Genomic DNA, 57,671 nt, shown 5'->3' on the forward strand with positions numbered 1-57,671 from the left:
CGCCGACCTGGGATTCGCGGTGCGTGAGCTCGGGCGGCTCCGAGCCGATCATCAGCCGCGACAGCGAGGCATTGCTCTCCACGGCCGGGTTGCACACGCCGGTCACCTGCCCGCCGCGCAGCACGGTACAGGCCGTGCACAGCGAACGGATCTCGTGCAGCTTGTGGCTGATGTAGAGGATGGAGCAGCCCTCGGACGCCAGGCGGCGCAGCACGACGAAGAGCTTCTCCACCGCCTGCGGCGTGAGCACCGAGGTGGGCTCGTCAAGAATGAGCACGCGCGGGTGCGTGAGCAGGGCGCGGATGATTTCCACGCGCTGCATCTCGCCCACGCTCAGCGTGTGCACGGGGCGGTGGGGATCGACCTCCAGCCCGTAGTCATGCGCCGTGGACTCGATGCGCTTCACCACCTCGGCCAGCGGCAGGCTCTTGTCCAGGCCCAGCCAGACGTTCTCGGCCACGGACAGCGTGTCGAACAGGCTGAAATGCTGGAACACCATGGCGATGCCCAGCTGGCGCGCCTCCTGCGGGTTGCGGATGTGGACCGGCTTGCCATCGACCTCGATGCGGCCCTCGTCGGGCTTGACGGCGCCGTAGATGATCTTCATCAGCGTGGACTTGCCGGCACCGTTCTCACCCAGGATGGCATGCACTTCGCCGGCGCCCACGGTCAGCGAAATACCGTTGTTGGCCACCACCGCCGGATAGCGCTTGGTGATGCCTGTCAGCTGCAGCCGGGGCGGCGCTGCGGCTGGCAGGGGGACTGTATCGGGGGGATTCATGGCTGGGATTGTCTTTCAATTTCTGCAACAAACTGGAACACAAGTCCTTGAAACCGCCTTGGCGGCCCTCATATCGACCACCACTTTGTCCACCAGAAAGGCGGTTCCTGCCGCCATCGCCTAGCGGGCACGGGACATCAGGGCCACATGCCGCACGGCGTCGCGCAGCCAGCGCGTGGAGGCGCCCATGTGCGTGCGGGCGTGCCACAGCTGGTAGTACACCAGCGGCGCAAACTCCACCGGGCAGGGCAGGATCACCAGGGGCAGGCGCTGGCTGAAGCGCTCGCAGAACAGCCGCCCCGTGGTCAGCACCAGCAAGCTGGTGGCCACGATGTCGGGGATCAGGCTGAAATGCGCGCAGCGCGCCGCCACCTGGCGCTGCAGGCCCATGCGGGACAGCTGGTCGTCGATCACGCCGCGCGCACCCGGGTAGGTGGGCGTGGGCGCGATGTGCTCGGCCTCCAGCCACTGGGCCACGTCCCAGCCGCGGCGCACGGCCGGGTGCTGGGGGCTGACCAGGCAGACCACCTCGTCCTCGAACAGGCTGGCCATGTGCAGGCCCTGCGGCGGCTCGGGCCAGTTGCCGATCACCACGTCCACATCGCCCTGGGCCAGCTGCACCTCGTAGTGCGCGTCGCCGTTGAGGGCCAGGATGTCCACGGGGCAGCCGGGCGCCTCGGTCTTGAGATGGGCCACCAGGCGCGGCAGGAACAGCGGGTCCAGGTAGTCGCTGGCGGCGATGCGGAAGGTGCGCGTGGAGGTGCGGGGATCGAAATGCCGTGCATCGCTGAACAGGCCCTCGGCCGCGCGCAGGATGTCGGCCGCCGGCTGCACCATGCGCAGCCCGGCCTCGGTGGGCTGCATGTGCGCGCCCGAGCGCACCAGCAGCGAATCGCCGGCCAGGTCGCGCAGGCGCTTGAGCGCAGCGGACACCGCCGGCTGGTGCATGCCCAGGCGCAATGCGGCACGCGAGACGCTGCGCTCGGTCAGCACCGTGTGCAGCACCCGTATCAGGTGCAGATCAATCTTGTCGAACAGGGCCTGGTCGCGCATGTAGCGAAGCAATCACCAAAGAGGCACGGCGCGGGGAGCCGCCATGCAGATCATGAAAAGCCCGCAGGGTAACCCAGCCCTGGCCCCGGCCAGCTAGATACAAGCACCAAGAATGGCCTGGGCAGGGGGCGTTAAACACTTGTGAGCGCAGCGCATGCAATATGCGCGCCAGTTCCATGGCACGGGACCATCCATGCATTGTCAAAACCTATACAGACTTCCATTTGTTAGCGTGCTTCAATGAAATCGCTTCAAGAAGAAGTGGATGCAGGAGACAAGACCCATGACACAGACAGCCCCTCGTTCGGGCATGGCGATGGCCGCCGTGCTCGCCACGCTGCTGACGGCCTGCGGCAGCAGCGGCGATGCCGGCCCGCAGCCCATCGAGATCCTCAGCCTTTCCAACCGGGCCGACATGATCAGCGATGGCAATGCCTACCTCGAAATACTGCTGCCCAAGGGCATTCCCGCCGGTGCACTGAAGGTGGAATTGAACGGAGCCGATGTCACCGCGCAATTCGCCCAGCGCGCCAATGGCCGCATCCTGGGCCGGATCGACGGATTGCGGGTGGGCGCCAATACCCTCGCCGCCACGGCCGCAGGGAGTGCGCGGGCACGCCTGGACATCACCAACCACGGCCGAGGCGACTCCATCTTCGCCGGCCCGCAGACCCAACCCTGGATCTGCGCCACGCGCAATGGCGCACAGGCCACTGTTTCCGTGCCGGGCACGGCGCTGTCGGCGACCGTGACCACGCGCGTCAGCGGGCTCGACACCGATCCGGTGGATGCCCTTTGCAATACCAGGACCCAATACACCTACTACTACATGCCCAAGTCCAGGCAGGGCAGCGCCTGCACACCAGGGACCACGGGCACCGCCCCCTGCCACCTGGCCTTCGACCCGTCGCAACGGCCTGCCGACAGCGAGATTGCCGACTTCACCAATGACCGTGGCGATACCGTCAAGCACCTGCTGCGCGTGGAAACCGGCGTGATGGGCCGCGGCACCTACCAGATCCTGGCCTACTACGACCCCGCCCAGCCATGGGCGCCCTGGGCTCCGCAAAAAGGCTGGAACGGCAAGCTGCTGTGGAAGTTCGGCGCCTCAGCCTCGGGCAACCGCTTCCAGGAGCCTGCGGTCAACGCCCTCGACCAGGCCACCGGCAGCGTGCTGTTCGACGCCAATGCGCTCGCAGCGGGCCACATGGTGGTGAAGGCCATGCTGACCAATCACTTGCACAACAACAACGAGTTGCTGGCCGCCGAGAGCATGATGCGCATCAAGGAGCACCTGATCGAAAACTATGGCGAAGTGCGCTACACCATGGGCGACGGAAGCTCCGGTGGCTCCATGATGCAGACGGTGATCTCATCGGCCATGCCGGGGCTGCTGCAGGGGCTGCAGACGGGTTATAGCTATCCGGATGCCGCGTCCACCTGGATAGAGACGCGGGACTGTGGCCTTCTGACGAACTACTACGGCACAGCAGCAGGCAAGGCGCTGCCCGACGCCGCCAGGGCTGCCATCAATGGCCATCCAGCCGCCTATTGCAGCGCCTGGACAGCCACCTTCATCACACCGCAAAATCCCAGGCTGCCAATCAATTGCGGCCCAGGCTTTCCGGCAGCCATCACCTACGACCCGCAAACCCGGCCCCAGGGCGTGCGCTGCTCCATCCACGACATGTTGGTGGCGGTCTACGGTACGGCGCGCGACGCCGATGGCAACATCAAACCTGTCATGCCCTACGACAACGTAGGCGTGCAATACGGACTCAAGGCACTGCAGTCGGGAGCCATTGGCGCCGAGGACTTCGTGCTTCTCAACGAAGGCATTGGCAGCTACACCACCGATCTGGACTGGACCGGAGGCACGGCGGCTCCGGTGGCCAGCCGCCAGCAGGCACCGGCTGATCTGCTGCCCAGAATCTACAGCAGCGGCCTGCACAGCAACGCGAAGAATCTCTCGCAGGTGGCCATCATCGACCTGCGGCCCGAGTTGGGCGCAGACATCCATATGAGTTGGCGCAGCCTCCAGCAGCGCGCACGTCTGGATGCAGGCAACGGTGGCCACGACAATCATGTGATCCGAGCAACCCAAGGCCCGGTCACACGGGCCATGGCCGACCAGTCCTTTGCCATGATGGACCGCTGGTTGTCCGCAATCGAAAGCGATACGTCCGCTATCCCGCTGGCACAGAAAGTGGTGCGCAACAAGCCTGCTGACCTGAAGGATGTCTGCCTTGCCGACGGGGGCCGGACTCTGGCGCTTGACGATCCGGCGTGCAGCTTCAAGCCCACGTTGTCGCCGCGCCAGGTGGCTGGAGGTCCCCGCGCCGAGGACGTCTACCAGTGCCAGCGCAAGCCTCTGTCCTTCCCCAGCCAGGACTATCCGGGCGTCACTTTCAGCGCCGCGCAGCAGGCACGCCTTGCGGCCGTTTTCCCGACTGGGGTCTGCGACTGGAGCAAACCTGGCACGGGCCAGACGCAGGAAGCAGCCTTTCTGACCGATTTCAGCGCGGGTCCCGCAGGCAGGCGGGTCGGACCCAAGCCGGTCTCGCGCAACGATTGACGCGTCAAGGACGCCGGTCGGAAAGTACAGATAAGGGTTTGCACAGTGCCGATTGAACCAATGAAAGAACAAACTTCCATTGAAAAATCACATCGCCCGCCATGCAGCCCTTCCCCACGATCAGCGATGTCCTGAAGTCGGCACCCTTTGCGCCCAGCCTGAGCAAGGCACACCTGCTCAGGCTGCGGCGAGAAGTGCTGCTGCGCGAGATACCGGCCGGCACCTCGCTGTATCAGAAGGCGCGCCGGGCCGACCACTGGACCGGCGTCGTCCGGGGCGTGGTCAAGATCCATGCCCTGTCGCCCACCGGACGCACCACCACGCTGGCCACCTTCCCCCCGGGCTGCTGGTTCGGCGAAGGCACGCTGCTCAAGCGTGAAGGCTGGCCTTTCGATGCCACGGCGATCGAAGACACCCTGTTGGCCCTGATGCCTGCCGCCACCTTCCACTGGCTGCTGGAGCACAGCCTCGGCTTCAACCGTTTTCTGCTGGACCAGGTCAATGCACGGCTGGGCCAGTTCATCAGCCGCTGCGAGCATGCGCGCCTGCACCACTCCAGCCGTCACGTGGCGCACTGCATCTCCGAACTGACGGATGCCAGGCTCTATCCGGGCGCCGAGAACCGCCACCTGGGCATGTCGCAGGAGGAACTGGCCAGCCTGGCGGGCGTGTCGCGACAGATCGTCAACCGTGCCCTGGGCGAACTGGAGGACATCGGCGCAGTCCGTGTCTCCTATGGGTCGCTGACATTGATCGATCCCGAGGGGTTGCGGCGCTTCAGCGAGTCCTTCGAATGAGAGGACAGCTTTGCATCTATGCCGCCTCCAGCACCTCGACGCGGTTGCGGCCCTTGCGCTTGGCCGCATAGCAGGCCATGTCGGCCGAGCGCAGCGCGCTGCTGACCGTGTGCTGGCGGGCATCGAGCACCACCATGCCGACGCTGACACCCATCAGGTAGCGCTGCCCCTCATGGGCGCCCTCCCAGTCCTGCACGGCCATGCACAGGCTTTGCGCCAGCAGCATGCCCTGCTCCGCCGAGGTGCCCGCCAGCAGCACGGCGAATTCATCACCGCCCAGGCGCGCCACCCAGCCCAGCGGCCGGACCACGCTGTCGATCAGCCGGGCCATGTGGCACAGCACCTCGTCGCCCGCCGCATGGCCGCCCTGCTGGTTGACGTGGGCGAAGTGGTCCAGGTCCAGGAACAGGATCACGCCATGCTGCTGCAGGCCGACGGTCTTCTCCTCCGCCTCTTCCTCTAGCGCCTCCTCGACCGTGGCGACGGCGGTGTTGTCGCTCTGCTGCAGGGCGGATTCACCCTGCTGCAGCGCCTCGGCCGGCAGGCGCTGGGCGGCACTGCATTCCTGCAGCCACTCATGCAGGCGCATGGCAAAGGCCTCCCGATTGGGCAGCAGGGTCAGCGGATCGTGCATGGCCTTCCAGCCCGGCTGCTCGCGCACCAGTCGCTGCATGGTCACGTCCTCGACCACCCAGACCAGGGTGGGGTCTGCCGGCACCACGGCGCGCGGCTCCAGGCCGCGCTGCAGGCGCTGCAGGCTCTGGCCGTGCAGGCGCACCCAGATGGGGCGGCCGTCCTTGCGGACAAAGCACTGCTCGCTGTCGAACTGGCCGTACATGTCCAGGTCCTTGCGCACGCGCTCCAGCAATTGGATGTGCGCCGCGTCGGAGGCGCACAGCTGGCGTATCGCCTGCCCCTGCAGCTCGCGCGGCGGGTAGCCGAGCATGCGTGCGGCCTGCAGGCCCACCAGCTCCAGATGCGCCGACCGCGTGACCACCAGGCCCACGGGCGCGTAATCCATCAGCGTCTGCAGCTGCAATTGCAGCCGGCCAATCTCATGCGCCTGCTCCTGCCCCATCTGCCCCAGGCGATGCAGGGCCTGCCACAGCGTGGAGGCTTCGCCCCAGGCATGGGTCCAGGGCATGCGCCAGCCGCCTTCCTCGGCATGGCCCGGCTCGGGCTCGGGCGCGGGATCGGGCTCCTCGGCCATGAGTCTTCCCTGGCTCGCCAGCCATTGGCGTGCAGTGCGGTGCAGGGCCGCCATGGGTTCGGTGACCAGGATCAGCAGCAGGACCAGCAGGCCAGCGACACCGGCCACGGCGGCCAGCAGCCACCACAGCACGCGCGGCGCCAAGCTGGGTGCGATGGCTTCCTCGGGGGTGATCCTGACCACCAGCCACTGCGGCAGCGGCATGCCTGCTGTCGTCACCAGGTAGCCCGCGCGCCGCTGGGTGTCGGGGCCCACCTGCACTGCGCCGGCCGCGGGGTCCTGCAGCCAGTCCGCGCCCAGGCCGGGCTCGGCCTCGGCGCGCGCCGACCAGCGCGAGGGGTCGGAGTGGGCCAGGATCTGCCCGTCGCGCTGCATGACCAGCAGGCGCCCGCCGGAGCGCGAGGGATCGATGCTGGGCGGCAGCAGTGCCTGGGCGGACATGCGCACGCCGGCCGACAGCACGCCGCTGACCGTGCCGTTGCCGGTGCGCAGCGGCACGGCGTACAGCAACTCCATCATTCCGGGATCGGCCCCCTTGCGCACCATGGTGGAGACCACGGGCCGGCCATCGGCCAGGCTGCGCCGCATCACGTCGCGCACGCCTTCGTCCAGATCGGCCAGGGGCTCGGAACGGCCGCCGCGCAGGCTGAGTTGCAGCTGGCCACGCGCGTCGGCCAGTTGCAGGGTGTCGAACAGCCGCACGGATGCGTCTCCACGCAGCATCTCGCCCATCAGCCGGCTCGGGTCGCTGCCCTGGTCTGCAATGCCCTGGGCCAGCACCCACAGCAGGCGCTGCTGCTGCTCCAGCCGCGCGGCCAGCATGCGCGCCACGGTATCGACCTCGTCGGCCTGCCGGGCCATGGCGCGCTCCAGTGTCTGCTGGCGCATGTTGTGCGAGACCCACCAGGCACTGCCAAGGCCCGCCAGCAGCACGGCCGCAGCGGCCAGCGCCAGCACCGTGCAGCGCATGGCGCCCCAGCCTGTGGCCGCGCGCGGCCGCGAGGGTGAATCCGGCAGCTGCGGAGCATCCTGGGATGCCAGCAGTGCCTGGAAAAAGGGAGATCGGCGGGCGTCCAGTGACATGACGCCATCAATATATGCAGGCCCGAAAGCCGTCCCACTGGGTGGAACCCGCGAACCAGTGGATACCCCGCCCCGCAAGTCCCGGCGCTTGCAGGCCGGCACCCGTCAGCGGCGTGGGAATCAGCCTACTGCGAGCACTTCGAGGGCCGCCGGCTTGGGCAGATCGATGACATTGCCCCGGCCCGCGATGAGCCCGTGCTCACGCAACTGGCGCAGCACGCGCGAGAAGGTCTCGGGCGCAATGCCGAGCTGGGCGGCGATCAGCCGCTTGCGCAGGTGCAGCGTCACGCGCAGGCCGCCAGCCTCGTGCGGCATGGCATGGCGCAGCAGCCACTGGGCGCAGCGCGCCTCGGCGTCCTTGGACAGGCGGCTCACCGCCAGCTCGGTCTGCGCGCAGTAGGCCTGGGCCATGTCCTGCAGCAGTTGCTGGGCGGGCGGCGGCAGCTGCGAGACGGCCTTCAGGAAGTCGGTCTGGGGAAGTTGCTGCACGCGGACATCGCTGTCGGCCAGCATGTCCAGGCTGCTGCCGCGCCGCTGCAGCACAAAGGCGGCGTCCAGCCAGGCCGGCCCCTCCACGACACCGAGCTGGTGGCGCATCTGCCCACCCTGGCCTATGCCCAGGAGCACGCGACCGCGCTCCAGATACATCACCGTATCCGGCGACTGCCGACGCAGCCTGAGCCAGGTACCCGCGGCCAACACCTGGGCGGAACCCGGCGCGAAGGCGAAAGCTTGCAAGGAAGACAGGGCGAACATGCATGCAACTTTGCCGGCTTTGCTCCCGCCGCGTTTTGAGCCATGTCAATCCGCCGCCAGCACACCGGTCCGCAGGCGGCATACTTGTCACAAGAATGTCACCAGTGAAACGTAATGTATCCAGCTGAAAAGTTGAGCCCATGATCGATCCCCAGATGCTCGCCAGCCTGCCCGCTGCCGCGGCCGTGCTCTCCGCCGCCGTGCGGTCCGGCGCAGGCCCCGTGGCACAGCTCATGCGCGCGGGCGGCCTGTACTGCGTCTTCCAGCCGCTGGCCGATCTGCGCAGCGGCAGCATCTATGCGCATGAGGCGCTGATCCGCGGCCCCCGGGGCATGCCGTTGCACACGCCCGATGCCCTGCTCAAAGGGGCGGCGGCCGAGGGCATTCTTCGGGAATTCGAGCTGCTGGCGGTCTGCGTGGCGCTGCAGGACTGGGGCCGGCAGAGTGCGCCGGGCCGGCTGTTCATCAACCTCAGCGCCCAGGCGCTGGTGCAGGCCGTGGGGGTCTGCGGCCCCGGCATGGTCGGGGACACGGTGCGCATCTTCGGCGTGCAGGCCCGCTCCCTGGTGGTGGAGATCACCGAGCACGACCATGTGACCGACATGCCCGCCGTCTGCGCCGCCGTGAAGGCCGTGCATGCCACGGGCGCGCGCCTGGCGCTGGATGACTTTGGCGACGGCCGCTCCAGCCTGCGCCTGTGGTCCGAGGCCAAGCCCGACTTCGTCAAGATCGACAAATACTTCATCCACCAGATCGAGCAGCGCCCGGCCACGCTGCAGCTGCTGCAGGCCATCAAGGGCATTGCCGAGGTCTTCGGCACCACGCTGATCGCCGAAGGCATAGAGACCGAGGATGAGCTGCGCACCCTGCGCGACCTGGGCATTCCGTATGGCCAGGGCTGGCTGCTGGGTCGCCCTGCCGAAACCGCCCAGCCCCAGATCAGCACGCAGGCGCGCAGCGTGGCGCAGGACCCGCGCGTGGCCGTGCTGCCCCACCAGGGCCACAGCGCCCGCCCGGGCGTGCTGCGCAACCTGATGGTGATGCAGGCGCCCTGCGTGATGCCTGCGGCCAGCAACGACGAGGTGGCCGAGCTGTTCCAGGCCGGGCAGCAGCTGCATGCCATTGCCGTCGTGGAGGCCGGCCGGCCGCTGGCGCTCATCAACCGCCAGCAGTTCATGAACCACTACGCCACGCTGTACTTCCGCGAGGTGCACGGGCGCAAGCCCTGCCTGGCCTTTGCCAACGTGCAGCCGCGCATCGTGGAGCTCGATTGCGATGTGGACCAGCTCGTGGGCATCCTGACCTCGCAGGACCAGCGCTACCTGAGCGACGGCTTCATCGTCACCGACAACGGCCGCTATGTGGGCCTGGGCACGGGCGAGCAGCTGGTGCGCCGCGTGACCGAGGCCCGCATCGAGGCCGCGCGCCATGCCAACCCGCTGACCTTCCTGCCCGGCAACATCCCCATCAGCCTGCACATGCAGCGACTGCTGGACAGCGGCGCCGGCTTCGTGGCCTGCTACGCCGACCTCAACCACTTCAAGCCCTTCAACGACCACTACGGCTACTGGCGCGGCGACCAGATGATCCGCCTGGTGGCGCGGCTGGCCGTGGCGCACTGCGATGCGCGGCGCGACTTCGTGGGCCATGTGGGCGGGGACGACTTCATGCTGCTGCTGCAAAGCGAGGACTGGCAGCGGCGCTGCGAAGGCATTGTGGGCGCCTTCGCCAGCGAGGCGCGCCAGCTGTTCGACGACCAGGCGCGCGAGGCCGGAGGCATCTGGGCCGAGGACCGCCACGGCATCCGGCGATTCTTTGCCTGCACCACGCTGTCCATCGGCGTGGTGCGCGTCGCGCCGGGCAGCGTGCTGGCACCCGAGGACATCGCCAACCTCGCGGCCCTGGCCAAGCAGCAGGCCAAGGCGCAAAGCCTGCCGGGGCGCGGCGCCATCGCGCTGCACACGCCGCGCGATGAAGCGCGGCGCCCGGCCCTGCACGGCACCGCGACGGCCTGGCCTGCCTGAAACAGAAAGCCCGCAGGCTCTTGCGAGGCTGCGGGCTGGTGGCTGGCCGCCGAACGCTGACAGCAAACGCCGACAGCGTCTGGGCGCGGCCCAGCGATCAATTCACCGATGCACCAGACTCGTACCAGCGCTTGACCATGCTGCGCTCGTCATCGTTCAGGGCACCCGGATTGCCAAAGGGCATCTTGCGCAGTTGCACCACCTGCTGGTAGATCTGCTGGGCGTGGGCCTTGACCTGCTCGGGCGAGTCCAGGCGCACATTCTTTTGCTGCAGGGCGGCACCGTGGCAGACCACGCAATGCTGCTGGAAGAAGGGCGCCATCTGGGCGTAGCCCACGGCGCCGTCGGCGGCGGGAGCAGGAGCAGCGGTCGCAATGGGTGCAGCAGCTTCGGCACCGGGCGCCGCCGTCGCAGCGGGCTCGGCACCAGCAGGCGCCTGCACGGCGGCGGGAGCCGCTGCAGGGGCTGCGGCAGGCGCAGACACAGGGGCGGCGGCAGGCGCCGGTGCAGGCTTGAGCCAGACGGCCGTGCCGATCAGCACCAGCACGCCGACCAGGGCGTAGGGCCAGGGATGGGCATTGCGGCCCAGCTTGAAGCCGTGGCGCATCACGAAGAACTGGCGGATGGCAGCGCCCGCGAACATCATCAGGATCAGCACCAGCCAGTTCAGCTCATGGCTGTACAGCCAACCGTAGTGGTTGGACAGCATGGCGAACAGCACCGGCAGCGTGAAGTACGTGTTGTGCACGCTGCGCTGCTTGCCGCGCTTGCCGTGGATGGGGTCCACGGGCTGGCCTTCCTTCAGGGCCTTCACCACCGTGCGCTGGCCGGGGATGATCCAGAAGAACACGTTGGCGCTCATCGAGGTCGCCAGCATGGCGCCCATCAGCAGGAAGGCGGCCTGGCCCGGGAAGATGTGGCAGGCCAGGAAGGCCGCGATGCACACCAGCACCAGCACCATGGCGCCCACCGTGGCGTCGCCGTTCTTCTTCTGGCCGAAGACGCGGCAGATGCCGTCGTACAGCAGCCAGAAAACGACCAGGAAGGCCAGGGCCGAGGCAATGGCCGCAGCCGAGCCCATGGCGTTGGGATCGGCCGGATTGACGAGGTAGATCTTGGCGTTCCACAGATACGACACCGTCAGCAGCGCAAAGCCGCTGAGCCAGGTGGTGTAGCTTTCCCAGTAGAACCAGTGCAGGTGGTCCGGCAGCTTGGGCGGGGAGACATTGAACTTGACGGGGTGGTAGAACCCACCGCCGTGCACGGCCCAGAGTTCGCCGCTGACGCCCTGCTTCTTGAGGTCGTCATCGACAGGCGGCGTCAGGCTGCTGTCGAGGAAGACGAAATAGAAGGAGGAACCGACCCAGGCGATGGCCGTAATGACGTGGAGCCACCGCAACAGCAGGTTGGCCCAGTCGAGAATGTAGCTTTCCATAGCTCTCAACCTTGGCAGCGTGGGGGCCGCCGGTGTTCAACCTGCTCACCACTGCGGGCGCTCTGAGCAGAAGAAAAAGGCCGCGCACCCGGTAGATATACCGCCGGTGCACCGCTGCGACCATTTCGTAGACACAAAGTGTATGCAATTTTTCGACAGCCAGCCGGCTTGCGCGACATCAATTCACTAGAGATTTCCCTGATTCTGCGCAGGCGCGGCGCTGCGCCGCTGCAGCAGCTGCGCCGCCACGGCCACCGCGATCACCTCAGGCTCCTTGCCCTTGATGCCGGGCACGCCGATGGGGCAGGTCACATGGTCCAGCTCCGCATCGCTGAAGCCGCGCTCGCGCAGCCTGCGCCGGAAGGTGGCCCATTTGGTGGCGCTGCCGATCAGGCCCACATAGGGCAGGTCGCCTTGCTGGCGCTGGCGGCTCAGGCATTGGGCGACCACCTCCAGGTCCTCGGCATGGCTGAAGCTCATGATCAGCACCTGGGAGCCGGTGGGCAGGTCGGCCACGGCGGACTGCACGGGATCGGAGTATTCACACTGCACGAGCTCGTGCTCCTCCTCGGGGAAGACCGAATCGCGGCTGTCCACCCACATCACGCGGTAGGGAAGATTGCACAGCAGGCGCACCAGCGCATGGCCGACGTGGCCTGCGCCGAACAGCGCCACGCAATCGCGCGGCGGCTGCAGCCGCTCGCGCAGCATGTCCATGCGGCCCTGGGGCACCAGCACGAACCTCAGCATCACCACGCCGCCGCAGCACTGGCCCAGGCTGGGGCCCAGCGGATAGCGGTGCTGGTGCTCGGCAAGGGCGGGACCGGCCTGCCCAGGCTGTCCGGGCAATCCGGCCTGAAGCGCCGCGTCGCGCAGCAGGCTGCGCGCGCGGTCGATGGCGTCGAACTCCAGGTGCCCGCCGCCAATGGTGCCGGCCACGCGGTCGGCAAACACGGCCATCCAGGCGCCGCGCTCGCGCGGCACCGAGCCGCGCGACTCCATCACCTCGACCCAGCACAGCGGCCCCTGCGCAAGGCCCTGCTCGACTTTCTTGAACGTGTCACTCCACATGGGCGCACCTGACAGCCCGTCGTGGCGCCTGCGGGCTTCGTTGGAATTTGTTGCGGGATTTTCCGCTGCGGCACTTGAGTTTTGCGCTCCGACTGCCGGTGCCGCGGCGTTTCAGGATACGCTCGCAATCATGCCCGATTCCCCCGATTCCTCTCAGCACAGTTCCGTGCAAAAGCCACGTTCCGGCCGTCCCTGGCTGTGGGCGGGACTGATGGCCGCCATTGCCTCCCTGGTCACGGCCTGCAAGTCGCCACCCGGCCCCGGCCCGCGCCCCGACGAGGCCACCTCCAGCGCACAGCTGCAGTACCGCAAGGTGGCGGCCAACCATCTGTACACGCGCAATGCCGAGCGCATCTACAAGGGCCAGCTGCCGCCCATGCTCTACGCGATCGGCGTGCTGCAGGTGCAGATCGACCGCAACGGCCAGGTCCAGCGCCTGCACTGGATGCGCGCGCCCACCCATGCCCCCGAAGTGGTGAGCGAGATCGAGCGCCTGGTGCGCGCCGCCGCGCCCTTCCCCGCCCCGGCCGGCGCCGCCCGCATCACCTATACCGATACCTGGCTCTGGGACAAGTCCGGCCGCTTCCAGCTCGACACGCTGACCGAAGGCCAGATCTGAGCCTCAGGCCGCCAAAGGCTGGCTCAGGCCGGTTCATGCCGGTTCAGGCAGATTCATGCGGCTGGCCGTCGGCAAAGCTCCTGGCGCTTCTGAGCAGGCAGGTCACGGCATAGAGCACCAGGTCGTCCGGGGCATCGTCGTTCACGCGGTCGATGACCTCGATGGCATAGCCCAGGTCCTGCGACAGCTGCGGCAGCACGCCTGCCGCGCGGTCGCCGGCCTGCAGGCTGGCCACCGCCTGGTCAGCGCTGGCGTGGTAGCCGCGCAGCAAATCACGCGCGGCACACACCATGGCCGAGCCGGCGCGCTCTGCATGCAGCTCCAGCACGCCCAGGGCCGCGCCCATGTGGCACAGCGCATCGACCGCCAGCACCTCCTGGTGCTGTGGTGAGGATTTTTGGTGACTGCGGCCCGATGGGTTGACTGTCTTCATGGCTCCCCTTGCGCGGGACCGTGCTGGTCCCGAAGCAACAATACCTTTCAGGTCCCTTGCAGTCAATACCTTTCCGGTCCATGATTGCCGGCGATGAAACAGACCGATCCTCAGTACAAGCTGCGCCTGCCGCAGGAACTCAAGGACCTCGTCGAGGAGGCAGCCAAGCGCACCGGCCGTTCCATGAACGCCGAAGTCGTGGCCCGGCTGCAGACCACGTTCGAGGCTCCTCTGCTCGGCCGCCTGTCGGCCGCGACGGACCCTGCGCTGGAATGCGAGGAGCCCGTGAGCATCTACGACATCAAGATGAGCGCCGAAGCCGTGGAGCGCATCGAAAGGCGCCTGGAACGCATAGAGCAGGCCGTGCTCCCGCCCGCTGCGCCGGGCAGCGCCAATGAAGACGGCGCCGCTGGCGCCGACTGAGACGACCGCACAAAGAAAAACCGGCCCGCAGGCCGGTTTCGTTCAAAGGCCCCTCAGGGCCTGGATCACTCGACCACCTTGGTGATCTTCGAGCCTTGCAGCGACACGCCGGCTTCCAGGCCCGCATTGGTCAGCACATAGCTGGTCACGGGGCCCTGGGCGGTCGTGGTGTCCACGCTGCCATTGGCGCCCACCTTGCCTGCGGCCACCGTGGCATCGGCGCCCACGGACCAGCCATCGCTGGCCAGGAACTTGTCCAGCGCTTCCTGGGTGTTGAACACATAGATCACAGCCTTGGACTGGCCACCGGCCTGCCAGCCCACCGAGGCGCCGGTCGTGCTGTAGTAGCCCTTGTTCTGGCCGCCGACGCGCAGCACGCCGCGGCCATGCTCGACACCGATGACGAAGCTGCCGCCGATCACCGAGGGGAAGATCAGCACGCCCTTGGAGCGGGCCACCATTTCCTTGGAGCCTGGCGCCGTCTGGTACAGCCGCTCCAGAGCGGCGTTGGCGCGCGCATTGACGGTGGTGGCATCAGCGCGCGGCGCGGACTGGGTTTCCGGCTTGGTGGTGGTGCAGCCGACCATGGCAATGCTGCCGGCCGCCAGTGCAGTGGCCATCACGACGGTACGCAAAGAAAACTGACGCATGGGAAAACCTGCCTTTCTTGATTGGACGTTTTGGGGAGACCCCATCGGTTCATTGGATTGATCACCTTGCCTCCCGGTCCCGGGCACCCCTTCCAGTGCTCGCAAACCGTTTCTGAGACAGGCTGGGGATGATGCTAGGCCGCTTTGCGGTACTTGTGATGAGACATGTCACAAGTTGCGCCATAGGACTACAGGCTCGCAGGAAATGTCTGAAAATCCCGTGCCGGGCCGCCACAGCCTGCACCTCAAGTCCGCTGATGCCAGAATGCAGCACGGCAACGCCCGGCATGCCGGGTCATCCACACCGAGGGAGTTCATGAAGTTCTGGAGCCACTTTCACCATCCCCAGGCAGCCATGGTGCTGCTGCGCGTCACGCTCGCGGTCCTGTTGCTTTTTCACGGCTGGGCGAAGCTGCGCTACGGCATAGGCAGCATCGAGCGCATGGTGGAGTCCGCGGGCGCGCCGGGCTGGCTGGCCTATGCGGTGTATCTGGGTGAGGTGGTGGCGCCGCTGCTGCTGCTGGTGGGCCTGTGGGTGGTGCCTGCGGCGCTGGTGATTGCGATCAACATGGTCGTGGCCTTTGCGCTGGTGCACACCGGCCAGGTGATGCAGCTGCACAGCTCGGGAGGCTGGGCGCTGGAGCTGCAGGCCTTCTTCTTCATCACGGCCCTGGTCGTGGCCATGGGGCACGCCAAGGGCAAGTAGCCCGCCTTCTTTCAGCGACAGGAACAGAAACGGCCCGCAATGCGGGCCGTTCGTCATTTCAGGTTTCACTCCAGGCCATCCCCCGACAGCCTGCGCCTGCAGTCCAGGGCTCAGGAGCCCCGGTACGTGGAATAGCTCCAGGGGCTGACCAGCAGGGGCACGTGGTAGTGCTGGTCGGCATGGGCCACGCCGAAGTCCAGGCTCACCTTGTTGAGGAAGTTGGGCTCGGGCAGTTGCACGCCACGGGCCTTGAAGTAGGCCGCCACGTCGAAGGTCAGGCGGTAGGTGCCGGTCCTGAGGCTGTTGTTGTCGAACAGCGGCGCATCGGTGCGGCCGTCGTGGTTGAGCACCAGGCTCTTGATCAGCGTGGCCTGGTCGCCATCGGTGGAATACAGCGCGACAGCCATGCCGGCTGCGGGGCAGCCGTTCATGGTGTCGAGGACGTGGGTGCTCAGGCCCATGGAAATCTCCTGTGCGGCGGGAGCTGGCCCGCCCGGTTGTCATTGGTTGGTCAATGCACGGAGCGCGGCGCGCGACAGCACTCGCGGCCCTGCCCTGCATTCGCAAAGTGTATACAGTTTTTGTACGCCCTTGAAGGGCGTTGCACGGCCGACGCCTAGGCAGATACCCGCACTTTCGGTGTCCGGGCCCGCGCGCGGGAAGGCTGCCGACGCCATGCTTCTACACTGTGGTCCGCCGCCGCCCTGGCCGCAGGACCCTGCGGCCAGCGCGTACAGGGCGGCACAGGACTCGCGCTCTTTTTCCACTGTTCCACTGTTTCATCTGCCAAGGAGATACCGATGCAACTTCGCTCCCCCTTGCTTGCAACCAGCCTGGCGCTGGCCATTGCCAGCCTGGCCGCCTGCAGCAGCACGCAGCCGCCCGCGGCTTCGGCGGCGCCAGCCCCCGTGGCCGCAGCGCCTGCCCCGGCAGCGGCGCCCATCACGCAGAGCAACGCGGCCCAGGCCGCCAGCGCCGCCTATGACTTCGACATGGATGTGTTCCATCCCGTCGTGGGCAGGAGCGGCATGGTGGCCAGCGAGCAGGAGCTGGCCTCGCGCATCGGCCTGCAGATCCTGAAGTCCGGCGGCAATGCGGTGGACGCCGCCGTGGCCATGGGCTTTGCGCTGGCGGTGGCCCTGCCCAATGCCGGCAACATCGGCGGCGGCGGCTTCATGGTGGTGCATGACGCCAAGAGCGGCAAGAACATTGCGCTGGACTTCCGCGAGGTCGCGCCCTCCAAGGCCACGCGCGACATGTACGTGGGTGCGGATGGCAAGGTCATCGACGGCAAATCGCTCTACACCCACTACGCCGTGGGCGTGCCCGGCACCGTGGCCGGCATGGAGCATGCGCTGAAGAAATGGGGATCGCTGCCCTTGTCCACGGTGATTGCGCCGGCCGCAAAGCTGGCCGACAAGGGCTTTACGGTCAGCGAGACCCTGGCCAAGATCCTGGAGCAGGAAAAGAAGAACATGGGCCAGTGGCCCGCCACCCAAGCCATCTTCTGGCGCAACGGCGAGCCCCTCAAGCGCGGTGACCGCCTGGTGCAAAAGGACTTGGCGCAGTCGCTGCGCCTGATCGGCCAGCAGGGCTCCAAGGTGTTCTACGAAGGCTCCATCGCCCGCAAGATCGCGGCCGAGATGGCGCCGCATGCAGGCGCCCTCTCGCTGCAGGACCTCAAGAGCTACAAGGTCGCCGAGCGTGAGCCGCTGCGCGGCACCTACCGCGGCTACGAGATCGTGACCATGCCGCCTCCGTCCTCCGGCGGCGCCCACCTGATCCAGATCCTCAACATGATGGAACGCTGGCCCATGAACCAGTGGGGCGTCAACAGCGCGCAGAGCATCCACTACATGGCGGAAAGCATGAAGCTGGCCTATGCCGACCGTGCCGAATACCTGGGTGATCCCGACTTCGTGACCGTGCCGCTCAAGGGCCTGACCTCCAAGCGCTATGCCGAGGCACTGGCCGCCGGCATCGACCCCTACCAGGCGCGCGCCGGCAAGGACATCCGGCCCGGCAAGCCCCAGCCCTACGAGAGCGACCAGACCACGCACTACTCGGTGGTGGACAAGGCGGGCAACGCCGTGGCCGTGACCTATACGCTGAACACCAACTTCGGCAGCGGCATCGTGGCCAAGGGCACGGGCATCCTGCTCAACAACGAGATGGACGATTTCTCGGCCAAGCCCGGCGTGGCCAACGCGTATGGGCTGGTCGGCGGCGATGCCAATGCGGTGGCCGCAGGCAAGCGCCCGCTGTCGTCGATGACGCCGACCATGGTGCTCAAGGGCGGCAAGCCCGTGCTGGTCACCGGCAGCCCCGGCGGCGCGCGCATCATCACCACCGTGCTGCAGACCGTGGTCAACACCATCGACTTCGGCATGAACCCGGCCGAGGCCGCCGCCACGCCGCGCTTTCACCACCAGTGGACGCCCGATGAGCTGCGCGTGGAAAAGGGCATCAGCCCCGACACCGTGGCCCTGCTCAAGTCGCGCGGCCACAACGTTGCCGTGAAGGCGTCGATGGGCCGCACCCAGACCATCGAGCTGCGCGACGGCATGCTCTACGGCGCCTCCGACCCGCGCAACCCCGACGGGCAGACGCTGGGATATTGAAGCAAGAAAAAGCCGCGCCCGTTGCCGAGCGCGGCTTTTCACAACAGGGCGGCGCAAGGCCGCCCTCCCACCAATCGCGTTGTCAGTTGCGCGGCATCAGGCCGGGACCTTCTGGCCGACCTCGAAGTTGGCCTGGATCTCCAGCGCACGCACCATGCCCGAGTGATCCCAGTTCGCGCCGCCGTGGGCCACGCAGCTGTTGAACAGCTCCTGCGCCTGGGCGGTATTGGGCAGGGACACGCCGAGCTGGCGCGCGCTGCTCAGGGCAAGGTTCAGGTCCTTCTGGTGCAGCGAGATGCGGAAGCCCGGGTCGAACGTGCGCTTGATCATGCGCTCGGCATGCACTTCCAGGATCTTGGACGAGGCAAAGCCGCCCAGCAGCGCCTCGCGCACGCGGGCCGGGTCGGCACCGGCGCGCGACGCGAACAGCAGGGCCTCGGCCACGGCCTCGATGTTCAGCGCCACGATGATCTGGTTGGCCACCTTGGCGGTCTGGCCGTCGCCGTTGCCGCCCACCAGGGTGATGTTCTTGCCCATGCGCTCGAACAGCGGCTTGACGCGCGCGAACACGTCCTCGGGGCCGCCGACCATGATGGACAGGGTGGCGTTCTTGGCGCCCACCTCGCCGCCGGAGACCGGCGCATCCAGGTACTGGGCGCCGATGGCCTCGATGCGGCGAGCGAAGTCCTTGGTGGCCACGGGCGAGATGGAGCTCATGTCCACCACCACCTTGCCGCTGCTGCCCTTGAGGCCGGCGGCCACGCCGTCCTCGCCGAACAGCACCTTCTCGACATCGGGCGTGTCGGGCAGCATCAGGAAGATGATGTCGGCCCGCTCGGCCACGCCGCGCGCCGTGGTGCACTGGGTGGCGCTGCTTTCGGCGATCTGCGCGGGGATCTTGCCCAGGGTGTTCACGAACAGCTGGTGGCCGGCCGTCAGAAGGTGGCCCGCCATGGGCGCGCCCATGATGCCCAGGCCCACGAAACCAAGCTTGAGAGAGGATGCATTCATGCTGTGTACTCCTTGTCGTTTTTGAAAAGCTGAGAAAAAACTCCGGCGGCGCTCAGGCGGCGACTGCCGCGCGCACGCTGGTGTGGGCGTCCAGCCAGCCCAGGCCCGATTCGGTATCGCGCGCGGGCTTGTACTCGCAGCCCACCCAGCCCTGGTAGCCGATGCGGTCCAGGTGCGCGAACAGGAAGGGGTAGTTGATCTCGCCCGTGCCCGGCTCGTTGCGGCCCGGGTTGTCGGCCAGCTGCACATGGCCGATGCGCGCCAGGTGCTTTTGCAGCGTGGCCGCCAGTTCGCCCTCGGTGCGCTGCGCGTGGTAGATGTCGTACTGCACGAAGGCGTTGGGCGCGCCCACCTCGTCGAGGATGGACAGGGCCTCGTCCGTGCGGTTCAGGTAGAAGCCGGGAATGTCGAAGGGGTTGATGGGCTCGATCAGCAGGCGCAGATTGGCCGCGCTCAGCGCCGATGCGGCAAAGCGCAGGTTGTCCACGAAGGTGCGGCGCAGCAGCGCGGCATCGGCACCGGCAGGCGCCTTGCCGGCCAGGCAGTTGAGCTGGGGCACGCCCAGCGCATGGCCATAGGTCACGGCCTTGGCCACGCCGGCGCGGAACTCGTCCACGCGGTCGGGGTGGCAGGCAATGCCGCGCTCGCCCGCATCCCAGTCGCCGGCCGGCAGGTTGTGCAGCACGATCTGCAGGCCGTGGGCGTCCACGCGCTCCTTGATCTCTTCGACCGTATGGGCGTAGGGAAACAGGAATTCCACGGCCTCGAAGCCGGCGCGCGCCGCGCGCTCGAAGCGGTCGAGGAAGGGCACCTCGGTGAACAGCATGCTGAGGTTGGCAGCAAAACGGGGCATGTCAGAAGTCTCCGGTAGTCGTTTGGTGGGTTGGGAGCGGCAGGGCACGCAGGGTGCCCCGCCGATAGAAAAAGCAGTGCAGTGCAATGCCGTGCGATGTGCCGTGGCGGGCCGGTCAATCCAGCAGTGCAAGCGCGCTGGGCACGTCGGCAGGCGCTGCGGCCAGGTCCTCGAACTCGATCACGTTGTCGATCTCGGCGCCCATGGAGATGTTGGTCACGCGCTCCAGGATGACCTCGACGACGACCGGCGTGCGGTGCTCTGCCATCCAGGCCTCGGCCTGTTGCATGGCGGGCGCGAAGTCCTCGGGACGGTGCACGCGGATGGCCTTGCAGCCCAGGCCCTCGACCACCTTGACGTGGTCCACGCCGTAGCCCTTGGACTCTTCCTTGTCGTCGACATTGATGTTGTCGAAGGCCAGTTGCACGCAGTAGTCGATGGAGAAGGCGCGCTGCGCTTGGCGGATCAGGCCCAGGTAGCTGTTGTTGACCAGCACATGGATGTAGGGCAGCTTGAACTGCGCACCCACGGCCAGTTCCTCGATCATGAACTGGAAGTCATAGTCGCCCGACAGCGCCACGATCTTGCGGGCCGGGTCGGCCACGCGCACGCCCAGGGCGGCCGGCACGGTCCAGCCCAGCGGGCCGGCCTGGCCGCAGTTGATCCAGTTGCGCGGCTTGTAGACATGCAGGAACTGCGCGCCGGCAATCTGCGACAGGCCGATGGTGGAGACGTAGCAGGTGTCCTTGTCCAGGCTGCGGTTCATGCACTGGTAGACGCGCTGCGGCTTCATGGGCACGTTGTCGAAATTGGTCTTGCGCAGGTACTCCACATTGTTCTTGCGAGCCTGGCATTCGGCCACCCAGCCGCTGCGGTCCTTCAGTCGGCCAGCCGTCTTCCACTCGCGCGCCACCTCGACGAAGAGCTTGAGCGCAGCGCCCGCATCCGAGACGATGCCGTAGTCGGGCGCGAACACGCGGCCGATCTGCGTGGGCTCGATGTCCACGTGCACGAACTTGCGGCCCTTGGTGTAGACCTCGACCGAGCCCGTGTGGCGGTTGGCCCAGCGGTTGCCAATGCCCAGCACGAAGTCGGAGGCCAGCATGGTGGCATTGCCGTAGCGGTGGCTGGTCTGCAGGCCGCACATGCCGGCCATCAGGCGGTGGTCGTCAGGGATGGTGCCCCAGCCCATCAGGGTGGGAATCACGGGCACGTCCAGCAGCTCGGCGAACTCCACCAGCAGCTCGGACGCATCGGCGTTGATCACGCCGCCGCCCGAGACCAGCAGCGGACGCTCGGACTCGTTGAGCATGGCGATGGCCTTTTCCACCTGCTTGCGCGTGGCGGCAGGCTTGTAGACAGGCAGGGGCTCGTAGGTGTCGATGTCGAACTCGATCTCGGCCAACTGCACGTCGATGGGCAGGTCGATCAGCACGGGGCCGGGACGGCCCGAGCGCATCAGGTGGAAGGCCTGCTGGAAGGCGCGCGGCACCTGGGCCGGCTCCAGCACCGTGGTGGCCCACTTGGTCACGGTCTTGGCGATGGAGGCAATGTCCACGGCCTGGAAATCTTCCTTGTGCAGACGCGAGCGCGGCGCCTGGCCCGTGATGCAGAGAATCGGAATCGAATCCGCGCTGGCCGAGTACAGGCCCGTGATCATGTCCGTGCCGGCCGGGCCGCTGGTGCCGATGCACACGCCGATGTTGCCGGCCACGGCGCGGGTGTAGCCCTCGGCCATGTGGCTTGCGCCTTCGACGTGGCGCGCCAGGATATGGCCGATGCCGCCATGGTCCTTGAGCGCTGCGTACAGCGGGTTGATGGCGGCACCGGGAACGCCGAATGCGACGGTCACGCCTTCTTTTTCCAGCACGCGGACTGCGGCTTCGATTGCTTTCATTTTTGCCATGGGAGGTCTCCTTCAAATTGGAGTCAACTCTAGGCAGACAGGCCGATTGGCGGAACGCCTGCGCAGACCATAAAATTTATTCCGTGCAGGAATAACTACCAATGAAAAAGGAGACAGCGCCATGGACAGACTCGATGCCATGCACATGTTCGTGCGCGTGGTGGAGACCAGCAGCTTCACCAAGGTCGCGCACGAATTCGCCACCACCCAGCCCACAGTCACCAAGCAGATCGCAGCCATGGAAGCGCGCCTGAAGGTGCGCCTGCTCAACCGCAACACGCGCGGCGTGAGCCTGACCGAAGCGGGCGCGCTGTACTACGAGAAATGCAAGACCATCGTCAACGACGTGGCCGAGGCCGACAAGGTGGTCCAGGTGCGCCAGACCCAGGTGCAGGGCCAGCTGCGCATTGGCAGCTCGGTGGCCTTTGGCCGGCGCGTGCTGATACCGCTGGCGCTGGAGTTCATGGCGCACAACCCCCAGGTGCAGGTCGACCTGAGCTTCGAGGACCGCTACACCGACCTGGTGGCCAACGGCATCGACGTGGCCCTGCGCCTGGGCAAGCTGGCCGACTCCAGCCTGGGCGCACGCACGCTGGGCGTGAACCCCTGGGTGCTGGTGGCCTCGCCCACCTACCTGCGCAAGCGCGGCACGCCGCGCCGCCCCTCCGACCTCAAGGAACATGTCACGCTGATCTACAGCAGCGTGCAGGGCAACGACATCTGGCGCCTGCGCAACGCCAGCGGAGAGCCGGTCTCGGTGGCGGTCACGGGCCGGCTGCGCTCCAACAATCTCTCGGCCCTGCTGGCGGCCTCACGCTCGCACATGGGCATCGCCGCCCTGCCCCGCTACGTGGCCCATGACTCGCTGCAGGCCGGCCGCGTGGTCGAAGTCCTCAAGACCTGCCGACTGCCCGAGCAGGAAATCCACGCCGTCTATCCCTCGCCGCGCCTGGTGCCGCAGAAGGTGCAGTCCTTCATCGCCTTCCTGCAGGGGCGGTTCGATGCCGAATGGTGGGAGACGCTGCCGCGCGGGGCGTGAGCGCCTGAAACAGGCGAGCCTGAAACAAGTGGCCGGGCGCACGTCCCGGCCCCGAAAAACAACCACCCGGCAGGGGCAAAAACCTAGAGAACCAGAATCGCCCGGAAGTCATTCACGTTGGTATGCGTGGGCCCGGTCACCACCAGATCCCCCAGCGCATCAAAGAACCCATACGCATCATTGCGATCCAGGTACTCGGCAATCCGCATTCCCTGGGCCTGGGCCCGCGCCAGCGTATCCGGTGACACGCGCGCGCCCGCGTTGTCTTCCACGCCATCGATGCCATCGGTATCGGCCGCCAGCGCCCAGACCTTGTCCTGCCCCTGCAGGGCCTGGGCCAGGCCCATGCAGAACTCGCCCGCGCGGCCGCCGCGCCCCTTGGGCGTGCCGGCCGGGCGCTGCCGGATGGTGACCGTGGTCTCGCCGCCGGACAGGATCACGCAGGGCTTTGCAAACGGCTGGCCGTGGCGGGCCACGGCGCGCGCCAGGGCGGCGTGGACCTTGGCGACTTCGCGCGATTCGCCCTCGATCTCGTCGGACAGCACATGGGTGCGCAGGCCCGCCGCCTCGGCCACGCGTGCGGCCGCCTCCAGCGAGTGCTGGGGCGTGGCGATCATGTGAACCTCATGGCCGTCGAAGCGCGCGTCGCCGGGCTTGGGGGTTTCCAGCTCGCCCGCCTCCAGCGCGCGGCGCACGGATTCGGGCACGTCGATGCGGTAGCGCGCGAGGATGGCCAGCGCGTCGGCGCAGCTGCTGGCATCGGGCACGGTGGGGCCGCTGGCGATGATGGAGGGATCGTCGCCCGGCACATCGCTGATGGTCAGCGTGACCACGCGCGCAGGCGCGCAGGCCGCGCCCAGGCGCCCGCCCTTGATGCGCGACAGGTGCTTGCGCACGCAGTTCATCTCGCCGATGGCGGCGCCGCTTTCCAGCAGGGCGCGGTTGATGCGCTGCTTTTCCTCCAGGTCGATGCCTTCGGCCGGCAGGGTCAGCAGGGCCGAGCCGCCGCCCGAGATCAGGCACAGCACGAGGTCGTCCTCGGTCAGCCCTTCGGTCAGCGCGAGGATGCGTTCGGCGGCGGCCAGGCCTGCCGCATCGGGCACGGGGTGGGCGGCCTCGACCACCTCGATGCGCTGCGCCAGGCCTTCGGGGCGCGGCGGGATGTGGTGGTAGCGCGTGACCACGAGGCCGGACAGCGGCGCGTCCGCAGGCCACAGCGCCTCCAGCGCCTGGGCCATGGAGCCGCCGGCCTTGCCCGCGCCCAGCACCAGGGTGCGGCCCTTGGGAGGTTTTGGCAGGCATTGGGCCATGCTGTACAGGGGCTGCGCATCCTTGACCGCAGCGCGGTAGAGGTCGAGCAGAAAGGCTTGGGGATCGGTGAGGTGCAGGTCCGTGGTGCTGGTCATGGTGTGTTGTCTCCGCCGGGCATTATGGAATTTCCTGCACCGGCGGTGGCATGCGGTCAAGTCACAACTGATTCGCCCGGCCTCGTTCCTCGTGCCAACTCAACTCAATCCAGAGCCACCTTGGCGTCCTTGACCAGCCTGGCGAAGCGGTCGGTGTCGTCGCGGATCTGGCGCGCCATCTGCTCGGGCGATCCGCCGACGGGCTCGGCGCCTATCTCTTCCATCTTCCTGCGGAACTGCGGGGACTCGATGATGCGGTTCATGTCCGCGCCCAGCCGCGCCAGTACCTCGCGGGGCGTGGCGGCCGGTGCCAGCACGCCGAACCAGGTGCCCATGTCGAAGCCCTTGAGCCCTGCCTCGTCCAGCGTGGGCACATCGGGCAGGGCCACCGAGCGCCGGGCCGTGGTCACGGCCAGCGCGCGCAGCTTGCCGGCCTTGATGTGGGGCAGCACGGGCGTGACGGTATCGAAGGACATGGCGATCTGCCCGCCCAGCAGATCGGTGGTCAGCGGCCCGCTGCCCTTGTAGGGCACGTGCAGCAGCTGCACGCCGCCCATGGACTCGAACTGCGCGCCGATCAGGTGCTGGCCCGTGCCCGCGCCATTGGAGCCATAGGCCAGCTTGCCGGGCTGGGCGCGGGCCTGGGCCAGCAGCTCCTGCACGGTTTTGGCGGGCACCTGCGGATTGACCACCAGCACATTGGGGACCACGGCCACCACGGTGATGGGCGCCAGGTCCTTCTGGAAGTCATAGCCCAGCCTGCGGTAGACGCTGGTGGCAATGGTGTGGTGCACGGCGCCCATGAGCAGGGTGTAGCCGTCAGGTTTCGCCTTGGCCACATGGTCGGCGCCCAGGGTGGCGCCCGCGCCGGGGCGGTTTTCCACGACCACGGGCTGGCCCAGACTCTTGGACAGCTCCTGGCCCAGCGCACGTGCCAGCACATCGGTGGTACCGCCTGCGGGAAACGGCACGATGAGGTTGACGGGGCGCGCCGGCCAGGCCTGGGCCCAGGCCGAAGACATGGCGGCTGCAATGGTGGCGGCGGCCAGCGCGCACGCTGCGGCAACCCTGGTGATGCGGTTCATGGCTTGTCTCCTGTCTGTTCTTTTGGGGGCTATCGGACCATGCAGCGCGCGCTCAGGCAGGCACGGGCTCGGCCTGGACCTCGGCGGTCTGCGCGCGCAGCCGTGCGCAGACCGCGTCGGTGACCTGGCGCGTGGTGGCCTTGCCGCCCAGGTCGCGCGTGTGCAGCGCGGCATCGGCCGTCACCTGCTCCACGGCCTGCATCAGCCGCTGCGCGGCGCGGTGCTCGCCCAGGTGCTCCAGCAGCATCACGCAGCTCCAGAAGGTGCCCACGGGGTTGGCCAGGCCCTGGCCCATGATGTCGAAGGCCGATCCGTGGATGGGCTCGAACATGCTGGGATAGCGGCGCTCCGGATCGATGTTGCCCGTGGGCGCAATGCCCAGGCTGCCGGCCAGCGCGGCCGCCAGGTCGCTGAGGATGTCGGCATGCAGGTTGGTGGCGACCAGGGTGTCCAGCGAGGCGGGGCGGTTGACCATGCGCGCCGTGGCCGCGTCCACCAGCTCCTTGTCCCAGCGCACGTCGGGGAACTCGGCGGCCACCTGCACCGCGATCTCGTCCCACATCACCATGGCGTGGCGCTGGGCGTTGGACTTGGTGATCACCGTCAGCAGCTTGCGCGGCCGCGACTGCGCCAGGCGGAAGGCAAAGCGCATGATGCGCTCCACGCCCGCACGGGTCATCATGCTCACGTCGGTGGCCACCTCGATGGGATGGCCCTGGTGGGCGCGGCCGCCCACGCCCGCGTATTCGCCTTCGGAGTTCTCGCGCACGATGACCCAGTCCAGGTCCGCGGCTGCGCAGCGCTTGAGCGGCGCATCGATGCCGGGCAGGATGCGCGTGGGCCGCACATTGGCGTACTGATCGAACCCCTGGCAGATCTTCAGGCGCAGGCCCCACAGCGTGACATGGTCGGGAATGTGCGGGTCGCCGGCCGAGCCGAACAGGATGGCATCCTGGCCGCGCAGCGCGTCCAGCCCGTCGGCCGGCATCATCTCGCCGTGCGTGCGGTACCAGTCGCCGCCCCAGCCGAAACTGGTGAAGGCAAAGCCCAGGCCGGGCTGGGTTTCGGCCAGCGCCTGCAGCACCTCCTGCCCTGCGGGCACCACTTCCTTGCCGATGCCATCGCCGGGAATGCAGGCGATGCGGTATGTCTTTGTCATGAGGACTCCTTGGATTGCGGTGGATGAAGCGCCATGCGGTTCCATGGCCTTGTCCGTGAATCTATCGATGGAACAACACCGCGCGCGCCTCTAGAGTGATGGCATCGTTCACTTTGATTCAACAATGAGCACACCCGTCTCAGCGCCATCGGAGATGGCCTTCTTCTGCCTGCTGGCCCGCAGCGCCAGCCTGTCAGCCACGGCCCGCGAGCTGGGCATCACCACGCCGGCGGCCAGCAAGCGCCTGTCCCAGATGGAGGCGCGGCTGGGCGTGCAACTGGTCAGCCGCACGACGCGGCGCCTGGGCCTGACCGATGAGGGCCAGACCTACCTGGCCCATGCGCGGCGCATCCTGGAAGACATTGCCGCCATGGAGCAGGCCGTGGCCGGCATGCCCGGGCAGCCGCAGGGCCTGCTGCGCATCAATGCCACGCTGGGATTCGGGCGCAGCCATATCGCGCCGCTGATCGCCAGCTTCGTGCGCAGGCACCCGCAGATCCAGGTGCAGCTGCAGCTGTCGGCCTCGCCGCCGCCCCTGGTCGATGACAGCTTCGACCTGTGCATACGTTTTGGCGAGCCGCCGGACGCGCGCATCATCGCGCGGCGCCTGGCGCCCAACCGGCGGCTGCTGTGCGCGTCTGCCGTCTACCTGGCACGGCGCGGCACGCCGGCCACCCCGCGCGAGCTGATGCAGCACGACTGCATCGACATCCGCCAGGGCGACGACACCCACGGCGTCTGGCGCTTCACCCACAACGGCCCCGGCCGCAAGACCGAGGCCATCCGCCTGCGCGACAGCCTGAGCACCAACGATGGCGAGATCGCCGTGGGCTGGGCCCTGGCCGGCCTGGGCATCGTCATGCGCGCCGAATGGGATGTCGCCCGCTACCTGCGCAGCGGCCGCCTGGTGCAGGTGCTGGCCGACCATGCCACGGCGCCGGCCGACATCCATGTGGTCTATCCGCAGCGGCATGCGGCAACCCAGCGCGTGCAGCGCTTTGTCGAGCACCTGGCACGGCACTTCGATACGGCAGCGCCCGGTTTCTGAAAAGGGATGCCGTATGCGGGGAAACGCCAATAAGCAGTAGACAGAAACTGTATACAACTCTTGTGACCAGCCGCTATGATGGCTGAATGGAGACTTCCACCACCAGTTTCATTGTCGAGAGCCTGACCCGGGCCATCGTCGAACACCGTCTTCTGCCCGGCACCAAGCTGGCCGAGCAGAAATTGGCAGACCATTTCGGCGTCTCGCGCACCCTGGTGCGCCAGGCGCTGTTCCAGCTGTCGCAAAACCGCCTGATCCGGCTCGAACCCGCGCGCGGGGCCTTCGTGGCCACGCCCTCGGTGGACGAGGCGCGCCAGGTCTTCGCCGTGCGCCGCATGCTCGAAGCCGAGATGGTGCGCGCCTTCATCGCCCAGAGCACGCCGGCCAAGATCCGCGCGCTGCGGCAGCACGTGGCGGCCGAGAAAAAGGCCATGGACGGCAACGATGTCGGCCAGCGTACCGAGCTGCTGGGCGACTTCCACGTGCGCATGGCCGAGCTCATGGGCAACGAGGTGCTGGCCCAGCTGCTGGGCGAGCTGATCTCGCGCTGCGCGCTGATCACGCTGATGTACCAGTCCAGCACGGCCGCCGAGCATTCCCATGACGAGCATGCCGAAATCGTCACGGCCCTGGCCGGCGGCGACGCCGACCACGCCGTGCAGCTCATGCAGCAGCACCTGGACCACGTGGAAGCCGGCCTGACCTTCGACCGCGACATGCCGACCAGCGATCTTTCGATGGCCCTTTCCTCCGTATCCGCATGACCTACGACGCCACTGCCCCCTATCCCCGCGACCTGATCGGCTACGGTCGCACGCCCCCGCACGCCCGCTGGCCAGGCCAGGCCCGCGTGGCCGTGCAGTTCGTCCTCAACTATGAAGAGGGCGGCGAGAACTGCGTGCTGCACGGCGACGCCGCCAGCGAGCAGTTCCTGTCCGAAATGTTCAACCCGGCCGCCTACCCCGAGCGCCACATGAGCATGGAAGGCATCTATGAATACGGCTCGCGCGCAGGCGTCTGGCGCATCCTGCGCGAGTTCGAGAAGCGCGGCCTGCCGCTGACCGTGTTCGGCGTGGCCACGGCCCTGCAAAAGCACCGCGAGCTGGCCCAGGCCTTCGACGAGCTGGGCCATGAAGTGGCCTGCCACGGCCTCAAGTGGATCCACTACCAGAACATTCCCGCCGAGATCGAGCGCGAGCACATGCGCCAGTGCATGGAGATCTTCGGCGAGCTGTACGGCCACGATGGCGACCACGGCCTGGGCTGGTACACGGGCCGCGACAGCCCCAACACCCACCGCCTGGTGGCCGACGACGGCCGCTTCGCCTACGACAGCGACTACTACGGCGACGACCTGCCCTTCTGGATGAAGGTCGGCAAGAGCGACGGCAGCACCCGCAGCCAGCTCATCGTGCCCTACACGCTGGACTGCAACGACATGCGCTTCGCCCTGCCCCAGGGCTACTCGCACGCCGACCCGTTCTTCCAATACCTGAAGGACACGTTCGACGCCCTCTACGCTGAGGGCGATCCGGCCGGCGACGACTCCCCCAAGATGATGAGCATTGGCATGCACTGCCGCCTGCTGGGCCGCCCCGGCCGCATCACGGCACTGCAGCGCTTTCTGGACCACATCCAGCGGCACGACAAGGTCTGGGTCTGCCGCCGCATCGACCTCGCGCGCCACTGGGCGCACCACCATCCCGACAAGGAATAACGCAGCATGGCTCTGACGCTGGAACAACTCAACGCCGCCGACCTGGCCACCGCCGCCAGTCTGCTGGACGGCCTCTACGAACACTCGCCCTGGATTGCCGAGGCCGCGCTGGCCCAGCGCCCCTTCCGCTCGCTGGCACAGATCAAGTACGCCATGGCCCAGGTGCTGGACAAGGCGCCGGTGCAGGCCAAGCTCGACCTGATCCGCGCCCACCCGGAGCTGGCCGGCAAGGCCATGGAGACCAACACGCTCACGGCCGAATCCACCAACGAGCAGAACAAGGCCGGCCTGACGCGCTGCACGCCCGAGGAGCTGGAGCACATCCGCAAGCTCAACGCCGAATACGGCAAGCGCTTCGGCTTTCCCTTCATCCTGGCCGTGCGCGGTCCGCGCGGCGCGGGCCTGGCCAAGGCCGAGATCATCGAGACCTTCGAGCGCCGCCTGCACAACCACCCCGACTTCGAGCTGGGCGAGGCGCTGCGCAACATCCACCGCATTGCCGAGATCCGCCTGAACGACAAGTTCGGCTACACGCCCGAGCTGGGCAACGATGTCTGGGACTGGCAGGAAAAGCTGGCCCAGCACAGCGACCCGGGATATGCCGAAAAGGGCCAGCTCACCGTCACCTACCTGACCGATGCCCACCGCGCCTGCGCCCAGCGCATCAGCCACTGGATGCGCGACTGCGGCTTCGACGAGGTCGAGATCGACGCCGTGGGCAACGTCGTGGGCCGCTACAAGGCGGCCACCGAGGACGCCAAGACCCTGCTGACCGGCAGCCACTACGACACCGTGCGCAACGGCGGCAAGTACGACGGCCGCCTGGGCATCTTCGTGCCCATGGCCTGCGTGCGCGAGCTGCACCGCCAGGGCAAGCGCCTGCCGTTTCATATCGAGGTCGTGGGTTTTGCGGAAGAAGAAGGCCAGCGCTACAAGGCCACCTTCCTGGGCTCGGGCGCACTGATCGGCGACTTCAGGCAGGAATGGCTGGAGCAAAAGGATGCCGACGGCATCACCCTGCGCGAGGCCATGCAGCACGCCGGCCTGTGCATTGACGACATTCCGAAGCTGCAGCGCGATCCGGCCCGCTACCTGGGCTTCATCGAAGTGCACATCGAACAGGGCCCGGTGCTCAACGAACTGGACATCCCGCTGGGCATCGTCACCTCCATCAATGGCAGCGCGCGCTACATCTGCGAGATGATCGGCATGGCCAGCCACGCCGGCACCACGCCCATGGACCGCCGCCGCGATGCCGCATGCGGCGTGGCCGAGCTGGCGCTGTACATCGAAAAGCGCGCCGCGCGCGACGGCACCTCGGTGGCCACCATGGGCCAGCTCAATGTGCCCAGCGGCTCGGTCAACGTGGTTCCCGGCCGCTGCCAGTTCAGCCTGGACCTGCGCGCGCCCACCAACGAGCAGCGCGACGCCATGGTGGCCGACATCCTGGCCGAGATCGAGGCCATCGCCCAGCGCCGTGGCCTGCGCTACAGCACCGAGCTGGCCATGAAGGCCGCCGCCGCCCCCAGCGCCCCCGAATGGCAGCAGCGCTGGGAAGCCGCCGTGGACGCCCTGGGCGTGCCCCTGTACCGCATGCCCAGCGGCGCCGGCCACGACGCCATGAAGCTGCACGAAATCATGCCCCAGGCCATGCTGTTCGTGCGCGGCCTGAACGCCGGCATCAGCCACAACCCGCTGGAAAGCTCCACCGCCGACGACATGCAACTGTCCGTCGATGCCTTCTCCCACGTACTGAACCAGCTGGCCCAAGAGCAGCAATGACCGACATGAACCAAGACAAGCAAGCCACCTACGCCGCCCTGGACGCCTGGATCGACCAGCATTTCGATGAAGAGGTGCAATTCCTGCAGGCCCTGGTCCAGGTTCCGACCGACACCCCGCCCGGCAACAACGCACCCCATGCCGAGCGCACGGCCGAGCTGCTCAAGACCCTGGGCTACGAGGCCGAGAAGCACACCGTGCCCGAGGCTGACGTCAAGGCCTACGGCATGGAGTCCATCACCAACCTGATCGTGCGCCGCCCCTACGGCAGCGCAGGTGACGCCGGCGGCGGCCTGACCATCGCGCTGAACGCCCACGGCGACGTGGTGCCGCCCGGTGAAGGCTGGACCCAGGACCCCTATGGCGCCGCCATCGAGGACGGCAAGCTCTACGGCCGCGCCGCCGCCGTGAGCAAGAGCGACTTCGCCACCTTCACCTACGCCGTGCGTGCGCTCGAAGCCGTGGCCCGGCCCTCCAAGGGCGCGGTGGAACTGCACTTCACCTATGACGAGGAATTCGGCGGCATCCTGGGCCCCGGCTGGCTGCTGGCCAACAACCTCACCCAACCCGACCTGATGGTCGCCGCTGGCTTCAGCTACGAAGTCGTCACCGCCCACAACGGCTGCCTGCAGATGGAAGTGACCGTGCAGGGCAAGATGGCCCATGCCGCCGTGCCCCACACGGGCGTGGACGCGCTGCAGGCCGCCGTGGTGCTGATGAACGCGCTGTACGCCGAGAACACCAAGTACCAGCAGGTGACCTCCAAGGTGCCGGGCATCAAGCACCCCTACCTGAACATCGGCCGCATCGAAGGCGGCACCAACACCAACGTGGTGCCCGGCAAGGTCGTGCTCAAGATCGACCGCCGCATGATCCCCGAGGAAAACCCGGCCGAGGTCGAGGCCAGCATCCGCGCCGTCATCGCCCAGGCCATTGCCGACTTCAACGCCAAGGGCGGCTACACGGGCGAGGATGCCGTGCGCGTGGACATCAAGCGCCTGCTGCTGGCCAATGCCATGACGCCGCTGGCGGGCAACAAGCCGCTGGTGGACGCCATCCAGGCCCATGGCGAGGCCGTCTTCGGCGAAAAGCCCCCGGCCGTGGGCACGCCGCTGTACACCGACGTGCGCCTGTACGTGGAGCGCGGCATTCCCGGCGTGATCTACGGCGCCGGCCCGCGCACCGTGCTGGAATCCCACGCCAAGCGCGCCGACGAGCGCCTGGTGCTGGAGGACCTGCGCCGCGCTACCAAGGTCATCGCGCGCATGCTGTGCGACCTCACGGCCTGACCATCTGACGGCCCGCATCAAGGCCTGACACCCAAGCCCGGCGCCGCCGGGCTTTTTTGCGCCTGGGCACCGCATCGGGGCGCATGCACTACCGCAGCCCATACCGTGCGCCAGAGCCGCGCCCAAGCCGCGCCACAGCGGCCGCCAGGCACCAGCACGGTGCCTGGTGCCTGCCAGGCGGCTGGCATCCATCTTGCAATGCACCATGGCACTCCCGCCCTGGCAGGCGATGCGCACCAAAACGGGTTGGCGCGACTGCCGCAACAGGGTTTACCGGGAGCAGAAATTTCCCATGATCTGTATACACTTTTTGTATGGATGTTGGCGCCAAAACCTGCCACGCCGGCGTCCGTTCCCATAAATCCCGAGGAGACAAATCCCCATGCAATCTTCCGTTCATCCCGTCGATGAGATGCTGCCCGCAGGCAAGCTCACGGCGCTGGGCCTGCAGCACGTTCTCGTGATGTATGCGGGCGCCGTGGCCGTGCCCCTGATCGTCGGCCGCGCACTCAACCTGCCGCCCGAGCAGGTGGCCCACCTGATCTCGGCCGACCTGTTTTGCTGCGGCCTGATCACGCTGATCCAGGCCATGGGCGCGACCCAGTGGTTCGGCATCAAGCTGCCCGTGATGATGGGCGTGACCTTCGCCAGCGTGGCGCCCATGGTGTCCATGGCGCAGAGCACGGGCGGCTCGGCGGGGGCGGGGCTGATCTTCGGCTCGGTGATCGGGGCGGGGATCGTGTCCATCCTCATCGCCCCGCTGATCAGCCGCATGCTGCGCTTTTTCCCGCCCGTGGTGACCGGCACCATCATTGCCGTCATCGGCATCAGCCTGATGCGCGTGGGCGTGAACTGGATCTTCGGCAACCCCGTCGGCCCCACCGCGCCCAGCGTGCCCAACCCCGAGCACCTGAAATGGCTGGCCGACGCCCAGGCCACGGCCGGCGCGCCGGGCTCCTCGCTGCCGCCCGTGCCCAAGGGTTTCGCGGTCGTGCCCACCATTCCCAACCCCAAGTACGGCGACCTGACCGGCGTGGGCATCTCGGCCATCGTGCTGCTGTCCATCCTGCTGATCGCGCGCTTTGCCAAGGGCTTCCTGGCCAACGTCTCGGTGCTCATGGGCATCCTGATCGGCGGCGTGCTGTCCGTGGCCATGGGCCTGATGGACTTCAGCAAGGTCGCCAAGGCCGAATGGTTCACGATGGTGCTGCCCTTCGAGATCGCCACGCCGGTGTTCGACCCCATCCTCATCCTCACCATGAGTCTGGTGATGGTGGTGGTGATGATCGAGTCCACCGGCATGTTCCTGGCCCTGGGCGACATGACCGATCGCAAGATCAGCCAGGACGAGCTGACGCGCGGCCTGCGCACCGACGGCCTGGGCACGCTGATCGGCGGCATCTTCAACACCTTCCCCTACACCAGCTTCTCGCAGAACGTGGGCCTGGTCGCCGTCACCGGCGTCAAGAGCCGCTGGGTCTGCGTGGCCGGCGGCGTGATCCTGATCGTGCTGGGCGTGCTGCCCAAGATGGGCGCCCTGGTCGAGTCCCTGCCCACCGTGGTGCTGGGCGGCGCGGGCCTGGTGATGTTCGGCATGGTGGCCTCCACCGGCATCCGCATCCTGAGCAACGTGGATTTCCAGACCAACCGCAACAACGCCATGATCGTTGCCGTGTCCATCGGCGTGGGCATGATTCCGCTGGTGGCGCCGAATTTCCGCCAATGGATGCCCCACGCCATTCATCCGTTGATCGAATCCGGTATCCTGCTGGCCTCGATTACCGCGGTGGCATTGAACATTTTCTTCAACGGAGCCAGCAGCGATACCTCTGCTGCCGTCCAGGCCGCACGCCAGGCAGACGCCCACTGATGAAACAGTGCCCGCCCTGGCGGGCACGCCCAACAATCGCCCGGCCTACCCGCCGGGCTGTGCGCCCCCTGCCGTCCATAGGCGCCAGGGGGCTTGTTGTCGAAATCCCTGAGGCAAAACTGTCCTGACCCTCATAGGCTGTAGCTATCCGGTAAGCTCCGAGAGCATTTGCAGAGAATTCCTGTATGACCCAAAACCTGTCCAACGCCGAACAAGCCCTGCGCGACGCAGCCCGCGAATACCATCGCAGCCCCAACAAGGGCAAGATCTCCGTCACGCCCACCAAGCCCTTGTCCAACCAGCGCGACCTGTCGCTGGCCTATTCGCCCGGCGTGGCCTACCCCTGCCTGGACATCCAGGCCGACCCCTCGCTGGCCGCCGAATACACGGCGCGCGGCAACCTGGTCGGCGTCATCACCAACGGCACGGCCGTGCTGGGCCTGGGTGACATCGGCCCGCTGGCCGGCAAGCCGGTGATGGAAGGCAAGGGCTGCCTGTTCAAGAAGTTCGCCGGCGTCGACGTGTTCGACATCGAACTGGCCGAGCGCGATCCGGACAAGCTGATCGAGATCATCGCCTCGCTCGAACCCACGCTGGGCGGCATCAACCTCGAGGACATCAAGGCGCCTGAGTGCTTCTACATCGAGCAGGAGCTGTCCAAGCGCATGAACATCCCCGTGTTCCATGACGACCAGCACGGCACGGCCATCATCTCCAGCGCCGCCCTGCTCAACGGGCTGGAGCTGGTGGACAAGCAGATCGGCAACGTCAAGATCGCCGTCTCCGGCGCCGGCGCTGCTGCCATCGCCTGCGTGAACGTGATGGTGGGCCTGGGCGTCAAGCGCGAAAACGTCTTCATGTGCGACTCCAAGGGCGTGATCTACGAAGGCCGCCCCGGTGGTCTGGACGCCTCCAAGGCCCAGTACGCGCAAAAGACGGACGCCCGCACCCTGGCCGACGCCGTCAAGGACGCCGACGTCTTCCTGGGCTGCTCGGCTCCCGGCGTGCTCACTGCCGACATGGTCAAGACCATGGCCGACAAGCCCATCATCCTGGCCCTGGCCAACCCCGAACCCGAGATCCGCCCCGAGCTGGCCAAGGCCGTGCGCCCGGACTGCATCATGGCCACGGGCCGTTCGGACTACCCCAACCAGGTCAACAACGTCCTGTGCTTCCCCTACATCTTCCGTGGCGCGCTGGACTGCGGCGCCACCAAGATCACCGAAGCCATGAAGCTGGCCTGCGTGCGCGAAATCGCCGCACTGGCCAAGCAGGACGTCAGCGATGAGGTCGCCGCCGCCTACCAGGGCAAGGAGCTGAAGTTCGGCCCCGACTACCTGATCCCCACGCCCTTCGACACCCGCCTGATCCTGCGCATCGCGCCGGCCGTGGCCAAGGCTGCCGAAGAGTCCGGCGTCGCCACCCGCCCCATCGCCGACTACGACGCCTACCGCGAGAGCCTGACCCGCTTCGTCTACCAGACCAGCATGTTCATGCGTCCGGTGTTCGCCGCTGCCAAGGCCAACCAGCAGCGCGTGGCCTATGCCGAAGGCGAGGACGAGCGCGTGCTGCGCGCCGCCCAGGTCGCTGTCGATGACGGCCTGGCCAAGCCCATCCTGATCGGCCGCCCCGCCGTGATCGAGGCCCGCATCGCCAAGGCCGGCCTGCGCCTGGTGCTGGGCAAGGACGTGGAGATCTGCAACCCCGAGGACGATCCGCGCTTCCGCCAGTACTGGGAAACCTACCACCGCCTGATGGGCCGCAACGGCGTCACGCCCGAGACCGCCAAGGCCGCCGTGCGCCGCTCCAACACGCTGATCGCCGCGCTCATGGTCCACCTGGGCGATGCCGACGCCATGCTCTGCGGCCTGGTCGGCAAGTTCGACAGCCACCTGGCCCATGTGCGCGACGTGCTCGGCCTCAAGCAAGGCGCTGGCGAGTTCGCCACCGTCAACGCCGTGATGCTGGACAGCGGCACGCTGTTCATCGCCGACACCTACATCAACGAGGCGCCCAACGCCACCGAGCTGGCCGACATCGCCCGCCTGGCGGCCGAGGAAGTGGCCCGCTTCGGCCTGCCGCCCAAGGTGGCCTTCCTGTCGCACAGCAACTACGGCTCGTCCAGCCGCCCCTCGGCGCTGAAGATGCGCGCCGCGCGCGACCTGTTCGCCGCCGCCAACCCCGACGTGGAATGCGACGGCGAAATGCACGGCGACTCCGCCCTGTCCGAAGCCATCCGCGACCGCGCCCTGCTCGAGTCCTCGCTGCACGGCGAGGCCAACGTGCTGATCTGCCCCAACCTCGACGCCGCGAACATCCTGTTCAACGTGCTCAAGACCACGGGCGGCCACGGCACGACCATCGGCCCCATCCTGCTGGGCGGCGCCGCGGCAGCCCACGTGCTGACCCCCTCCGCCACCGTGCGCCGCGTGGTCAACATGACGGCCCTGGCCGCAGCCCAGGCCATCGCTGCCCGCGGCTGATCCGCGCCGCACCCAAAAAAGGCGCCCCTTCACAGGGGCGCCTTTTTTACGCCCTTTGCCCCGGCAGGAGCGGCATAAGCCCGGCTAGAATACGCAGCTTCGGAGGTTTGGGTGAGTGGTTTAAACCAGCAGTCTTGAAAACTGCCGACGGGCAACCGTCCGTGAGTTCGAATCTCACAGCCTCCGCCAGATCCTTGTATCAACCGACAGGCGGCCAAAGAGCCGGCCATGTTGCACAGCGCCCCGATGCCGCAAGGCAGCGGGGCGTTCCTGCGTCTGGGGCATTGGCTGGCGCCTCAGCGTGGCGGCTCGTGGTTGGTGACGAAGTCGGCGGGCACGTCCGGCCCCCAGACGTAGAGCGAATCCTCGGGAGGATGGTCGGCCGCAGGCCACACCGCGCCCGCCTCGACAAAGTCGATGTCGCAGGAGTACTCGGCGAAGCTGCCCCAGGGATCGCGCACATAGCGAAAGAAGTTGGAGCCCAGCACATGCCTGCCCACGCCCCAGCCCTGCGCATAGCCCGCCTCAGCCATCTGCCGGGCGCCGCTGCCCACGGCGTCGACAGAAGGCACGCACCAGCTGCTGTGGTGCAGGCCGGGTCCATGCGATGCGGCCAGTGCCAGCAGGTGGTGGTCGCTGCCGTGCGGGCTGTGCAGGAAGGCGATGACCGAGCCCGAGCGGTCCGAGAGCCTGAGTCCCAGCACTTCGGTGTAGAACGCCAGCGCGGCATCCACGTCGGCGCAGAACAAAAGCACATGCGACAGGTGCAGCGGCCGGATCTGCGGCATGAGGCTGCGACCCGGCGCGCGGCCGGCATTGCGGCAGGCCGGCGGCAGCTCGTGCGGTGCGGGCGCCGACGGAGAGCTCTTGGGGGCTGCGCGCAGCTGGATGGGCACCCCGTCGGGGCTGGCGATCCAGATACCGTCGGCCTGCGCACCGGCCGGCGCAGGAATGCGTGCGATCCCCGCGCCGTCGATCCGGCGCGAGAAGGCATCGAGATCGGCCGCATGGATGCCCAGGCTCAGCCACTGCAGCCGCTTGTGCGTTGCGGCCTCCAGCACCCGCGCCCAGCGATGGGGGTGCCCGTAGGTGTGCAGCGCCAGCGCGCCGTCGATGTCGCGCACCACGAGCCCGAAACTGGCGTAGAAATGCCGCGCCGCTTCGAGATCGGGCACGCTGAAGACGAACTCATCGATCGAATGCACGGCCGGCTGCCCGGCCGCGCCGGACGGCGTTCCAGGTGTCGTTCCAGATGGCGTGGGAAGGCCGCTCATGGTGTCCCCTCCTTTGCATGTTCACTGTGCGAAGACCGGCGAGCAGCGCCACGCGGCCGGTGGGCGGGCGAGGCCATCACCGCACCCGCTGGAGCTGCCGCCCAAGAACCCCGCCGTCCAGCGACATGACATCGCCGGACTTCAGGAAGCGGGGCGGCTTCATGCCCAGGCCGACACCTGCCGGCGTGCCGGTGATGACAAGGTCGCCGGGCAGCAGCGTCATGAACTGGCTCAGATAGGACACGAGACAGGCCACCGGAAAAATCATGTCTGCCGTGCTGCTGCGCTGCATGACCTCGCCATTGACGGACAGCGTCAGTTCGATGGCCTGGGGGTCGGGCAGCTCGTCGGCCGTGACCAGCCACGGCCCGACCGGGCCGAAGCCATCGAAGCTCTTGCCCTTGCCCCACTGGCCGTTGCGCTTGATCTGCCAGTCACGCTCGGAAATGTCGTTGGCCAGCAGGTAGCCGGCCACATGCGCGAGCGCACCTTCCACGGGGATGCAGCTTGCGCGCGTGCCGATCACAAAGCCCAGTTCGATCTCCCAGTCGGTGGCAACCGACGCTTCGGGCAGGCGCACCTCGTCGTCCGGCCCGGCCAGCGATGAAAGCGCCTTGTGAAAGACCACGGGCTCCTTCGGAATGTCGAGACCCGACTCCTCGGCATGCCGCCGGTAGTTGAGCCCGATGGCAACGAACTGGCGTGTGCCGGCGACAGGGGCGCCCAGGCGGCTGCCTTGCGCCACCAGTGGCAACCGCTGCAGATCGACGGCGGCCAGCGCGGCCAGCCTGCCGGGCGCCATCCACTCGGGCGTGAAATCGGGCACCAGGTCCGACAGGTCGCGCGCCTGGCCTTGGGAATCGATGGCGCCGGGCTTCTCGCAGCCGCTGGCGCCGTGGCGTATCAGTTTCATGGTCTGTCTCCTGGAACGGGAAGTGGAAAGTGGGAAGGAAATGGATCGGGACGCGGACCCCGCATGCGGGTTGAGCCTCAGAAGCTATGCCGCACGCCGGCAGCGAAGCCGTTCTGCGAACGCCCGGGGGCGGGCGCGGCGCCTGGCGCCGCATTGCTGACCGACAGCGCAAGTGCTCCCTCGTTGGACAGATACCCTGCGGTCGCATACAGCGTGGTGCGCTTGGACAGCGAATACCGGGCCCGCAGGGCAAAGAGCCGGGCCCCGTCGTCGCTTCGCCTGAAACGCAGATCCAAGACCTGCGCGTCGAGGGTCAGGGCCGGTGTGGCGGCGAAACTGGCGCCCAGATACCAGAGATCGCTGCGTGGCGCGTCGGGACGGCCGTCGTTGTGGCGGGCAATGACCCCGGTGCCGAGCTTCCATGCCCCCCAGCGCACCCATCCCGCGGCGGTGGAGCGACGGTCCTTGCGCGCGCTGCTGGTCAGGCCTGCGAAGGCGCCGGGGCCTCCACGGATTTCATCGACGGCCAGCGCGATGCCCCAGGCCCTGGCCTCGTACTTGAGCATTGCCGACCATTGCCGACAGGCGCTGGAGTCGCCCGGCTGCTCGCCGGGGCAGTTGGTTCCCGCGGGACCGGGGCCCGCATTGACGGCATCACGCCCCAGGCTATAGGTCGCGCCGACGGTGAAGCCGCCAAGGCCGGCGCGCCACGCAAGCGCGTTGTCCGCGCGCGCATTGGGCAGGTAGCTGTCCAGCGATGCCGCACCGTAGGCATTCGGGCCGAGGATGTCCGCATCGAGCTGGGACCAGTACAGCATGGTGTACTGGCGCCCCAGTGTGAGGCTGCCCCAGTCGCCGGACAGGCCGACGAAGGCCTGGCGCCCCCAGGCGCGCCCGCCCTGGTTCAGCACGCCCGCGTCGAGCGCCAGGCCCTGCTCCATCGTGAACAGGGCACGCAGGCCGCCGCCCAGGTCCTCCGAGCCGCGCAGGCCGATGCGCGACGGCACGCTGCCGGTGAGGCCCGGCATGCGGTTCAGCGAAGCGCCTCCCTGGCCCACATCGGTCAGGTGCTCGACGGATGCATCGAGCAGGCCATAGAGCGTGACGGCCTGGGCCAGGGCGGGTGCCGAGGGCACGGCAACAGCACCGGCCAGGCATAGCGCGGCGCGAACAGGAAAGGAGGGGTATGGCATGTTGTCTCCTGAAAGTGATGGATGTCGGCAAGGACGGCGAAAGCGCAGACTCAGGCGCAGGCCGGCGTCCCCCGGCCGGACTGGCCAGGGTCACGAAAGCGCAAGGCCGGACGGCCCGGGGAGCAGGCGGCCGGATGGGCCGGGGCTAGCCGAGCCCCACCGGCGGGGTGCGATGGCCCAGCGCCAGCGCAATGACCTCGGTCGGCTGCGCCGCACCGTCGCCGCGCCAGGCGATGTGGTGGTCCGGGCGGATCAGGACGCGGTCGGCGCCATACAGCGCACGCGTCTGCCCGTCTTCGCTCATCACCACATCCAGCCGGATGCCGTATTGCGCAGCAGCCTGCCTCCAGCGTTCCAGCCCGTCCGGGCCGTCCGGGCCGAATGCGAGCAGTGTGAAATCGCGTCCGAAGTCATCGAGCAGGGACCGGTCCGGCCCCGTTGCCACATGCGGAGCGCGCGTGCCGGGATAGCCGCCAGGCAGGTAGCGGTTGGGCTCGTCCGGCGGGGGCTCGGCCAACTCCCGGGCGACGACGGGGCTGTCGGCATAGCGCAGGCCCAGTTGCAGCCCCGGGATGTTGAACTCGCGTGCCACATGCTCCGAAAGTGCCTGCCCGAGCGCATGGCGGGCGCCGTCGCCCGCAGGCCCCTCCTGCTCCACTGCGGCCGTGACCGGCAGGCATCCGATGCTGTCGGCCATGCTGCGTGCAAAACTGGTGTTGCGCTGGGCGATTGGCCGCCGCTCGGCCTCATAGCTGTCCAGCAGCGCCGGGCCGGCCGCCCCCTGGATGGCCGCCGCCAGCTTCCAGCCCAGGTTCACGACGTCGTCCACGCTGGTGTTGTAGCCCATGCCGCCCGTGGGCGTGAACAGGTGCGCCGCATCGCCGGCGATGAACATCCTGCCGTGCCGCAAGCGCTCGGCCACCAGGGCATAGCCCGCGTTCCAGGGGGTCAGCGCGATCAGCTCGTGCGCAAAAGGCCGGCCGACGACGGCCTGCAGCGCCTGCTGCGGATGGAAATCGGCAGGCTGGGTGCCTTGGGGCAGCTGCACGATCAGCACGAACCGGTCCACGCCGTCGATGGCGCACAGCAGGCCGCGCTGCCCGGGACCGACGGCCCAGTACTGCCAGGCCCTGGGCTTGCCGATCAGCCCGTACAGACCGGGCGCCCGGAAGTAGATGGACATCATCTGGCCGCCCAGGAAATCGCGCCGCTCGCGGCCATGGCCTGCGTAGACGACGCCCATGGCCTGGCGGACCAGGCTGCGCGGCCCGTCGCAGCCGACCACATAGGCGGCCTGCAGCAACTCGGTACGGCCCGTGTCCGGCTCGCGGCATTCGATCTGCACTGCGCAACCGGTGTCCTGCACCGCCTCGGCCCTCAGGCCAAAACGCAGCACGGCGCTGGCATGGCGTTCGGCCTGCGCCCTGAGCACGGGCTCGATGAACATCTGCTGCGCCCGATGCGGCAGCTCGGGCGTCGGCCAGGCCTGTTCCCCGTAGTCGCCATAGGCCGTGCCCGAGGCGGCCTCCTCGGCCGAGGGAATGCGAAAGCGCGCCAGCTCGGGCCCCGTGAGCCGCGTGCAATAGACGACGTCCTGGGGGTGAGAGGGCGGCAGCCCCAGCCTGCGCACCTGGTCGGCAAAGCCCCGGCGGCGGTAATGCTCCATGGTCCGGGACGAGGTGGCATTGGCCTTGGGCAGCGTCGGTGGCCCGCTGCGCTCCTCGATCAGCACGCACGGTATGTCCCTGCAGCCCAGCTCGATGGCCAGCATCAGACCCGCGGGCCCTCCTCCGATGATCGCAACTTCGGTCTTCATGGCGTCTCCCCGGGGCTCAATCGACGGTCACCTTGACGCGGCGCAGCACTTCGGCATAGCGCTCGCGGTCGGCCTGCATGAGGTCGGCGACCTGCCTTGCGGGGCCGATGCTGGTGAAGAAGCCGAAACCGGCCAGGCGATCCCTGACGTCAGGCGCGGACAGGGCCCGGTTCACCGCCTCGTTGATGCGCTCGGCGACGGCCGGCGGCGTGCCCTTGGGCGCCATGAGCGCAACCCAGGTCAGCGCATCGATGCCGGCCGGGCCACCGGCCTCTTGCACGGTCGGCACATCGGGCAGCGCCGGGGAACGCTGGCTGTCCGCCACGGCAAGAAAGCGCAGCTTGCCAGCCTGCTGCAGGGGGCCGGACGTCGCAATGCTGCCGTAAGCCCAGTCCACCTCGCCCGTCGACACGGAGGCGTACAACTGCGAAGTCTCCTTGTAAGGGACATGCATCATTTCGACACCCATGGCGGTCGCGGCCCGGGCCGCGCCCAGATGCAGCGGCCCGCCCACCGCATTGGAGCCATAGGTCATGCCGGGCTTGCGCCGCGCCGCCGCCATCAGTTCGGCCAGGCTGTGGAAGGGGCTTTGCGCGCCGACCACCACGAAGAAGGCGGTCTTGTAGAGCAGCGCCACCGGCGTCAGCTCGCTTTGCGGGTCATAGGCCAGCTTGCGCAAGACCAGCGGATTGATGGACAAGTGGCCTACGTCCACCACCACCAGGTCGTTGCCCGTGGGCGGCGCGTTCTTCATCGCATTGATGGCCACCACGCCGGCCCCACCCGGCCGGGGGTCGACGACGACCGGCTGCCTCCATTGCGCCGAGAGCTTGTCGGCGACCAGCCGGGCCACCACGTCAGGGCCGCTGCCCGCGGGAAAGGCGCTGGTGATGCGCACCGTGCCGCCGGCGGCCGTCTGCGCGGCGACGGAGCCCGCCGCCAGGGTTGCCAGCGCACAGGCGCCGGCCCATTTCCTCATGCTCATGCTGCTTGTCTCCTATGGGGTCGCCGGGCTGTGCCGACGTTATGGAGGGCATGCTAGGTCTGGCAGGCCGGCTGCGGCAGAGGGCAGAAACGCCTCAGCGATGCATGGCTGTTATCACTGGAGCGTTCCGCGGCGGCTCAGGCGCGGCGGAGCCCGCGTGCACGGCCTCTGCGGGAAATCCCCTGGCCTTGGCGTGCTCGGAAACGGGCATAAACACGCTCCGACCGATGCCCAAACTTCATCACCTTCGCAATTTCGTCGCCGTTGCCCGGGCACGCAGCCTGCGCAGCGCCGCCCGCAGCCTGGGCCTGACCCAGCCGGCACTGACGCGCAGCGTGCGCGAGCTGGAAGCCGAGCTCGGCGTGGCGCTGTTCCAGCGCCATGCGCGCGGGGTATCGCTGACCGTGGCGGGCGAGCGATTCCTGCTGCGCGCGCAGGCCGCGCTCGAGGAGCTGCGTCGCGGCAGCGAGGAGGCCGCCCAGGCGCGCGGCGAAATGCAGGGCCATGTCGCCGTCGCTCTGTCCAGCGCCCCCGTGCTGTCGCTGCTGGCCCGCGCCTATGCCCAGTTCCGGCGCGACTGGCCGGATGTGCACCTGCGTTTCGTCGAAGGCCTGTTTCCGGCCGTCGAGCCGGCGCTGCGCGACGGCCGGCTGGACTTCTATCTGGGCCCCCGGCCCGAGAGACAATTGAGCGCCAGCTACCAGGTGGCCCTGGTTCACCGCAACGAGCGTGTCGTGCTGGCCCGCCGCGGCCATCCGCTGCGCAGCGCCGGCAGCCTGCAGGCGCTGCTGGAGGCGGACTGGATCGTCACCGGCCTGCGCGAGCGCCGTGAGGAAGAGTTCGAGGAGCAGTTCTCCGCGCTCGGCCTGCGCAGCCCGCGCGTGGTGACGGTCGCCGAATCGTTGATGGCCCTGCTGGCGCTGCTGGCCAGCAGCGACGCCCTCGCCTTCTTGCCGCGCCAGTGGGCCGATACGCCCCTCTTCAACGGTGTACTGGAGCCCATTGCCGTGCGCGAGAGCCTGATGGCGCCCGACATCGTGCAGGTCACGCGTGCTGCGCTGCCTCTGACGCCCGCCGCGGAACGCCTGTCGATGCTGCTGCTGCGCGCGGCAGTCCACGACTTCGGCGAGCCGGCCGGCGCCTGAGCCGTGGCCGCCATCTCCACAGTATCTTCATACAATCTTTACATTGAATTAACCAGCTAGACATAAGCTGCCGGGCTTCTAGCGCCCGCGTAAGCCAAGAGTCCGTAGCCAACGCTGAAGCTCCCGTTCGACCGTCTCCCTGGGAATTTCCCTTGTGCCAGCGCACTTCTCTCCGCTGCCGGCCTCTGTCATGACTTCTCCTGTTTCCTCTCAAGCAGCGAGCGCGATCACGCGAAGCGCTCCGCTGGCCCTGGCCGCTCCGTCGCTTTCACTCGCACTCAAGATCGCCATCGGCCTGCTGGTCTTTGCCGTGGCCTGGCTGCTGCAGATCGACAGCTCCAGCCTCACGGCACCCAAGGACAATCTCGAACAGCTGACCTGGGTGCACAGCCTGGAATGGGGCTACTACAAGCACCCGCCCCTGCCGACCTGGCTGCTTTCGGTGCCGGTCCATCTGTTCGGGCTGTCTGCGCGCACGAGCTACGCCACCGGCGCGCTTTTCACGCTGGCGGGCCTGTTCCTTTTCTGGAAGCTGCTGAATGACTTGCGCGGCAGCCGCTACGCCACGCTGGCCCTGTTGGCAGCCATGTGCATCACCTACTACAACGAGCGGATGCACTTCTTCAACCATGAAGTCGTGCTGATGCCCTTCTTCGCGGCCAGCGCCCTGCTGGTGTGGCGTGCGGTGGGCGGCAGGCAGCTGCGCTGGTGGGCCGCTCTGGGCTGCTGCCTGGGGCTGGGCGCACTGGCCAAGTACCAGATGATCCTGGCCGCCGTGGCGGTATTCCTGTTCTGGCTGGCGTCAGGCGCCTGGCGCGAGCGGGTCCACATGATCGGCCTGGTGCTGGCGGCGGCCATCTCGCTGGCCATCATCTCGCCGCACCTGTACTGGCTTTTCCTGAACGACTTCGGCCCCATCCGCTATGCCACCGAATCCTCGCTGGGCGCCAGCCTGGGCGGTGGTGCAAGACTGCTCAATACGCTGCACTGGCTGGCCGACCAGCTGCTCAACCGTGCATTGCTCGCCTGGGTGCTGCTGGGACTGGTGATAGCCCTGCACCGCCGCAGCCGCCTTGCGCCGCAGGACACACCGCAGCGTCCCGGGACAGCCGATGCATCGCGCGCGCTGATCCTGTGCTTTGGCCTCACGCCCATCGTGCTGACCTGTGCCATAGGCATATTTGCGGGCTCGTCGCTGCAGCTGCACTGGGGCACGCCCTTTCTGCTGCTGGCCGTTCCCGTCGCCATGGAGCTGGCCGGTGCCAGGCTGCAGCCGTCGCGCATATCGATCACCACCGCCATCAAATGCTTCGTGGCGCTTCAACTGGCCTTGCTGCTCGTGGCCCAGATGACCTCGGCGCGCAGTGAACTGCGGCTTAACAGCCGGCACTGGAGAAACTTCGATTCAAAGGCCTTGAGCCATGCGCTTGCCGAACCCGCGCGCGAGGCGCTGGGCGGCGATATCCGCGTGATCGCAGGCCCCACGGCCGAGGCCAAGGCCCTGGCCCTGAAGCTGCGCGAAAAGCCCCTGGTGCTGATCGATGGTCGCATGGACATCAGCCCCTGGATTTCCCAGCACATGGTGGATGCCTGCGGCGTGCTGCACCTGCAGCTGGCCGCGTCGCAGCCGCCCGGCCACCAGCCGGTGGGCGAAGGCTTTCCATCCCTCTTCTGGCGTGTCACCCTGCCGGAGGAAGATGCGGGCAGCTGCGTCGAAAGCTGAACGAATACCCTCCTTGCGGGCCGCACCTGTCAGCATTGCGTGATTGCACCCATTGTTGAGAACCACCGCCGTGCCCATGAAATCCCCCTGCGAAGAACTCATCGACATGCTGGGCCAGCCCTATGACGCCGGCAAAGTGGCCCGACTGCTTGGCCCATTGGGTGTCAAGCGAATGCCCAGGCCGTCGAGCCATTTTGATGACGACATCATCTGGTCTGCCAGATCCTCGCTGCGCATCGATGTCTATCGACCCCGGGCACTTTCCAGGCGGACGGGGAGAGACTGGGAGGATGGCGATGTCTGGCTCATTGGCTCCGTGCATTTTCTTGCACCGGGGGCAGACAGCAGAATCCGGGCCGTATTTGCGGGCAGCCTGCCTTCGGGGCTGAGCATGCGATCCGCGCCTGAAGCGCTGGTGGCGGTTTTTGGGCCGCCGCAAATGGATGATGGGATCGAGCGACCGGGACATGGCGGCCGTCTGCTGGCCTGGCGCAAGCCGCAGGTCAACATCGTGGCCGAGTATGAGGACGCGGGCGAAGCTGGCTCCATCACCAGCTTTGTGGTGTGCCTCATCGGCTGCATAGGCGCCTGGCGCAACGACGACCCAGAGGTTTTTGCACCCTGAGGATCTGGCGGCCAAATCGCATCCTGCATCCTGCATCCCCGCCCCGGGGCAGGCGCCCGCAGCGCTGCGCGAAAGCGGGCCGCGCCTGGACAGGGACATGCTCGCCAGCCTGCGCCACGGCCTGCAAGGCGCGACGGCACCAGCTGTTCCGGACACGCAGGAACCATTGCGCCTGGAACAGCGCCTGGAACAACGAGTCGAGCAGCACCTGCATGGCGACTTCCTGGCCCGGCACCCCAACGACAAGCTGGTGGGCATGCTGCAGCAGTGCCAGATGCCCTGGCTGATCCACAGCACCTTCTGCCGCATGTTTCCGCAATCGCCCAACCCGCCGCTGACGGAGAACTGCCGGCAGATCGTCGATGCCTTGTGGGAGGGGGAGTACGAGCGGGCCGCACAGGCGCTGCAGGACTATCTGGCCCAGGCGCGCAAGCGCGCCCAGCTGCAGCTCAAGGTGCTGGCCGTGCTGCCTGAGACGCAGCTGCCCGCCTACCTGGTGCGGCAGACCTGATCTTGTGATTGCTGCAGTCGGCTGCCGCTGGCCGGCGCGGCTGGTTGCATGTGGAACCGCTGGTTTGCCTGCCGTTCACCGGGCGTTTACGCAAGCCCGGCATATTGGGCGCCCAAAGGACCGCACCGATGAACGCCTTGCGCATCAGCACCACCGTCTTCACCGAAGCCAGATTCTGGAGCCTGGTGGTTTTCTCGGTCGTTCTTCCCTGCGCCATCTACGCGGCCCTGCTGGCCAAGCGCAGCATCTCGCGCACCACGGTGCTGCTGTTCGGGCTGGCCCTGGTGGCCATGGCGGGGGTGGATGTCTACCTGCTGCAGAGCCTGGCATCGGCGGCCCGGCAGACGCCGTCGCTGTCGGACAACGCCATCTTCGTCTCGGAGCTGTCCACGGCGCTGTACCTGCTGCCGGCCATGATTGGCGGGATCGGCGTGAACATGACCTCGCATGTGCTGATACAGCATCTGTTCGATGCGGAGCGGCGGTTCGACAGCAACCGCAAGAACGAGACCATCTGAGCCGGGCCCCGCCTGGCGCTATCGGGAGCAACTGGACTCGGCCCGATTCAGCCCATCACGTCTTCGGAAAAGAGCTGCCAGCGCCCGCCCGTCTTGCGCCAGTACTGGCGCAGCGGCAGGCCTTCGGCGAAGGCCTTGCTGCTGGCGCGCAGGTTGACCACGCGGATCTCTCCCTTGGCGTCTTTCCAGGAATAGATGGACAGGTCCTGCAGCGTTACGCCGGGGCGGTTCAGGTAGGCGGCCAGCCGTTCCTGCGATGCGCGCGAGGCGGGCGACTGCAGCAGGTCCGGCGCGTAGAGCGCGGCCAGCTTGCGCGGGTCGGCCCCGTCCCAGGCGCTCTTCCATTCCTCGACGACACGCACAAAGGCATCTGCCGCCTTCTGCTGGGCCTGGGCCTTGGAGGCCACCCACTGCAGCTTCTCGCGGATCAGCACCGGCGTCTGCCGGTCCACGGTCTGCATGAGCAAGGTGAGGTCGGGGTTGGCCAGCACCAGGCAGCCATCGCTGGCCTCGGGCGCGCGCGAGAACTGGTCGGGCGGCGAGCCATGCAGCCAGATGCCGCTGCCCGATCGGCCCACGGCCTTGTCCCAGTCGTTGGGGAAGTTGACCGTGAGCGCACCCTTGCCATAGAACTCCGGCAGCCGGGGTCCGGGGATGTGGCGGCCCACGAAGTAGATGCCCAGCGGCGTGCGCTGGTCGCCTTCCTGCCATTTGTCCGTGCCCAGCTTGCCCACGGAGACATAGAAATCCCCCACCAGCCGCAGCCCGCCCGCCTCATGGGCGAACAGGTACAGCCGTGACTTGCTGGCGTCGATGGCAATCGCATGCCGCACCGACGCGCCCAGCATCAGGAACTCGCCCGGAACGGAGCCCGCGGGCGGCGCGCCGCTGTCGGCCTGCAGGCGGCGCTTGAGTTCGTTTTGCAGATCCTGCAGCTGGGCCTGCGTGGGACTGGCCGGGCCTTCCAGCCGCGCGACACTGCCCACGGACAGGTTGTGCCGCACCAGCACGCCCTGGCCCGGATGGACGGGAGCGGAGGAGGCGGCGACGGGCGTGCCCGCCAGCACCTCGCCGGCACGGCCGGTCTTGAAGCGCAGCAGGTCGGCATACACCAGCTGGGCTGCGCGGAAATTGGGAACCTCGGCAGTGAGATCGCCGGCGGCCTTCAGCGCACCATCCAGATCCCGCTGCTCCACCTGGCGGATGATGGCCAGCAGGCGGGCCTCCGTCTGGCTTTGCTGTGCCGGGGCGGCGGCCTTGGCATGGGTGGCTGCCACGGCAGCGGCACCGCCCGCCGTGGCCACCGCAGCGGCGGCCAGGGCAGGCTTGCCCGATGCCGCGCGCAGCCTGGCTGCGCCCGCCTTGCCGGAGGCAGGCTTGGAGGACACAGGCTTGGCAGCTGTCGTTTTGGAGGCCTTGGCCTGCCTGGCATGGGCTGCCGGGCTGAACGACACCGCGGACAGCGCGACCAGCAGCACGGCCACCCCGGCGGCCCGCGCATGCAGGCGCAGCAGGCCGGTGGGTGGCAGTGCCAGGGGACGCGCTTTTTCAGGCATCAGGAGCCGGTTCCTTCATGGGTGATGCGCCATTGTCCCTTTTCGCGCTGCATGCGCAGGGTCTTGCGGGTAGTGGTCTTGAGCGCGCCCGATGCGTAGTACTGGCGGAACTGGGCCGTGGCCTTGTCGCCATCCACGGTCACCTTCAGGTCGCGCACATTGACGACGATGGCGGTGCGGCCAACGATGCGCTGGCGGCGCTGTTCCTTCCACTTGGCCAGGCTGCTGCCATCGGCCGGGGAGAAGTGGTCGCTGTAGGCGTCCAGGTAGCGGTCCATGTCCTGGCCGGCCCATGCGGTGGACCAGGCCTTGACGGCGGCTTCCACCTCCTGCGCGGCAGCCGATTGTGCGGCCTTCTTCTCATCGACGGCAGGCGCTGCCTTGGCAGGCTCGGCAGCGGCCACGGCTGTGGTGGCGGCTGCTGCGGTGGCCGGAGCCGCGGCCTTGGCCGCTGCCTGCCTGGCTTCCTCGGCCGCGCGGGCCTTGTCCTGTGCGGCCTGAGCTGCCTTTTCCTGGGCCAGCTTGGCCTCTGCCGCCTTGGCTTCCGCCGCCTTGGCCTGGGCCAGCTTGGCTTCTGCAGCCTTGGCCTCGGCAGCCTTGGCTTCTGCAGCCTTGGCTTCCGCTGCCTTGGCTTCCGCCGCCTTGGCCTGGGCGGCCTTGGCATCGGCGGCCTTCACTTCAGCGGCCTTGAATTCGGCAGCCTTGGCCTCTGCGGCCTTGGCTTCGGCGGCGCGGGTCTCGGCCAGCTTGGCGTCGGCTTCGCGGGCCTGGGCTGCCTTGGCATCGGCCACCTTGGTCGAGGCGGCCGTTGCCGTGGCCGTGGCCTGGGCCGTCTTGACCTGGGCGCCGCCCTGCTTGGGGAAGATCTGCGTGATCAGGGCCAGCTTGGGCTGGATGGCCTGGCGCGATCCGTCCAGCTGCAAGGCCTTGGCATAGGCATCGCTGGCCATGCGCGCATACAGGTCGCCCAGGTTCTCATGCGCCGTGGCGTAGCTGGGGTTGGTGCGAATGGCCTGTTCCAGCACTTCCGAGGCCTTGCGCTCCTGGCCCTCGGCGGCGTACAGCACAGCCAGGTTGTTGTAGGGCTCGGGCAGGCTGGGGTAATCACGGGTCAGCGCCGTGAAGATCTTGATGGCCTGGGCGTTCTGGCGCTGCTCCGCGGCGATCACGCCCTGCAGAAAGCGCATCTGCACATCGGCCGGGTTCTGCTTGAGATAGGCCTCGGCCTGCTTGGCGGCCTGGGGCGCCTTGCCCTGCTCCAGCAGCCGGGAGACCTCGTCCACCGCCTCCTGCGACGCATGGGCAAACGCCCCGCACAAAGCGGCCCCCAGGCTGAAGGCGGCAATGGCCACAGGTCGGGCTATCCGCAAATAGGTACGACCCGGCACTCGCGACGGAACTCTGGACGAAATCAGCATATGGGCGCTCTCTACGCAATGAAAGTTGGAAGACGGGCCTGTTCGCTTTTGGGCTTCTTGCACACGCCGATATGCGCCTGCAGCCAAAAGCCAGCGATTTTATAGGCGAAAGCCACCTTGCCCCGCTGCATGGGTCCTTGAGACAAGGGCCATGAAACACGGCGCAAAGCCAGCTCCGAGGTAACGGAGCGGACCGGGCGGCGTTACGTAACGTGTGCCGTAACAGGCCGTTGCTGAGACATTGTGATCAATAGCAAAAACCATACAAATCAATATCTTAGGAAGATTCCTAGGCCATCCAGACCTGCCACCGGCACATGGCATGCATGTTGCACAAAAGGGCTCGACAGATTTCACGGCTTCCAAGCCACCGTCTGACCTTGTCGTTTCAACCCTTGTCTGGAGAGAGCAAATGACCGCCCAATCGATGCAGCCCACTGGCAACACCACCGTCAGCCCCGTGCAGCTTGCTGACCAGCAGCCCTCCGCCGTTGTGCTTGCACAGCTGGACACATCGAACACGCAGCCCGGCGCGGCTGCGGTGCTCATGCCCCGGGGCGCCGGTCCCGCCACGATGTCCCAGGTCAGCCCTGGCGTGCAGATCGTGCGCAACGGCGAAACCCTGATGGCCCAGCCCGGCAGCGCGCTGCAGGTGGGCGACAAGATCATCGTGCCCGCCGACGGCAGCGCCAAGGCGCTGTTCCAGGGCAAGGACGGCCAGACCCTGGTCGGCACCTTCGAGGGCGGCACGCAGGCCACGCTGACCCAGCGCGATGGCGACGGCGCCGGGGCCATGGTGCTGGACCTGGCCTCTGGCAACGTCCAGGTGGCACCCGCCAATGACGGCGACGCCCTGGGCCTGATCGTCACCAAGGAAAGCGCTGCGGCCGCAGCCGGTGGCTCCGTGCTCAGCGACTTCCTGCTGGCCGGCCTGATCGGCGCGGGCGGCGTGGGCCTGATCGCAGCAGCCAACAGCAGCGACGACGATCCGGCGCCCCCGCGCCCGACCGACCCCACCAACCCGACGAATCCGACGGATCCCACGAATCCGACCAACCCCACGAACCCGACAAACCCCACCAATCCGACCAATCCGACGGACCCCACGAATCCGACCAATCCCACGAACCCGACAAATCCGACCAATCCTACGAATCCGACCAATCCCACGGATCCTACGAACCCGACCAACCCCACCAATCCAACGAATCCAACCAATCCGACCAATCCGACCAATCCGACGAATCCGACCAATCCCACGGAGCCCACGAACCCGACAAACCCTACGAATCCGACCAATCCCACGGAGCCCACGAACCCCACCAACCCTACGAATCCGACCAACCCCACGGAGCCAACAAACCCGACCAACCCCACGAATCCGACCAACCCCACGGACCCCACGAATCCGACCAATCCTACGAACCCGACCAACCCGACCAATCCCACGGACCCCACGAACCCGACCAATCCTACGAACCCGACCAACCCCACGGATCCCACCAACCCGACCAATCCCACGAACCCGACGAATCCGACCCATCCCACGGATCCTACGAACCCGACCAATCCGACCCACCCCACGGAACCCACCAATCCGACGGATCCCACGGACGGCCATGGCCTGATCACCTCGGTGCAGGACGTGGTGGGCGCACTGGCAGGCGGCACGGTGGCCGGCCCGGTGGGCAACCTGATCGATACGCTGGTCAATCCCGGCAGCGGCACGCTGTCCGGGGTGACAGGCCTGCTGGAGAGCCTGACCAATACCAACGGCGGCCCGCTGGGCGTGCTGACCGAGCTGGTCGATGGTCTGGTCAACATCCAGAACCAAGGCCTGGAGCCCCTGATCAGCACGCTCAATGAGCTGCTCAAGGGCCTGGACGAAGCGGGCTCCGGCGGCGCCATCGGCACCGTCGTGGACAACGTGCTGGGCGGCCTGCTAGATGAAAACGGTGCGCTGGGCGGCCTGCTGGCCGGCGTGGGCGGACTGCTGGGCGGCCTGGTGGGCGGCGGAACGGGCAACCCGCCCGGCACGCCTGACAGCGGCGTGGTCACCTCCGTGCAGGACGTCGTGGACGGCCTGCTGGGCGGCACCGTGGCAGCCCCCGTGGGCCAGTTGCTCGATGCACTGACCAACCCCACGGACGGACTCCTGTCCACCGTGACCGGCGCGCTGGAGAACCTGACCAATGTGGAGGGCGGCCCGCTGGGCGTGCTCACCGAGCTGGTCAACGGCCTGACCCAGGTGGACGGCGAAGGCCTTGCCCCCGTGATCGGCACCCTCAACGAGCTGATTGCCGGCCTGGGCAACGGCCTGGGCGAAGGTGGCCTGGGCGGACTGGTCGGAGGCCTGCTGGGCGGCCTGGTGCCCGGTGGCGGCACGGGCGGTGGCACGGGTGAAGGCCTGGTCACCACGGTGCAGGATGTGGTGGACGGCCTGCTCGGCGGCACGGTGGCAGCCCCTGTGGGCCAGCTGCTGGATGCGCTTACCAATCCCACCGATGGCACGGCCTCGGTCGTCACCGGCCTGCTGGAAGGCCTGACCAGCGTGGACGGCGGCCCCCTGGGCGTGCTGACCGAACTGGTCAATGGCCTGACCCAGGTGGACGGCCAGGCCCTGCAGCCCGTGATCGGCACCCTTAACGGCCTGATTGCCGGCCTGGGCAACGGCCTGGGCGAGGGCGGCATCGGTGAACTGGTCGACGGCCTGCTGGGCGGCCTGATCCCGGGCGGCACGGGCGGCGGCAGCGGCGACGGCCTGGTCACCACGGTCCAGGGCGTGGTGGACGGCCTGCTCGGCGGCACGGTGGCAGCCCCTGTGGGCCAGCTGCTGGATGCGCTTACCAATCCCACCGATGGCACGGCCTCGGTCGTCACCGGCCTGCTGGAAGGACTGACCAGCGTGGACGGCGGCCCCCTGGGCGTGCTGACCGAACTGGTCAATGGCCTGACCCAGGTGGACGGCCAGGCCCTGCAGCCCGTGATCGGCACGCTCAACGGACTGATTGCCGGCCTGGGCAGCGGCCTGGGTGAAGGCGGCATTGGCGAGCTGGTCAGCGGTCTGCTGGGTGGCGATGGCGGCCTGCTGGGCGGTGTGATCGGCGGCGACGGTGGCTTGCTGGGCGGCGTGCTTGGCGATGACGGCCTGGTCGGCGGTCTGCTGGGTGGCGACGGTGGCCTTCTGGGCGGCGTGCTCGGCGGCGACGGTGGCCTGCTGGGTGGCGTGCTTGGCGAAGATGGCCTGGTCGGCGGCCTGCTGGGCGGCCTGGTTCCGGGCGGCGGCACAGGCAGCGGCGACGGCCTTGTCACCACGGTGCAAAACACCGTTGGCGACCTGCTCGGCGGCACGGCCGGCGCCCCTGTGGGCCAGGTACTGGATGCGCTGATCGACCCTGGCACCGGCGCACTGTCCGTGGTCACGGGCCTGGTGGAAGGCGTGACCCAGGTCAACGGTGGTCCGCTGGGTGTGGTGACGGACCTGGCCAACGGTCTGACGCAGGTCCCGGGCCAGGCACTGCAGCCGGTGATCGGCACCGTCAACGGCGTGCTGGCAGGCCTGACCGGCGGCGATGGCCTGCTGGGTGGCGTGGTCGGCGGCGACGGCGGCCTGCTGGGTGGCGTGCTTGGCGATGACGGCCTGGTCGGCGGTCTGCTGGGTGGCGACGGTGGCCTGCTGGGCGGCGTGCTGGGCGGCGATGGCGGCCTGCTGGGTGGCGTGCTTGGCAATGACGGCCTGGTCGGCGGTCTGCTGGGTGGCGACGGTGGCCTTCTGGGCGGCGTGCTCGGCGGCGACGGTGGCCTGCTGGGTGGCGTGCTTGGCGAAGACGGCTTGGTCGGCGGCCTGCTGGGCGGCCTGGTTCCGGGCGGCGGCACAGGCAGCGGCGACGGCCTTGTCACCACGGTGCAAAACACCGTTGGCGACCTGCTCGGCGGCACGGCCGGCGCCCCTGTGGGCCAGGTACTGGATGCGCTGATCGACCCCGGCACCGGCGCACTGTCCGTGGTCACAGGCCTGGTGGAAGGCGTGACCCAGGTCAACGGTGGTCCGCTGGGTGTCGTGACGGACCTGGCCAACGGTCTGACGCAGGTCCCGGGCCAGGCACTGCAGCCGGTGATCGGCACCGTCAACGGCGTGCTGGCCGGCCTGACCGGCGGCGATGGCCTGCTGGGTGGTGTGGTCGGCGGTGACGGCGGCCTGCTGGGTGGCCTCACGGGCGGACTGACGGGCGGCCTTGGTGGCGGCTCCGGCCTGGTCGGCGGCCTGCTCGACACGGTGGTCGGCGACAACGGCATCGTTGGCGGACTGCTGGGCGGCGACGGCGGCCTGCTGGGCGGCCTCACTGGCGGTCTGACGGGCGGCCTTGGTGGCGGCTCCGGCCTGGTCGGCGGCCTGCTCGACACGGTGGTCGGCGACAACGGCATCGTTGGCGGGCTGCTGGGCGGTGACGGCGGCCTGCTGGGTGGCCTCACTGGCGGTCTGACGGGCGGCCTCACTGGGGGCGTCACAGGCGGATCGGGCCTGGTCGGTGGCCTGCTGAACACCGTGACGGGCGACAACGGCATCGTCGGCGGGGTGCTCAACACCGTGGCCGGTGACAACGGCGTCGTCAGCGGCGTGCTGGACACGGTGGCAGGCAACAACGGCATCGTCAGCGGCGTGCTCGACACCGTGGCCGGTGGCAGCGGCATCGTCAGCGGCGTGGTCAACACCGTGGCGGGTGACAACGGTGTCGTCAGCGGGCTGGTCAACACGGTGGCTGGTGACCACGGCATCGTCAGCGGCGTGGTCAATACCGTGGCAGGCGACAACGGTGTCGTCAGCGGGCTGGTCAACACCGTGGCAGGCGACAACGGAATCGTCAGCGGTGTCGTCAATACCGTGGCCGGAGGCAGCGGCATCGTCAGCGGCGTGGTCAACACCGTGGCGGGCGACAACGGTGTCGTCAGCGGACTGGTCAACACGGTGGCCGGCGATCACGGTGTCGTCAGCGGGCTGGTGAACACCGTGGCTGGCAGCAACGGAATCGTCAGCGGCGTGGTCAACACCGTGGCCGGCGACAACGGAATCGTCAGCGGCGTGGTCAACACGGTGGCCGGCAACAACGGCATCGTCAGCGGCCTGCTGGGTGGCGGCAGCAGCGGCGGCGGCCTGCTGGGCGGGCTGCTGGGGGGATCGTCCGGCGGCGGGCTGCTCGGTGGCCTGCTGGGTGGCACATCGCACGCGGCAGCGGCCTCGGTCGCCGAGCTGGATCCGATTGCCACCTCCATCAGCAGCCATGCCAGCAGCACGGCCGATGCAGCAGCCAGCGTGCTGACGCAGCAACTGCACCACAACACCCTGCTCTGAGCGGCCGCGGCGCCTGCGGGCGCCGCATCCATCCCCTGCGCCGCCGCCCCACGGTGGCGGCGCACGCCCCAGGAGATCCTCCATGTCACACACTTTCAGGCTGTGCACCATCGTGCTGCTGGCCGCAGGGCTGGCCGCCTGCGGATCCACCGCCACCACCAGCACGCAGCGTTCCGAGCACCACTACGCCTTCGGCAAGGCCCCGGCACCAGCGCCGGCGAGCTCCGGCGTCGCGCCCGTGGTGGCCACCACGCAGGCCGACCAGCGCGGGCCCGCCAACGTCGCCCACATCGTCTACTTCGACTTCGACGCCTACACCATCCGCAACAGCGATCGGGCCATCGTGGAAAGCCATGCGCAGTGGCTGCGCAGCAATCCCGGCCGCTCGGTGATGCTGCGCGGCCATACCGACAGGCGCGGCGGCATCGAATACAACCTGGCGCTCGGCCAAAAACGTGCCGACGCGGTGCGCAACAGCCTGCAGCTGCTGGGCGTGAACCCGGCCCGCGTGGAGTCCGTCAGCTACGGCAAGGAGCGGCTGGCCGACGAGGGCACGAGCGAAGAAGCCCACCAGCGCAACCGGCGGGTGGAATTCGACTACCGCTGAGCCGCCGCGCTCCGCATCCGCCTGCCGCCGGGCCGCCATGAAGGAACAGATCCGCACGCGGTCGGTGCACCGCAGCCCGGCGTCCCGTCCCCACGGGAAGAGCAGCCTCCCAATGACCCTGACCGAGGCCGAGAGCATGTTGTCGCAGCAATTGGCAAATGGCCTGGAGTACCTGGCACGGCACATGGTGCTGCTGCCCGAACCCTACCCCGGCTGCATTCTTTTCTTCACGGTGTCGGCCGAGAACAAGGTTGCCTCCGTCTTCCACGTGCGCGCCACCACGCTGGAGGCTGCCTGGCGCGAGGGTGCGACACGCGTGCGCCAATGGGCCTGGGCCCGCAAGCGTGACGAGGTCGATCTGCGCATCGACTGGGCGCAGGACATCACGCCCCTGAAGGCGGACAGTCCGCTGCCGGACTGCAGTGCCTGGACCCAGGCGCCCATGCGCTCCCTGGCCCTGGCAGATGCCAGCCTGGAGCGTGCGCAGCTGCTGCAGCCCCTGCTGCCAGATCCGCACCCGCTGGGCAGTGAAACAGGCAGCGCCCAACCGCCCCTGCACCCGCCCTGCCTGCTGCTGCACCTGCGCGGCATCTATATCAGCGGGGAGCAGCCCGCCCTGGCCGTGCCGCGCACCGACCCGCCCGAGCAGCGCCTTTGGCCCCACCTCGTGCCCGTGCACGCTGCGCTGCAGCAACTGCTGGCGCAGCAGGGCAAGGACGGAAGCTGGCCCGGTTGCGAGGATGTCTGCGACCACCTGGGCGTGACCTACGCCCTGCTGCAGGCCCAGCGCCATGCGGGCAGCGCCGCGCTGGCGCAGGCCATTGCGCTGGCCGTGGACCATGTGGAGCAACGGCTGCAGCCATTGCCCGGCGACTGTCTGCCCAGCGCGCTGGCCATGCTGGTGCTGGCCCGCCACCTGCGCAACAGCTTTGTCCTGGGGCAGGGAGCCGACAGCCAGGCCCGCGCCCGCATTCCGGCGCTGATGGACCCGCTGGCGGAAAGCCTGCTGTCCATGGCTGCCGCTTCGGCCAGCACCACCAAGGCTGCCTCCGATCCCGCCAATGCGGCTGAAGCCGGCACACCCCGCTCCGGCCAGCCCATGCTGACCTGGGCCGAGCTGGCCATGCATGTCTATGCAAGCTCGCGCCCTCC

The 57,671-nt window shown here is 68.0% G+C and carries 45 protein-coding genes and 1 tRNA gene (1 of these 46 running past the window's edge); 24 read left to right on the top strand and 22 right to left on the bottom strand.

Features of this window, described 5'->3' with window-relative positions; genetic code table 11:
• Positions 1-781 (bottom strand): ATP-binding cassette domain-containing protein (locus JHD82_RS08860; RefSeq protein ID WP_199136057.1); only part of this gene is annotated, 781 nt, incomplete at its 3' end.
• A 120-nt stretch (positions 782-901) separates the two neighbouring features.
• Positions 902-1,834, bottom strand: a complete 933-nt coding sequence (locus JHD82_RS08865; RefSeq protein WP_012204057.1) for a LysR family transcriptional regulator — start codon at positions 1,832-1,834, stop codon at positions 902-904.
• A 283-nt stretch (positions 1,835-2,117) separates the two neighbouring features.
• On the opposite strand from JHD82_RS08865, the gene JHD82_RS08870 reads away from it, so the two are divergent.
• Both JHD82_RS08870 and JHD82_RS08875 read left to right on the top strand, forming a co-directional pair.
• Complete coding sequence (locus tag JHD82_RS08870) at positions 2,118-4,409, top strand: DUF6351 family protein (RefSeq protein ID WP_199136059.1); 2,292 nt, start codon at positions 2,118-2,120, stop codon at positions 4,407-4,409.
• A 101-nt stretch (positions 4,410-4,510) separates the two neighbouring features.
• The gene (locus JHD82_RS08875) at positions 4,511-5,206 is read left to right on the top strand and encodes a Crp/Fnr family transcriptional regulator (RefSeq protein WP_012204055.1); all 696 of its coding nucleotides are present in this window, start codon (positions 4,511-4,513) and stop codon (positions 5,204-5,206) included.
• 16 nt (positions 5,207-5,222) lie between these two features.
• On the opposite strand, the gene JHD82_RS08880 is transcribed toward JHD82_RS08875, so the two are convergent.
• Both JHD82_RS08880 and JHD82_RS08885 read right to left on the bottom strand, forming a co-directional pair.
• Positions 5,223-7,499: a diguanylate cyclase domain-containing protein gene (locus tag JHD82_RS08880; RefSeq protein WP_199136061.1), complete on the bottom strand. Its 2,277-nt coding sequence runs from the start codon at positions 7,497-7,499 to the stop codon at positions 5,223-5,225.
• A 120-nt stretch (positions 7,500-7,619) separates the two neighbouring features.
• A complete protein-coding gene (locus tag JHD82_RS08885; protein WP_043781147.1) occupies positions 7,620-8,255 on the bottom strand; it encodes a Crp/Fnr family transcriptional regulator in 636 nt (211 codons plus the stop codon).
• 140 nt (positions 8,256-8,395) lie between these two features.
• Here JHD82_RS08885 and JHD82_RS08890 point away from each other — a divergent pair, with 140 nt between their 5' ends.
• Entirely contained in the window at positions 8,396-10,279 is a 1,884-nt protein-coding gene (locus JHD82_RS08890; protein ID WP_199136063.1) for a phosphodiesterase, read from the top strand.
• A gap of 97 nt (positions 10,280-10,376) precedes the next feature.
• Here JHD82_RS08890 and JHD82_RS08895 read toward each other — a convergent pair whose 3' ends face one another.
• Together JHD82_RS08895 and xdhC are read right to left on the bottom strand one after the other, a co-directional pair.
• Positions 10,377-11,714: a urate hydroxylase PuuD gene (locus tag JHD82_RS08895; protein WP_199136065.1), complete on the bottom strand. Its 1,338-nt coding sequence runs from the start codon at positions 11,712-11,714 to the stop codon at positions 10,377-10,379.
• Between the two features lie 186 nt (positions 11,715-11,900).
• Positions 11,901-12,785, bottom strand: coding sequence for a xanthine dehydrogenase accessory protein XdhC (gene xdhC / locus JHD82_RS08900; protein ID WP_199136066.1), 885 nt, complete (start codon positions 12,783-12,785; stop codon positions 11,901-11,903).
• A gap of 130 nt (positions 12,786-12,915) precedes the next feature.
• Between xdhC and JHD82_RS08905 the strand changes: the two genes are divergently transcribed.
• Positions 12,916-13,404 carry a hypothetical protein gene (locus tag JHD82_RS08905; RefSeq protein ID WP_199136067.1) on the top strand — a complete coding sequence of 163 codons (489 nt, stop codon included), beginning with the start codon at positions 12,916-12,918 and terminating at the stop codon, positions 13,402-13,404.
• A gap of 43 nt (positions 13,405-13,447) precedes the next feature.
• Here the strand turns inward: JHD82_RS08905 and JHD82_RS08910 are convergent, their stop codons facing one another.
• Positions 13,448-13,837 (bottom strand): hypothetical protein, encoded by a 390-nt coding sequence (locus tag JHD82_RS08910; protein WP_199136068.1) that lies wholly within the window; start codon positions 13,835-13,837, stop codon positions 13,448-13,450.
• A 93-nt stretch (positions 13,838-13,930) separates the two neighbouring features.
• Here JHD82_RS08910 and JHD82_RS08915 point away from each other — a divergent pair, with 93 nt between their 5' ends.
• The gene (locus JHD82_RS08915) at positions 13,931-14,260 is read left to right on the top strand and encodes an Arc family DNA-binding protein (protein ID WP_199136069.1); all 330 of its coding nucleotides are present in this window, start codon (positions 13,931-13,933) and stop codon (positions 14,258-14,260) included.
• A 65-nt stretch (positions 14,261-14,325) separates the two neighbouring features.
• Here the strand turns inward: JHD82_RS08915 and JHD82_RS08920 are convergent, their stop codons facing one another.
• Entirely contained in the window at positions 14,326-14,910 is a 585-nt protein-coding gene (locus JHD82_RS08920; protein WP_012204046.1) for a YSC84-related protein, read from the bottom strand.
• A 316-nt stretch (positions 14,911-15,226) separates the two neighbouring features.
• On the opposite strand from JHD82_RS08920, the gene JHD82_RS08925 reads away from it, so the two are divergent.
• A complete protein-coding gene (locus JHD82_RS08925; protein WP_012204045.1) occupies positions 15,227-15,616 on the top strand; it encodes a DoxX family protein in 390 nt (129 codons plus the stop codon).
• A 110-nt stretch (positions 15,617-15,726) separates the two neighbouring features.
• Here JHD82_RS08925 and uraH read toward each other — a convergent pair whose 3' ends face one another.
• Positions 15,727-16,077, bottom strand: coding sequence for a hydroxyisourate hydrolase (uraH, locus tag JHD82_RS08930; protein ID WP_012204044.1), 351 nt, complete (start codon positions 16,075-16,077; stop codon positions 15,727-15,729).
• A 339-nt stretch (positions 16,078-16,416) separates the two neighbouring features.
• Between uraH and ggt the strand changes: the two genes are divergently transcribed.
• Complete coding sequence (gene ggt, locus JHD82_RS08935; RefSeq protein WP_071954645.1) at positions 16,417-18,237, top strand: gamma-glutamyltransferase; 1,821 nt, start codon at positions 16,417-16,419, stop codon at positions 18,235-18,237.
• Positions 18,238-18,333: 96 nt separating this feature from the next.
• Here ggt and glxR read toward each other — a convergent pair whose 3' ends face one another.
• From glxR to gcl, 3 genes are all read right to left on the bottom strand, one after another.
• A complete protein-coding gene (gene glxR, locus JHD82_RS08940; protein WP_013803708.1) occupies positions 18,334-19,248 on the bottom strand; it encodes a 2-hydroxy-3-oxopropionate reductase in 915 nt (304 codons plus the stop codon).
• 52 nt (positions 19,249-19,300) lie between these two features.
• The gene (hyi, locus tag JHD82_RS08945) at positions 19,301-20,101 is read right to left on the bottom strand and encodes a hydroxypyruvate isomerase (RefSeq protein WP_012204041.1); all 801 of its coding nucleotides are present in this window, start codon (positions 20,099-20,101) and stop codon (positions 19,301-19,303) included.
• 115 nt (positions 20,102-20,216) lie between these two features.
• Positions 20,217-22,007 (bottom strand): glyoxylate carboligase, encoded by a 1,791-nt coding sequence (gcl, locus tag JHD82_RS08950; RefSeq protein WP_199136070.1) that lies wholly within the window; start codon positions 22,005-22,007, stop codon positions 20,217-20,219.
• 121 nt (positions 22,008-22,128) lie between these two features.
• On the opposite strand from gcl, the gene JHD82_RS08955 reads away from it, so the two are divergent.
• Positions 22,129-23,046 (top strand): LysR family transcriptional regulator, encoded by a 918-nt coding sequence (locus JHD82_RS08955; protein ID WP_199136072.1) that lies wholly within the window; start codon positions 22,129-22,131, stop codon positions 23,044-23,046.
• Between the two features lie 83 nt (positions 23,047-23,129).
• Here JHD82_RS08955 and JHD82_RS08960 read toward each other — a convergent pair whose 3' ends face one another.
• From JHD82_RS08960 to JHD82_RS08970, 3 genes are all read right to left on the bottom strand, one after another.
• A complete protein-coding gene (locus tag JHD82_RS08960; protein WP_046240325.1) occupies positions 23,130-24,452 on the bottom strand; it encodes a glycerate kinase in 1,323 nt (440 codons plus the stop codon).
• Positions 24,453-24,556: 104 nt separating this feature from the next.
• A complete protein-coding gene (locus tag JHD82_RS08965) occupies positions 24,557-25,537 on the bottom strand; it encodes a tripartite tricarboxylate transporter substrate binding protein (protein WP_199136074.1) in 981 nt (326 codons plus the stop codon).
• 52 nt (positions 25,538-25,589) lie between these two features.
• Positions 25,590-26,696, bottom strand: a complete 1,107-nt coding sequence (locus JHD82_RS08970) for a tartrate dehydrogenase (RefSeq protein WP_199136076.1) — start codon at positions 26,694-26,696, stop codon at positions 25,590-25,592.
• A 124-nt stretch (positions 26,697-26,820) separates the two neighbouring features.
• Here JHD82_RS08970 and JHD82_RS08975 point away from each other — a divergent pair, with 124 nt between their 5' ends.
• The 8 genes from JHD82_RS08975 (at position 26,821) to JHD82_RS09010 (ending at position 37,074) form a co-directional block, all read left to right on the top strand.
• On the top strand, positions 26,821-27,744 hold the full coding sequence (locus JHD82_RS08975; RefSeq protein WP_199136078.1) for a LysR family transcriptional regulator: 924 nt from the start codon (positions 26,821-26,823) through the stop codon (positions 27,742-27,744).
• Positions 27,745-27,830: 86 nt separating this feature from the next.
• Positions 27,831-28,508 (top strand): GntR family transcriptional regulator, encoded by a 678-nt coding sequence (locus JHD82_RS08980; protein ID WP_012204034.1) that lies wholly within the window; start codon positions 27,831-27,833, stop codon positions 28,506-28,508.
• Entirely contained in the window at positions 28,505-29,461 is a 957-nt protein-coding gene (gene puuE, locus JHD82_RS08985) for an allantoinase PuuE (protein ID WP_199136080.1), read from the top strand. Before JHD82_RS08980 ends, puuE begins: the two co-directional genes overlap by 4 nt.
• Before the next feature lie 6 nt (positions 29,462-29,467).
• A complete protein-coding gene (gene uraD / locus JHD82_RS08990) occupies positions 29,468-31,243 on the top strand; it encodes a 2-oxo-4-hydroxy-4-carboxy-5-ureidoimidazoline decarboxylase (protein ID WP_199136082.1) in 1,776 nt (591 codons plus the stop codon).
• Positions 31,240-32,532, top strand: coding sequence for a M20/M25/M40 family metallo-hydrolase (locus JHD82_RS08995; protein ID WP_012204031.1), 1,293 nt, complete (start codon positions 31,240-31,242; stop codon positions 32,530-32,532). Before uraD ends, JHD82_RS08995 begins: the two co-directional genes overlap by 4 nt.
• Positions 32,533-32,914: 382 nt before the next feature.
• Entirely contained in the window at positions 32,915-34,402 is a 1,488-nt protein-coding gene (locus tag JHD82_RS09000) for a nucleobase:cation symporter-2 family protein (RefSeq protein WP_012204030.1), read from the top strand.
• 185 nt (positions 34,403-34,587) lie between these two features.
• Positions 34,588-36,885: an NADP-dependent malic enzyme gene (locus JHD82_RS09005; RefSeq protein WP_012204029.1), complete on the top strand. Its 2,298-nt coding sequence runs from the start codon at positions 34,588-34,590 to the stop codon at positions 36,883-36,885.
• Positions 36,886-36,986: 101 nt separating this feature from the next.
• Positions 36,987-37,074, top strand: a tRNA-Ser gene (locus JHD82_RS09010).
• Positions 37,075-37,181: 107 nt separating this feature from the next.
• On the opposite strand, the gene JHD82_RS09015 is transcribed toward JHD82_RS09010, so the two are convergent.
• The 5 genes from JHD82_RS09015 to JHD82_RS09035 form a co-directional block, all read right to left on the bottom strand.
• A complete protein-coding gene (locus JHD82_RS09015; protein WP_199136084.1) occupies positions 37,182-38,159 on the bottom strand; it encodes a VOC family protein in 978 nt (325 codons plus the stop codon).
• Between the two features lie 76 nt (positions 38,160-38,235).
• Positions 38,236-39,072, bottom strand: a complete 837-nt coding sequence (locus JHD82_RS09020; RefSeq protein ID WP_199136086.1) for a fumarylacetoacetate hydrolase family protein — start codon at positions 39,070-39,072, stop codon at positions 38,236-38,238.
• 77 nt (positions 39,073-39,149) lie between these two features.
• Positions 39,150-40,265, bottom strand: a complete 1,116-nt coding sequence (locus JHD82_RS09025; RefSeq protein ID WP_199136088.1) for a porin — start codon at positions 40,263-40,265, stop codon at positions 39,150-39,152.
• Positions 40,266-40,410: 145 nt separating this feature from the next.
• Positions 40,411-42,081, bottom strand: coding sequence for an FAD-dependent monooxygenase (locus JHD82_RS09030; RefSeq protein ID WP_199136090.1), 1,671 nt, complete (start codon positions 42,079-42,081; stop codon positions 40,411-40,413).
• A gap of 16 nt (positions 42,082-42,097) precedes the next feature.
• Positions 42,098-43,066, bottom strand: coding sequence for a tripartite tricarboxylate transporter substrate binding protein (locus JHD82_RS09035; protein ID WP_199136092.1), 969 nt, complete (start codon positions 43,064-43,066; stop codon positions 42,098-42,100).
• A 227-nt stretch (positions 43,067-43,293) separates the two neighbouring features.
• On the opposite strand from JHD82_RS09035, the gene JHD82_RS09040 reads away from it, so the two are divergent.
• From JHD82_RS09040 to JHD82_RS09060, 5 genes are all read left to right on the top strand, one after another.
• The gene (locus JHD82_RS09040; protein WP_199136094.1) at positions 43,294-44,211 is read left to right on the top strand and encodes a LysR substrate-binding domain-containing protein; all 918 of its coding nucleotides are present in this window, start codon (positions 43,294-43,296) and stop codon (positions 44,209-44,211) included.
• A 190-nt stretch (positions 44,212-44,401) separates the two neighbouring features.
• The gene (locus JHD82_RS09045) at positions 44,402-45,934 is read left to right on the top strand and encodes a glycosyltransferase family 39 protein (RefSeq protein WP_374191640.1); all 1,533 of its coding nucleotides are present in this window, start codon (positions 44,402-44,404) and stop codon (positions 45,932-45,934) included.
• Positions 45,935-46,010: 76 nt separating this feature from the next.
• Positions 46,011-46,559 carry a hypothetical protein gene (locus JHD82_RS09050; RefSeq protein ID WP_199136096.1) on the top strand — a complete coding sequence of 183 codons (549 nt, stop codon included), beginning with the start codon at positions 46,011-46,013 and terminating at the stop codon, positions 46,557-46,559.
• A gap of 97 nt (positions 46,560-46,656) precedes the next feature.
• The gene (locus JHD82_RS09055) at positions 46,657-47,070 is read left to right on the top strand and encodes a hypothetical protein (RefSeq protein ID WP_233174675.1); all 414 of its coding nucleotides are present in this window, start codon (positions 46,657-46,659) and stop codon (positions 47,068-47,070) included.
• 128 nt (positions 47,071-47,198) lie between these two features.
• Positions 47,199-47,588 (top strand): hypothetical protein, encoded by a 390-nt coding sequence (locus tag JHD82_RS09060; RefSeq protein ID WP_012204008.1) that lies wholly within the window; start codon positions 47,199-47,201, stop codon positions 47,586-47,588.
• 47 nt (positions 47,589-47,635) lie between these two features.
• Here JHD82_RS09060 and JHD82_RS09065 read toward each other — a convergent pair whose 3' ends face one another.
• Entirely contained in the window at positions 47,636-49,144 is a 1,509-nt protein-coding gene (locus JHD82_RS09065; RefSeq protein WP_199136098.1) for a murein L,D-transpeptidase family protein, read from the bottom strand.
• Positions 49,144-50,427 carry a tetratricopeptide repeat protein gene (locus JHD82_RS09070; RefSeq protein WP_307838084.1) on the bottom strand — a complete coding sequence of 428 codons (1,284 nt, stop codon included), beginning with the start codon at positions 50,425-50,427 and terminating at the stop codon, positions 49,144-49,146. The genes JHD82_RS09065 and JHD82_RS09070 overlap by 1 nt, the downstream gene beginning before the upstream one ends.
• Positions 50,428-50,974: 547 nt before the next feature.
• On the opposite strand from JHD82_RS09070, the gene JHD82_RS09075 reads away from it, so the two are divergent.
• From JHD82_RS09075 to JHD82_RS09085, 3 genes are all read left to right on the top strand, one after another.
• Positions 50,975-55,912 (top strand): hypothetical protein, encoded by a 4,938-nt coding sequence (locus JHD82_RS09075; RefSeq protein ID WP_199136102.1) that lies wholly within the window; start codon positions 50,975-50,977, stop codon positions 55,910-55,912.
• Positions 55,913-55,994: 82 nt separating this feature from the next.
• Positions 55,995-56,519, top strand: a complete 525-nt coding sequence (locus JHD82_RS09080; RefSeq protein ID WP_012204004.1) for an OmpA family protein — start codon at positions 55,995-55,997, stop codon at positions 56,517-56,519.
• 112 nt (positions 56,520-56,631) lie between these two features.
• Positions 56,632-57,671 carry the start of a Mur ligase gene (locus JHD82_RS09085; protein ID WP_233174676.1) on the top strand. Its footprint extends 2,188 nt past the window's final position, so only the first 1,040 of its 3,228 coding nucleotides appear in the window; its start codon is at positions 56,632-56,634; the stop codon falls past the right edge of the window.

Source organism: Delftia sp. ASV31 (assembly GCF_016428765.1).
GTDB lineage: Bacteria > Pseudomonadota > Gammaproteobacteria > Burkholderiales > Burkholderiaceae_C > Comamonas > Comamonas acidovorans.

Excerpts from the sequence above, each read along its gene's own strand:
- JHD82_RS08865 (WP_012204057.1), bottom strand. The coding sequence starts at position 1,834 with ATGCGCGACCAGGCCCTGTTCGACAAGATTGATCTGCACCTGATACGG.
- JHD82_RS08870 (WP_199136059.1), top strand. The coding sequence starts at position 2,118 with ATGACACAGACAGCCCCTCGTTCGGGCATGGCGATGGCCGCCGTGCTC.
- JHD82_RS08875 (WP_012204055.1), top strand. The coding sequence starts at position 4,511 with ATGCAGCCCTTCCCCACGATCAGCGATGTCCTGAAGTCGGCACCCTTT.
- JHD82_RS08880 (WP_199136061.1), bottom strand. The coding sequence starts at position 7,499 with ATGTCACTGGACGCCCGCCGATCTCCCTTTTTCCAGGCACTGCTGGCA.
- JHD82_RS08885 (WP_043781147.1), bottom strand. The coding sequence starts at position 8,255 with ATGTTCGCCCTGTCTTCCTTGCAAGCTTTCGCCTTCGCGCCGGGTTCC.
- JHD82_RS08890 (WP_199136063.1), top strand. The coding sequence starts at position 8,396 with ATGATCGATCCCCAGATGCTCGCCAGCCTGCCCGCTGCCGCGGCCGTG.
- JHD82_RS08895 (WP_199136065.1), bottom strand. The coding sequence starts at position 11,714 with ATGGAAAGCTACATTCTCGACTGGGCCAACCTGCTGTTGCGGTGGCTC.
- xdhC (WP_199136066.1), bottom strand. The coding sequence starts at position 12,785 with ATGTGGAGTGACACGTTCAAGAAAGTCGAGCAGGGCCTTGCGCAGGGG.
- JHD82_RS08905 (WP_199136067.1), top strand. The coding sequence starts at position 12,916 with ATGCCCGATTCCCCCGATTCCTCTCAGCACAGTTCCGTGCAAAAGCCA.
- JHD82_RS08910 (WP_199136068.1), bottom strand. The coding sequence starts at position 13,837 with ATGAAGACAGTCAACCCATCGGGCCGCAGTCACCAAAAATCCTCACCA.
- JHD82_RS08915 (WP_199136069.1), top strand. The coding sequence starts at position 13,931 with ATGAAACAGACCGATCCTCAGTACAAGCTGCGCCTGCCGCAGGAACTC.
- JHD82_RS08920 (WP_012204046.1), bottom strand. The coding sequence starts at position 14,910 with ATGCGTCAGTTTTCTTTGCGTACCGTCGTGATGGCCACTGCACTGGCG.
- JHD82_RS08925 (WP_012204045.1), top strand. The coding sequence starts at position 15,227 with ATGAAGTTCTGGAGCCACTTTCACCATCCCCAGGCAGCCATGGTGCTG.
- uraH (WP_012204044.1), bottom strand. The coding sequence starts at position 16,077 with ATGGGCCTGAGCACCCACGTCCTCGACACCATGAACGGCTGCCCCGCA.
- ggt (WP_071954645.1), top strand. The coding sequence starts at position 16,417 with ATGCAACTTCGCTCCCCCTTGCTTGCAACCAGCCTGGCGCTGGCCATT.
- glxR (WP_013803708.1), bottom strand. The coding sequence starts at position 19,248 with ATGAATGCATCCTCTCTCAAGCTTGGTTTCGTGGGCCTGGGCATCATG.
- hyi (WP_012204041.1), bottom strand. The coding sequence starts at position 20,101 with ATGCCCCGTTTTGCTGCCAACCTCAGCATGCTGTTCACCGAGGTGCCC.
- gcl (WP_199136070.1), bottom strand. The coding sequence starts at position 22,007 with ATGGCAAAAATGAAAGCAATCGAAGCCGCAGTCCGCGTGCTGGAAAAA.
- JHD82_RS08955 (WP_199136072.1), top strand. The coding sequence starts at position 22,129 with ATGGACAGACTCGATGCCATGCACATGTTCGTGCGCGTGGTGGAGACC.
- JHD82_RS08960 (WP_046240325.1), bottom strand. The coding sequence starts at position 24,452 with ATGACCAGCACCACGGACCTGCACCTCACCGATCCCCAAGCCTTTCTG.
- JHD82_RS08965 (WP_199136074.1), bottom strand. The coding sequence starts at position 25,537 with ATGAACCGCATCACCAGGGTTGCCGCAGCGTGCGCGCTGGCCGCCGCC.
- JHD82_RS08970 (WP_199136076.1), bottom strand. The coding sequence starts at position 26,696 with ATGACAAAGACATACCGCATCGCCTGCATTCCCGGCGATGGCATCGGC.
- JHD82_RS08975 (WP_199136078.1), top strand. The coding sequence starts at position 26,821 with ATGAGCACACCCGTCTCAGCGCCATCGGAGATGGCCTTCTTCTGCCTG.
- JHD82_RS08980 (WP_012204034.1), top strand. The coding sequence starts at position 27,831 with ATGGAGACTTCCACCACCAGTTTCATTGTCGAGAGCCTGACCCGGGCC.
- puuE (WP_199136080.1), top strand. The coding sequence starts at position 28,505 with ATGACCTACGACGCCACTGCCCCCTATCCCCGCGACCTGATCGGCTAC.
- uraD (WP_199136082.1), top strand. The coding sequence starts at position 29,468 with ATGGCTCTGACGCTGGAACAACTCAACGCCGCCGACCTGGCCACCGCC.
- JHD82_RS08995 (WP_012204031.1), top strand. The coding sequence starts at position 31,240 with ATGACCGACATGAACCAAGACAAGCAAGCCACCTACGCCGCCCTGGAC.
- JHD82_RS09000 (WP_012204030.1), top strand. The coding sequence starts at position 32,915 with ATGCAATCTTCCGTTCATCCCGTCGATGAGATGCTGCCCGCAGGCAAG.
- JHD82_RS09005 (WP_012204029.1), top strand. The coding sequence starts at position 34,588 with ATGACCCAAAACCTGTCCAACGCCGAACAAGCCCTGCGCGACGCAGCC.
- JHD82_RS09015 (WP_199136084.1), bottom strand. The coding sequence starts at position 38,159 with ATGAGCGGCCTTCCCACGCCATCTGGAACGACACCTGGAACGCCGTCC.
- JHD82_RS09020 (WP_199136086.1), bottom strand. The coding sequence starts at position 39,072 with ATGAAACTGATACGCCACGGCGCCAGCGGCTGCGAGAAGCCCGGCGCC.
- JHD82_RS09025 (WP_199136088.1), bottom strand. The coding sequence starts at position 40,265 with ATGCCATACCCCTCCTTTCCTGTTCGCGCCGCGCTATGCCTGGCCGGT.
- JHD82_RS09030 (WP_199136090.1), bottom strand. The coding sequence starts at position 42,081 with ATGAAGACCGAAGTTGCGATCATCGGAGGAGGGCCCGCGGGTCTGATG.
- JHD82_RS09035 (WP_199136092.1), bottom strand. The coding sequence starts at position 43,066 with ATGAGCATGAGGAAATGGGCCGGCGCCTGTGCGCTGGCAACCCTGGCG.
- JHD82_RS09040 (WP_199136094.1), top strand. The coding sequence starts at position 43,294 with ATGCCCAAACTTCATCACCTTCGCAATTTCGTCGCCGTTGCCCGGGCA.
- JHD82_RS09045 (WP_374191640.1), top strand. The coding sequence starts at position 44,402 with ATGACTTCTCCTGTTTCCTCTCAAGCAGCGAGCGCGATCACGCGAAGC.
- JHD82_RS09050 (WP_199136096.1), top strand. The coding sequence starts at position 46,011 with ATGAAATCCCCCTGCGAAGAACTCATCGACATGCTGGGCCAGCCCTAT.
- JHD82_RS09055 (WP_233174675.1), top strand. The coding sequence starts at position 46,657 with ATGCTCGCCAGCCTGCGCCACGGCCTGCAAGGCGCGACGGCACCAGCT.
- JHD82_RS09060 (WP_012204008.1), top strand. The coding sequence starts at position 47,199 with ATGAACGCCTTGCGCATCAGCACCACCGTCTTCACCGAAGCCAGATTC.
- JHD82_RS09065 (WP_199136098.1), bottom strand. The coding sequence starts at position 49,144 with ATGCCTGAAAAAGCGCGTCCCCTGGCACTGCCACCCACCGGCCTGCTG.
- JHD82_RS09075 (WP_199136102.1), top strand. The coding sequence starts at position 50,975 with ATGACCGCCCAATCGATGCAGCCCACTGGCAACACCACCGTCAGCCCC.
- JHD82_RS09080 (WP_012204004.1), top strand. The coding sequence starts at position 55,995 with ATGTCACACACTTTCAGGCTGTGCACCATCGTGCTGCTGGCCGCAGGG.